Source organism: Streptomyces olivaceus, assembly GCF_000721235.1.
Classification (GTDB): domain Bacteria; phylum Actinomycetota; class Actinomycetes; order Streptomycetales; family Streptomycetaceae; genus Streptomyces; species Streptomyces olivaceus.
In genome coordinates this window covers 1-55,819 of the sequence record NZ_JOFH01000006.1, presented here as the reverse complement: position 1 = coordinate 55,819, position 55,819 = coordinate 1, and the positions used below count along the sequence as shown (strand labels likewise).

Genomic DNA, 55,819 nt, shown 5'->3' with positions numbered 1-55,819 from the left:
GAGTACGAGCGGGCCGACGACGCCGGTGCCTTCGACGACACCCGCGTACAGGTGGGGCGTCCCGGAGGCCATCAGGGATTCCACCGAGGCGGGGTCGGGGGTGTGCACCGCGACGTCGTCGCGCGGAGCGACGACCACGAGGGAGAGGCCCGGGCCGTTCCCGTCGGGCGGCGCCGCCGGGCTGCGGCGCGGCGGCCCGCCCGGGGCGGCCGCGCGGACGACCCGGCGGGCCGCCGCGTCCCGGCGGTCGCCGACGGACCGGGCGGGCAGGCCGCCCGGGGCGACGTCCCACGGCTCGACACACCCGCCGTCGCGCACGTCGACCTCGCCGACACCCGCGCCGGACAGCAGGCCGGCCAGCGCCGCGCCCACCCGTCCCGCTCCCCGCACCCCCACCCGCAGGGCGCGCCGGGCCGCCAGGTGTCTGATCGCGTCGCCCGGCGCGGAGGTGGTCAGCGACAGTGTGGCCAGGTCGGGACGGAGCCGGTCGAGGACGTCCTTCTTCTCCCGCAGGGCCTCGGCGGCCGGCCCGCCGCCCCGGGAGTCGTCGAGCAGGCCGGCCCCCGCGAGTCGCTCCACCACCCGGTCGACGTGTCCTTCCGGCAGGTCCATGCGGTGGCCCTCCTCACGCAGGAGCGCCGGGCCGCGGGTGCCGTTGAGCAGTTCGAGGAAGCCGCCCGTCGCCGTGTCCACCGGGGCGAGCGTGAGCGCGTGCGCCGGCGTCATACCGAACTGCACCGTGTTCAGATCGCGCCAGCCGCGCCTGAGCGCGGGCTTCACCATCGGATGCATGACAGGTCCCCCGTACGTGGTCGAAAGTCGCCGACCGCCGAGAGCGGCCGGACGTCCCCGTGCAGCCGGCGATGGTCGGCCGCACAGTCCAAGGACGGAGACCGTCGTGCGGTCCCGAGGTCGTGCGGTCCCGAAGTGCGTGCGGTCGTGCATGCGCCGGCGAGTGCCAGCATGCCCGGACGCGCGACAGAGCGTCGAAAGTTGTCCACAGGCGGTGGATGATCGTCATACGAATCAGTGGGGTATCACAACGGAGAGGTGGCGGTTCGGCACGGAAGCGTCCCGGAGCCGGGACTTCCCCGTGTGCAGCGGGTAACGTCGTGGCGTGTCCGCCGACCCACTGCACCGCGCCGGGGCGTCCCAGCGCACACCGACGAATCCGCCGCCGAACGGCTCGGGGACGAGCGCGATCGAGGTCCGCAGGAGCACCCGGCGCCGCCGGACCGTCTCCGCGTACCGCGAGGGCGATCGCACCGTCGTGCTGATCCCCGCCCGGATGTCCGAGGCGGAGGAGCGACGCTGGGTGAGCGTCATGCTGGACAAGCTGGCCGCCCAGGAGAGCAAACGCGTCCTGGGCGACGCCGAGCTGGCCGAGCGCGCCGGGCGGCTGTCGGGCCAGTACTTCGAGGGGCGCGCCCGGCCCACCTCGGTCCGCTGGGTCACCAACCAGAACACCCGTTGGGGCTCGTGCACCCCCTCCGAGGGAAGCATCCGGCTGTCGCACCGGCTCCAGGGCATGCCCGAGTACGTGGTCGACTACGTACTCCTCCATGAACTGGCGCACCTGCTCGTCCCCGGGCACGGGCCCCGCTTCTGGCGGCTGCTGGAGGCCTATCCGCGTACCGAGCGCGCCCGTGGCTATCTGGAGGGTGTGGTCGCCGCCGACCGGTTGCCGCATCTGCCCGGCGCGCGCGGCGAGTAGCGCGCCCCGTAGGTCGGACCCCGCAGGACGTTCCCGTAGGTCGGATCCCGCCGGACGGACCCGCCGGTCGGACCCCGCCGGAGTGGGCCGCGAGTGTCTGCCGCCCCGGTGCCGTACACCGCCGTTCCCTGCCCCGGTACAGCCGCGCACGGGTTTCGTACCGGCTCTGTACCGACATTCTCCGGGTGTCGGTGTTTGCCGTTAGCCTGTCGCGACGCACTCGCATTCGGATGGGGGACGGTCGTAACGCATGGCCAGGGAATTTCAACGCGGCCACAAGGCCAGGATCAGTGATCTGACGGCGGGCACGGATCTGTACGTAGGCGTGCAGATCTCCGGCCCCGGGCTGACCTTCGACATCAGCTGCTTCGGACTCGACGCGGAGGAGCGGCTGTCGGACGACCGGTACTTCGTGTTCTTCAACCAACCGAAGACCCCTGAGGAGTCCATCCAGCTGCTGGGTGCGCAGGCCGGTGACACGGAGTCCTTCCGGGTCACCCTCGACCGGATCCCGCAGCAGATCCAGAAGCTCTCCTTCACCGCGACGATCGACGGCGCCGGGCAGATGTCGCAAGTCGGGCCCGGTTACATCCGGATCGTCGCGGGCGGCGAGGAGGTGGCGCGGTACCCGTTCGGCGGCGCGGAGTTCTCGACCGAGCGAGCGGTGATGCTGGGCGACTTCTACCTGAAGGACGTCTGGCGTTTCGCGGCCGTCGGCCAGGGCTTCGACGGCGGCCTCGACGCGCTGCTCAAGAACTTCGGCGGCGAGGTCGCCGAGGACGAGGCGCCCGCGCCGGAGCAGGCTCAGCAGCCGCAGGGCCAAGCCGCTCCGGGGTTCGCACCGCCCGCCCAGGCCACCGCCCCGCCGGCCTTCGGCGCGCCCACGGCCCCCGCTCCGGCCCCGGCGCCCTCTCCCGCCCCGGCGCCCGGACCGGACGTACACGCCGCGCAGACCATCGTCGCGCCCATGAACACGCCGCCGGGCAGCGCCCCGGTGCCGCCCCCGGCCCCGGCCCCGGCACCGTACGGCCACCCGGGGCAGCCCGGTCAGCAACCGCCTCCGTACGGCCAGGTCCCCGGCCAGACGGCCCCGCCGCCTCCTGGCTACGGTCATCCCCAGGCTCCGCAGGCCCCGCCCCCGCCGCCGGGCTACGGCCTGCCGACCGCGCCTCCCGGCTACGGCCAGGTCCCCGGCCAGCCCCCGCCGCCCCCCGGCTACGGACAACACGCCCCCCAGGGTGTGCAGCAGGGCATGCCCCCGGGCGCGCCGAACGGTATGCCCACGGGCGCGCCCCAGGGCGCCGGTGTGACCGCGGCGCTGCAGCAGTTCCGGGAGACCGCGACCGGCCAGCGCTGGACCCAGCAGAACAAGAAGCTGGTCCGGGTCGACCTCGGCGCCGAGGGCCAGCCGGTGCTGGCCCGACAGGGCAGCATGGTGCTCTACCAGGGCAAGGTCGACTTCAGCTACAAGGGCGCCGGATTCGCCGGGCGGGTCGTGGGCAACGCGACCGGCCAGGAGATGCAGCTGATGCGCTGCACGGGCAAGGGACAGGTGTTCCTCGCGGACGACTCCGCGATGCTGCACCCCATCGAACTCCAGGGCGACGCCGTCTGCGTCTCCGCGGAGAACGTCCTCGCCTTCGACGAGACCCTCCAGTACGAGGTCCGCCGCATCGAGGGGCACGGCATCCCCGGTGGCGCGCTGTTCACGATGCAGTTCCAGGGCACCGGCACGATCGTCGTGAAGACACGAGGCGTGCCCGTGGTGCTGCCGGTCACGCCCACGACGTTCGCCGACTGCAACGCCGTGGTCGCCTGGTCCGCCGCCGCCCAGGTGGTCGTCTCCAGCCAGGTGCGGATGCGCCGCAACTCCTACGCGGGCGACACCGGCGAGAGCGTCAACCTGCAGTTCCGGGCCGCGCCCGGCAACTTCGTCGTCGTCCAGCCGTACGAGATCTGAGGGAGAGCCCGACATGAACCAGCCGCTCGCGGGCTACGCTCCCGCACCCGTCACCGCCCGCATGGAGAACCACGGCAACCACATGGCGAAGGTCGCCATGCAGACCGGGAACGACCTCCTCGCGCGCGTGGGCTCGATGGTGGCCTACGAAGGCTTCGTCCAGTACGAGCCCAACCCGCCGGCCGTCCGCCAGATCGCCAAGGACTGGATGACCGGCGAGGGCGCGCCCCTGATGAAGTGCTCCGGCGACGGCCTGCTCTACCTCGCCGACTACGGAGCCAACGTCGTCGTCATCAACCTCAACGGCGACGGGATCTCCGTCAACGCCACCAACCTGCTCGCCTTCGACGCCCACCTGACGTGGGGCGTCGAGCGGGTCAAGGGCCTGGCGAAGTTCGCCGGGCAGGGCCTGTGGAACACGAAGATCTCCGGGCAGGGCTGGGTGGCGCTGACCTCCCGCGGCAAGCCCATCGTGGTCGACTGCGGCGGCGGAGAGGACGAGACGTACGTCGACCCGGACGCGCTCGTCGCCTGGTCCCCGAACCTCAAGGTGAAGGGCAAGCGCAGCTTCAAGGCGCAGTCGCTGATCGGCCGCGGCAGCGGCGAGGCCTTCCAGATGGCCTTCTCCGGTCAGGGCATCGTCGTCGTCCAGCCCAGCGAGGACAGCACCGACCGCCTGCGGGCCCGGGGCTGAGGGGGAGCCAGAACACCATGCAGAGCCCGCTTTTCGCCTTCAACGACCAGCAGACCCAGGAGACCTGGAGCCTGCAGAACAAGCACATGCTCCGCGTCGCCCTGGAGGGCCACGACGACGTGCTCGCCCGCAAGGGCACGATGGTCGCCTACCAGGGACTCGTCGAGTTCGACGCCGAGTACCAGGGCGGCAGCCAGGCACACGCGCGTGCCCGCACCGGGGAGGGCCTGGACCTGATGCGCTGCCACGGGCAGGGCACGGTCTACTTCGCCAACCTCGCCCAGTGCATCCACCTGGTGGACGTCGACCAGGACGGTCTCACCGTCGACAGCAGCTACGTACTGGCGATGGACTCGTCCCTGCACCACGAGGTCATCGCGGTGGACAGCCTGTACGGCATCTCCGGCTCGGGGAAGTACCAGCTCAACATCACCGGCCGGGGCAAGGTCGCCCTGATGACCTCGGGCGCTCCGCTGTTCATGCAGGTCACCCCCGACAAGTACGTCAACTGCGACGCCGACGCGATCGTCGCCTGGTCCACCGGGCTGCGGGTGCAGATGCAGGCGCAGACGCACTCCTCCGGGGTGTGGCGGCGCCGCGGCACCACCGGCGAGGGCTGGGAGCTGAGCTTCATGGGCAGCGGCTTCGCGCTCGTCCAGCCCAGCGAGCTGCTGCCCCCGCAGAACGCCCAGCTCGGATCCGGTCTCGCCGCCCAGTACGGCATGGGGCAACAGGGTGCCCGCGGTCAGAACCAGGGCAACGTCTGGAGCTGAGCCCGCAGCCTGTCCGGTAAGGGGTGCCCGCCACGGCGGTCGCCCCTTACCGGCTCAGAGCCGGGCGAGGGTCGCCTCCAGCAGGCGCACCACCGAGTCGTCGGTCACGTCCGCGACCTCCGCGTACGGGAACCAGCGCAGGTCGAGGGACTCGTCGCTGATCGTCTCCACGGCCCCGGCCGGGGCGAGGGCCGCGTACTGGACGTCCAGGTGCCAGGCGCAGGGCGTGGAGTGCCGGTCCAGGCGCACCGGACCGCCCGGGAGCAGGTCCAGGCCCTCGATGCCGGACTCCTCGGTCGCCTCGCGCAGGGCCGCCCGCGCCAGGGTCTCGTCGACCGGCTCGCAGTGGCCGCCCATCTGCAGCCACATCCGCATCTTCTTGTGCAGCGTCAGCAGCACCCGGTCGCGGGACGGATCGACCACCAGCGCGCTCGCCGTGACGTGCCCGTCCGCGCAGGCCTTCCACATGCCGTCGGGGTGCGACGCCAGATGGTCCAGGTAGACCTGACGCAGCTCGTCCTGGCCCCGGTGGTCCTTCAGGACCAGGAGCGCGTCGTCGTGGAGGCTCACTCGGTGCCGTCGCCCTTCTTGCCGTCGCTCCCGTCCCGGCCGTCGGCCTCCGGGCCCTCGTCGTCCTTCTTCTCGAGGTCGGGCTTGCCCGCCGCCTCGCCGAGCATCTTGTCCAGCTCGGAGAAGTCGAGCTGCTCACGATGGACGAAGCCGTCCGGGTCGTCCAGGTCGGACGCGTTCGGCAGCATGTCCGGGTGGGCCCACAGACCGTCCCGGCCGTCGACACCGTGCGCGTCCGTGAGGGAGGCCCACAGACGGGAGGCGTCGCGCAGCCTGCGCGGCCGCAGCTCCAGGCCGATCAGCGTGGCGAACGTCTGCTCTGCCGGACCGCCTGAGGCACGCCGGCGGCGCAGCGTCTCGCGCAGCGCGTCGGCGGAGGACAGGCGCGGCTTGGCGGCGGTGTGCACCACCGCGTCCACCCAGCCCTCGACCAGCGCGAGAGCCGTCTCCAGCCGGGCCAGCGCCGCCTTCTGCTCCGGCGTGTCCTCCGGCTGGAACATGCCCTGCTGAAGAGCCTCCTGCAGCTGCTCGGGGTTCTGCGGGTCGAACTGCCCGACCACGTCCTCGAGCTTCGCGGTGTCGACCTTGATGCCCCGCGCGTACCCGTCGACCGCGCCGAACAGGTGCGAGCGCAGCCACGGCACGTGCGCGAAAAGGCGCTGGTGGGCGGCCTCGCGCAGGGCGAGATACAGCCGCACCTCCTCCTGCGGCACACCCAGGTCCTTGCCGAAGGCCTCGATGTTGGCCGGCAGCAGCGCGGCCTTGCCGGACGGGCCGAGCGGCAGGCCCACGTCGGTCGAGCCGACGACCTCGCCGGCGAGAACGCCGACGGCCTGCCCGATCTGCGTGCCGAACATGGCACCGCCCATGGACCGCATCATGCCGATCAGCGGGCCGGCCATGGCCTGCATCTCCTCGGGCAGCACGTCGCCCATGGCGTTGCCGACGCGCTCGGCGACCGGGTCGACCAGTTCCCGCCAGGCGGGCAGGGTCGCCTCGACCCACTCCGCGCGGCTCCACGCCACCGCGGTGCCGGCGCCCGAGGGCAGGGCGGTCGCGTCGTCCAGCCACAGGTCGGCCAGGCGCACGGCCTCCTGCACCGCGTTGCGCTCGGCGGGACCGACGCTGGCGTCCTTGCGGCCGTCCGGCGTGCCCTGGGAGACCGTCTGGCGGGCGATCTGCTTCGCCATGTCCCAGTTTACCGGGCCGCCCTCGTAGGAGAGCATCTGGCCGAGCTGCTGGAACGCGGCGCCCAGGTCGTTGGGGTTCATGGACCCGAACATGGCGGCGAACGGGTTGTCCGCGCCGGGGCCGCCGAAGCCTCCTGCTCCGGGCGTCCCGAATCCGAACGGGTTGGCCGGTCCCTGACCACCGCCGCTCTGCTGGTCCTTCTTCTTGCCCTCGTCGCCGTCGTCCGGCTCCTCCGGCGGAAGGCCGAATCCGAATGGGGTGTCACTCACGGGGTTCCTCGGCTGGTAGGGCCGCCGGTTCTTTCCGGCGGCACGGCTGCCCGACTTCACCACCCAGGGTAGACACCCGGGGCCGTTCGGGCCTCGGTGCTTCGCCGGGCGGCGGCCTGCGGCAGGATGGATGCCACCTGGTACGTACGCGTCGCTCGCGCCCGTACTGAAGACAACCTCTGGAGACGTCCGGTGAGTTCCCCAGATCCACAGGTTCGCGCAGCGCGAAACCAGTCAACCAGTTCCGCCCGCCCCGGCGCGCGCGGACCCGTCGTCGCGGTCACCGGTGCCGCGACCGGGGTCGGAGCCCTGCTGACCGCACGGCTCGCCGCATCGGACGAGGTCGGAGAAGTGGTGGCCATCGACGAGCGGCGCGGGGAGTGCGACACCGCGCGGTGGCACGTGCTGGACGTACGGGACCCCGCCATCGCCGAGAAGCTCCGGGGCGCGGACGTCGTGGTGCACCTCGCGCTCGACCTCGACCTGGAGACCGACGCGGCCGCGCGGACGGCTTACAACGTCCGGGGGACGCAGACCGTCCTGACCGCCGCCGCGGCCGCCGGTGTGCACCGGGTCGTGCTGTGCACCTCGGCGATGGTCTACGGCGCGCTGCCGGACAACGAGCTGCCGCTGTCCGAGGACGCCGAGCTGCGCGCCACGGCCGAGGCGACGGGCGTCGGGGACCTCCTGGAGATCGAACGGCTCGCCCGGCGCGCGCCGCGGGCACACCCCGGCCTCAATGTGACCGTGGTCCGTCCGGCGGTCCTGGTCGGTGGTGTGGACACAGCCCTGACCAGGTACTTCGAGTCGCCCCGGCTGCTGGTCGTGGCGGGATCGCGGCCCGCCTGGCAGTTCTGCCACGTCGACGACCTGTGCAGCGCCCTGGAGTACGCCGTCCTGGAGAAGGCGGACGGGGAACTGGCCGTCGGGTGCGACGGATGGCTGGAGCAGGAGGAGGTCGAGGAGCTGAGCGGGACCCGGCGCATGGAGCTGCCCTCGGCGGTGGCGCTCGGCGCGGCGGCCCGGCTGCACCGGATCGGGCTGACGCCCTCCCCGGCCGGGGACCTGGCGTACACGATGTACCCCTGGGTGGTGAGCGGCAGCCGGCTGCACGACGCGGGGTGGCGGCCGAAGTACACCAACGAGGAGGTGCTCGCGGAGCTGCTCGACGAGGTCTCCGGGCGGCACACGGTGGCCGGCCGCCGCCTCGGACGCAAGGACGCCACGGCGGCGGGTGCCGCGGGCGCGACGGTGGCGCTGCTGGGCGCCGCGGCGGTGGTGCGGCGGGCGCGGAAGGCCCGGCGCCGCATCTGACACCCGGTCCCGGCAGACGCCGCCCCGCGGGGGGTTTGGAGGAGGATCCAGGCGGTACGCGCGCGTGCCGGAGGATCACGTCGTTCCCGGCTGTCGGCGGTGTGCGGCACGATGGACCCATGGCAACCACGAACGATCACCCCGGCGAGCTGGCCGCCGCGGACCCCGTCAAGCTGATCGGCATCCGCGAGACGCCCCTTTCCGTGGACGAGGTCTTCCGGGCCGTCGGGGAGGACGCGGCCGGCGGCACCGCCCTGTTCGTGGGGACGGTGCGCAACCACGACGGCGGCACCGACGTCGACCGGCTCGGGTACTCCTGCCACCCCGGCGCCGAGGCGGAGATGCGGCGGATCGCCGAGAAGGTGGTCGCCGAGTACCCGGTACGGGCGCTCGCGGCGGTCCACCGCGTGGGGGATCTGCAGGTCGGGGACCTCGCCGTGGTCGTCGCCGTGTCCTGCCCGCACCGGGGCGAGGCCTTCGACGCCTGCCGGAAGCTGATAGACGACCTGAAGCGCGAGGTGCCCATCTGGAAGCACCAGACGTTCTCGGACGGCACCGACGAATGGGTGGGCGCGTAGCGCCTCTGCTGAGGCGGCCGGAGTCCCGGTTGCCTCGGGTTGCGTAACCTGCCCCCCGGCGTGAGCGTTGTCACTGCGGATGGTTAATCTTCTGATCAGTCAGTTGCGGACGCTCACGGGCCTGGGAGGTCGGACATGGCAGCTCTCGCCTGGTTGCTGATCCCGCTGTTGGCCGCCGTCGGCGCGGGACTGTGGGGAAGCTGGGTCAACCGCACCCGCAAGGCCCGCAGCGACGGTCCCGAGCTCGACGGATACGCCCGCTTCCGCGCGGCCATGGAGAAGCCCCGCACCGACGCCTGACCGAAAAGCACCCCGTCCGGAGAGCGTCCTGGCCGAGCGGCGCCCTGACGGTGCTCTGACAGCCGCGTCCCGTACTGTCGTGCCATGCCACGCCGCACCGCGACGATGCTCGCCTCCACCCTGATGCTGATCGCGCTCCTGTGCGCGGGTGTGTTCATCCCCGTGCCCTACTCGGAGATGTCACCGGGGCCGACGGTGAACACCCTCGGGGACCACGACGGCGAGCCGGTGCTGCAGATCACCGGTCACAAGACCTACGACGCGAGTGGTCACCTGAACATGACCACCGTCCGGGTGACCAGCGCCGAGTACAAGATGAACCTCGTGGAGGCCGTCTACGGCTGGCTGTCGCACGACACCAGCGTGGTGCAGCACGAGACGCTCTACCCGGACGGCAAGACCGAGGAAGAGGCCACCCAGGAGAACGCGGAGGAATTCAGCCAGTCCCAGGAGAGCGCGAAGGTCGCCGCCCTGAAGGCGCTCGACATCCCGGTGAAGTCCTGGGTGGTCGTCTCCACCGTCGTCAAGGGCTCGCCCTCGCAGGGCCGGCTGCACGCCGGTGACGTGATCAAGGCCGTCGACGGCACGACCGTCAAGGAGCCCACCGACGTCTCGGAACTGGTGACCAAGCACAAGCCCGGCGAGGACGTCGACTTCACCATCGTGCCCGCCAAGGAGCAGGCCGCCGCGGAGAAGGAGCGCCGGACGCCCACGAAGACGGAGAAGGTCACGGTCACCACCGAGACCTCGGACGACGACGGCGAGGCGCGCGCCATCGTGGGGATCTCCGCCGGGACCGATCACACGTTCCCGTTCGACATCGACATCAAGCTGGCCGACGTCGGCGGCCCGAGCGCCGGTCTGATGTTCGCCCTCGGCCTCTACGACAAGCTCACGCCGGGCGACCTCACCGGCGGCAAGTTCGTCGCCGGTACCGGGACGATCGACGACACCGGCAAGGTCGGCCCGATCGGCGGCATCGGCATGAAGACCATCGGAGCGCACGACAAGGGCGCCCAGTACTTCCTGACGCCCGCCGACAACTGCGCGACCGCCGCCGAGGACACCCCCGACGGGCTCAGCCTCGTGAAGGTGGACACCATCGACGACGCCCTCGGCGCGCTCAAGGACATCAGCTCCGGGAAGACCGACGACCTGCCGGAGTGCACGAAGGGGTAGCCACCCGGCAGCCGTCCGGCCCGGCTACTCCGCGAAGGTCGCCGTCAGGGCCTGCGCCAGACCCGGCACCAGGTCGGAGCCCGTGAGGACCTCCGTGGCGGAGTCCTTCTCCCGCAGCCGCAGGGCCGAGTCCCGGGCGCCGTCGCGCAGGACCGCGACCGTCATCCGGACCTCCTGCCGCTCCGGGTGCTCCGCCACCCAGCGCGCCAGCTTCGTCTCGTCCAGACCCTCCGGAACCTGGGCCTCGGCGGACGGCGGCAGCATCAGGCGCTCCACGGCGAGCGCGCAGCCGACCACCGGGTCGGGCCACGCGATGGTGCCCAGGAACTCGTCGAGCGGCTGGGCCGTTGGAATCTCGTCCTGCTCGATCGGGGTCAGGCCGGAGCTCTCCGGCTCGTCCTGCAGACCGAGCCGGTCCGCGAGCGAGGGCTGATCGGCCCTCAGACGTGCGGTGTCGACCAGTGCGAAGAGGCGTGCGGGCTGGTCCCAGCCGAGGCCTGAGACGTACTCGTCGATCTCGAGTACGGCCCGGGTGAGGGGGCTCGCCGCCATGGGGGTGTTGGACATAGTCACAATCCTGCCTCGTTCATGGCCCGAATCGGGAACCGAGTAAACGTTGAGTAAGTTGCATAAGTGTGGGCCCACGATCACGCGGGCGCACGGGGGGCCCGCGAACCCGAGGGCCTGACGTCTCAACAGCGAACTTTCGAGGTGCGCACCTTGGCTTTCCAGATGCCGGACCGCGGCGGAGGCCCCCCGACGGGGCCGCGGATCAGAGTGGGCCGCCCGTCCCGGCGCGTCCGAACCCTGCTGCTGACACTTGGTGTCCTGGCCGTGCTGGCCATGGCGTTCACCATGTTCGCGGGGTTCTGGACGGACTGGCTCTGGTACCGGTCGGTCCACTACTCGTCGGTGTTCACGACGACCCTGTGGACCAAGATCGGGCTCTTCTTCGTCTTCGGCCTGCTGATGGCGCTCGCCGTCGGGTTCAACATCTGGTTGGCCCACCGCCTGCGCCCGCCGCTGAGCGCCATGTCGATGGAGCAGCAGAACCTCGACCGGTACCGCATGGGCATCGCCCCGTACAAGAAGTGGCTGCTGCTCGGCATCACCGCCCTGGTCGGTCTGATCGCCGGCGCCTCGGCGTCCGGTCAGTGGCGCACGTGGCTGATGTGGGTCAACGGCGTGCCCTTCGGGCAGAAGGACCCCCAGTTCAAACTGGACGTCTCCTTCTACGCCTTCGACCTGCCCTGGTACCGGTTCCTGCTCGGATTCGGGTTCGCAGCCGTGATCATCTCCGTGATCGCCGCCGCGCTCACCCACTACCTGTACGGCGGGCTCCGCGTCACCAGCCCGGGCGCGCGCGCCACGGCCGCGGCCACCGGGCACCTGTCGGTGCTCATCGGCGTCTTCGTCGCCCTCAAGGCGGTCGCCTACTGGCTCGACCGGTACGGCCTGGCCGTGAAGTCCAGCGACTTCAAGGCCACCGACAACTGGACGGGCCTCAGGTACGTCGACGCCAACGCCTACCTGCCGGCCAAGACGATCCTGTTCTGCATCGCCGTCATCTGCGCGCTGCTCTTCTTCGCCACCCTGTGGCGGCGCACCTGGCAGCTGCCGGTGATCGGCTTCGGCCTGATGGTGCTCTCCGCGATCCTCATCGGCGGCCTGTACCCGGCGCTCGTCCAGAAGTTCCAGGTCCAGCCGAACGAGCAGGCCAAGGAAGCGCCGTACGTCGAGAAGAACCTCGCGGCCACACGCGACGCGTACGGCATCGAGGGCACCCAGGTCACCGAGTACGCGGGCAAGAGCGAGACCAAGGACCAGACCAAGCTCCGCGGCGACGTGGACGCCGCGGCGTCCATCCGGATCATGGACCCGAACGTGGTCTCGCCGACCTTCCAGCAGCTCCAGCAGATGCGCAACTACTACGCGTTCCCGACCAACCTGGACGTGGACCGCTACTCGAAGGACGGCAAGGACCAGGACACCGTCATCGGCCTGCGCGAGCTGAACCTGGCGGGCATTCCGAAGAAGAACTGGATCAACAACCACTTCCGCTACACCCACGGGTACGGAGTGGTCGCCGCCAAGGGCACGGCGGTCGACTCCGAGGGCCGTCCGGTCTTCACCGAGTCGGACCTGCCGTCCAAGGGAGACCTCGGAAAGTACGAGCAGCGGGTCTACTACGGCGAGAAGACCACCACCTACTCGATCGTCGGCGGCCCCCAGAAGGAGATCGACTACTCGGACGACACCGGGGAGAAGACCTTCAGCTACAAGGGCGACAGCGGCGTCGACCTGTCGAACGCGGTCAACCGCGCGGCGTACGCGGCGGCGTTCGGCGAGCCGCAGATCCTGTACTCCGGCGCGATCGGAGACGGCTCGCGGATCCTGTACAACCGCACGCCCAAGGAGCGCGTCGAGGCGGTCGCCCCGTGGCTGACCATCGACGGCGACGCCTACCCGGCGGTCGTGGACGGCCGGATCCAGTGGATCGTCGACGCCTACACGACGACGAACGGCTATCCGTACGCCTCCCGCACGACGCTGGGCGACACGACCGCCGACTCGCTGACGGCGAACAACAACTCGCGCGCGGTGGTGGCCCAGGAGAACCAGGTCAACTACATCCGCAACAGTGTCAAGGCGACCGTCGACGCCTACAGCGGTGACGTCAAGCTCTACCAGTGGGACACCAAGGACCCGGTCCTCAAGACCTGGATGAAGGCGTTCCCGGACACGGTGCAGGGCAAGGGCGAGATCTCCAAGGAGCTGATGGCGCACCTGCGCTATCCGCAGGACCTGTTCAAGGTCCAGCGCGAGCTGCTCACGCGCTACCACGTGAAGGACGCCAACACGTTCCTCAGCGGCAGCGAGGTGTGGCAGGTCCCGGACGACCCGACGAACAAGTCGAGCGACTCGGTACCGCCGTACTACCTGAGCATGAAGATGCCCGACCAGAAGCAGCAGGCCTTCTCGCTGACGACGACGTTCACACCCAACGGACGTGACAACCTCAGTGCGTTCATGGCCGTCGACGCCGAGGCGGGTACCAGCGACTACGGCAAGATCAGAATCCTGAAACTGCCGACCAGTACGACCGTCAACGGACCCAAACAGGTCCAGAGCCAGTTGAACTCCGAGCAGGACATCGCCGAGACCATCAGGCTGCTGAGAGGCGGCGACTCCGAGGTCGAGTACGGCAACCTGCTGACGGTGCCGGTCGACGGCGGACTGCTGTACGTCGAACCGGTCTACGTCCGCGGTGGCGACCTCAAGTACCCGCTGCTGCGCAAGGTGCTGGTGAGTTACGGAGGCAACACGGCCTTCGAGAACACGCTCGACGAGGCCCTCAGCAAGGTCTTCGGAGCACAGGCCGCCGAGAACGAGCAGCCACCGGACGAGGGCGACGACACGACCGAGCCGCCACCCACGTCCACCAACCCCACGGTCAAGGAAGCGCTGGGTGACGCGCAGAAGGCCTTCGACGCCGGGCAGAAGGCCCTGGAACAGAAGGACCTGGGCGCGTACGCCGAGGCGCAGAAGGACCTGGAGGAGGCCCTGCAGCGGGCCGAGGACGCCCAGGCCAAGGCCGACCAGGGAACCGGCAAGAACGGCGACGGGAACGCCGGCAAGAACGGTGACGAGAACGGTGGTGGTGACACCGGCGGCGGATCGGACACGGGCTGACCGTCCGGTCGCGCAGGGGCCGGCCTTCGGGCTGGTCAAGGCCCATCCCGCGCCGTGCTAGGGTTGTGAACACAACGGCGCGGGGTGGAGCAGCTCGGTAGCTCGCTGGGCTCATAACCCAGAGGTCGCAGGTTCAAATCCTGTCCCCGCTACTGAAGTCGTGGCTGTGTGCGACGACCACTGAGGCCCGGATTCCGAAAGGGATCCGGGCCTTTGTGATGCGCGAACGCATATACCGGGGAACCGACGGCCGCGCCGCCAGGGGGAGTTGGACTCATCTGTGTTTGACTTGTCTCCCTGTGGGCATGTCGACAAAACGCTGAAGTGACCTCACTGACTGCGGTATACCGGATGTACCGAGGTTGCAGGTGGTGCGACGATGGACGTTATGGGGGACATGGCAAATCTGTTCGGGACAGGGCGTTTTGCCCAGCCGTCCGGTCAGGAGGAGGCCACGGACGAGGCCCAGGAAGCGGCCGACGAGGCAGCCGAGGAAGTGCGGCTGCGGCTCGCCGTCGACGGCGGTGACGCCGAGGCCATGAGCGTCCTCGGCGCGATGCTGCTGCGCCGCGGCGACTTCGAGGGCGCCGAGTCCCATCTGCGTGCCGCCACCGCGGCCGGTGACCGGGCCGCCGCCAACAACCTGGGTGTCCTGCTGCACCAGCGCGGCTACGCGGACGAGGCGGCCGGCTGGTGGCGCATCGCCGCCGTCGCCGGGTCCGTACCGGCCGCCCACGCGCTGGGCCGGCACTTCCGCGAGCGCGGGGACGAGCCGGCCGCCGAGTACTGGCTGTGCCAGTCCGCCGAACAGGGCCACGTACTGGGCGCCTACGCCCTCGCCGACCTGCTGGAGCACCGCGGCGACGACACCGGGGCCGAGCGGTGGATGCGGGCCGCGGCCGAGCGCGGCCACCGGGAGGCCGCGTACCGGCTGGCGCGGACGCTGGACCGGCGGGCGGGGGAGGCCGGGCGGGCCGGGCAGTCCGGACGGCGGGCCGGGCAAGGGCGCGACGGCGGCCGCGACGGCGGGCGGGCGGGCGCTTCCGCGGGTGACTCCGGCGCCGACTCCGGGACCGGTGAGGTCGAGCAGTGGTACCGGCAGGCAGCCGCGCGCGGCCACCGTCGCGCCGCGCTGCAGCTCGGGGCGATCCTGGAGAAGCGGGGCGAACTCAAGGAGGCCGGCCGCTGGTACCTCACGTCCGCCAAGGACGGCGAGGCCCGTGCCGCCTGCGCGCTCGGCTTCCTGCTGCGGGACGCCGGGGACACCGAGAGCGCCGCCGTGTGGTGGCTGCGCGCCGCCCAGGACGGCGACGGCAACGCCGCCAACGCCCTGGGCGCACTGCACGCCGAGCGCGGCGAGACCCAGACCGCCGAGCGCTGGTACCGGGCCGCGATGGACGCCGGCGACGACAACGGGGCGTACAACCTCGGGCTGCTCTGCGCCGAGCAGGGCCGTACCGCGCAGGCCGAGCAGTGGTACCGGCGGGCCGCGTACGCCGGGCACCGGGAGGCCTCCAACGCGCTGGCCGTCCTGCTGCTGCGCGCCGGGGACCGGACCGGCGCCGAGCCGTGGTTCTCCAAGGCCGCCGAGGCCGGCAGTGTCGACGCTGCCTTCAACCTCGGGATCCTGCACGCCGGGCGGGGCGAGGAGAAGGTGGCGCTGCGCTGGTACGAGCGGGCCGCGGCGGCCGGGCACACGGAGGCGGCGCTGCAGGTCGGCATCGCGCGGCTGCGGGCCGGTGACGAGCGCGACGCGGAGCGGTTCCTGCGGTGTGCGGCGGGGGGCGGCAGCGCGGAGGCCGCCTACCGGCTCGCGACGCTCCTCGACGCGCGCCGACCGCCCGCGCCCGCACACGAACTGGGCGAGCCGGAGCAGGGGAAGTCCGAGTGCGAGGAGTGGTACGAGCGGGCGGCCTCCCAGGGGCACCGCCGGGCCCAGGTCCGGGTCGGGATGCTGGCCGCTGCGCGGGGCGACGTGGTGGAGGCGGCCCGGTGGTACCGGGAGGCGGCCGAGGCCGGGTCTCGCAACGGCGCGTTCAACCTGGGGCTGCTGCTGGCCCGCGAGGGGAGCGAGCCGGAGGCCGTGGTGTGGTGGCGCAGGGCGGCCGACGCGGGGCACGGGCGGGCGGCGCTGCGGCTCGCGCTGGTGTTCGCGCGGCGGGGAGAGCTGGCCGAGGGGCAGCGGTGGGCGGACCTCGCGGTGTCGCTGGGGCCGGTGGAGGTGGGCAAGCGGGCGGCGCGGTTGCGGGACGCGCTGCGGCAGGAGTTGTCGGCGTGACGCTGCGCTGGGCTTGGGTGCCTTTGTGAGGTGCCTGGTGCCTGGTGCTTGTGCGGTGCCCGGTGTGGGTGCTGGGCGGGGGTGGGGCGCGCGGCCCGGCGCTGAGGGGGGCCGCTGCGCCCACCCGTGCCGCCCTGGCGGCACGATTGCCCGCAGCTACGCGCGCGACTGTCCGTAGCTATACGACTGAGGCCGGAATCCTTAGGATTCCGGCCTCAGTCTTTCAGTAGCGGGGACAGGATTTGAACCTGCGACCTCTGGGTTATGAGCCCAGCGAGCTACCGAGCTGCTCCACCCCGCGTCGATGAACAGAACACTACGTCAGCCCGAAGGCGAGAAGCAAATCCGGGGCTCACGCCGTCGCGCAGTTCGGGCAGGTGCCGCGGTATGTGACCTCGACGTCCGAGACGGTGAAGCCGAAGCGCTCCGAGTCGGGGAGGTCGGCCAGCGGGTTGCCGGTCGGGTGGACGTCGCGGATCGCGCCGCACCGGGCGCAGACCAGGTGGTGGTGCGGCTGGTGCGCGTTCGGGTCGTACCGCTTGGCGCGCTTGTCCGTCGCGACTTCCAGCACCTCGCCGAGCGTGACCAGCTCGCCCAGGGTGTTGTAGACCGTCGCCCTGGAGATCTCGGGGAGCTTGTCCACGGCCCGGGAGTGCACCTCGTCGGCCGTCATGTGGACGTGTTCGCCGTCGAGGACCTCGGCCACCACGCGTCGCTGCGCGGTCATGCGCCATCCGCGTCCACGCAACCGTTCCAGTAGGTCACTCATACGAACCAGCCTAGCAGTAGGGGGGACCAGGTCCCGAACAGGTGTGACTTTGGAGCCTTACTTGACTTAGACATTGTCCATTGTAGGATCGGCTACGGCATTAGCCAAGGGACAGGTTTTACGCAGGATTGGCGCAGGAGGCGTACGTGACTCAGGGACCGCTCACTACGGAGGCCGGTGCTCCGGTAGCCGACAACCAGAACAGCGAGACCGCGGGCGTCGGCGGCCCCGTGCTCGTTCAGGACCAGCTGCTCCTCGAAAAGCTGGCCCACTTCAACCGTGAGCGCATCCCGGAGCGCGTCGTGCACGCGCGCGGCGCCGGTGCCTACGGCACCTTCACGGTCACCGCCGATGTCACCCGGTACACGCGCGCCGCGTTCCTCTCCGAGGTCGGCAAGGAGACGGAGACCTTCCTCCGCTTCTCCACCGTGGCCGGCAACCTGGGCGCGGCGGACGCCGTCCGCGACCCGCGCGGCTTCGCGCTGAAGTTCTACACCGAAGAGGGCAACTACGACCTCGTCGGCAACAACACCCCGGTGTTCTTCATCAAGGACGCCATCAAGTTCCCCGACTTCATCCACACCCAGAAGCGCGACCCCTACACCGGGTCCACGGAGATGGACAACGTCTGGGACTTCTGGGGCCTGTCGCCGGAGTCGACGCACCAGGTGACCTGGCTGTTCGGCGACCGCGGCATCCCGGCGTCGTACCGCCACATGGACGGCTTCGGCTCGCACACCTACCAGTGGAGCAACGCGGCCGGCGAGGCCTTCTGGGTCAAGTACCACTTCAAGACGGACCAGGGCATCAAGACCCTCACCCAGGCCGAGGCGGACAAGCTCGCCGGTGCGGACCCCGACTCCCACCAGCGCGACCTGCGGCAGGCCATCGAGCGCGGCGACTTCCCGTCGTGGACCGTCGGCGTGCAGGTCATGCCCGTCGCCGAGGCGGCGCAGTACCGCTTCAACCCGTTCGACCTGACCAAGGTGTGGCCGCACGCGGACTACCCGATCGTCTGGTTCGGCAAGCTGGAGCTCAACCGGAACCCGGAGAACGTCTTCGCGGAGGTCGAGCAGTCGATCTTCTCGCCGTCCCACTTCGTGCCCGGCATCGGGCCGTCCCCGGACAAGATGCTCCAGGGCCGCCTCTTCGCCTACGGCGACGCCCACCGCTACCGCGTCGGCATCAACGCCGACCACCTGCCGGTGAACCGCCCGCACGCCACCGAGGCCCGCACCAACTCCCGTGACGGCTACCTGTACGACGGCCGCCACAAGGGCGCGAAGAACTACGAGCCGAACAGCTTCGGCGGCCCGTTCCAGACGGACCGGGCCCTGTGGCAGCCGGTCGCGGTCTCCGGTGCCACCGGCGAGACGGAGGCCCCGTCGCACGCCGAGGACAACGACTTCGTCCAGGCGGGCAACCTCTACCGGCTGATGACGGACGGCGAGAAGGAGCGGCTGATCGAGAACCTGGCCGGCGCCCTCTCCGGCGTCTCGCGCGACGAGATCGTCGAGCGAGCGGTCGGCAACTTCCGTCAGGCCGACGGTGACTTCGGCAAGCGGCTGGAGGCCGCGGTCCAGGCCCTGCGCGGCTGACATCCAGCACTGGACCGCTTGCCGTAGCGGCGGGCCGGATTCCCGGGGGACGGGGATCCGGCCCGTTGGCCGTTCACGCGCCGGTCACGCCCCGGCGGTCCCGGCGGTCCCGGCCGGGGCAGGACGCGGTTCCTCGGTGGGCAGGGGGAGCCGGGTGACCGCCCGGCGGTACTCGGCGACGATGCGGTCCACCACCTCCCGCGCGGGCAGCACCGCGTCGACCAGGCCCGCGGACTGGCCCGCCTCCACCTTGCCGGTGTCCACCAGGCCGTCCAGCGCGGCGTCCTTCAGACTCGCGGAGGCGAACGCGCCCCGGCGCACGTCCAGCTCCGTCCCGTCCTCCTCCAGCCGGGTCATCCGGCGGGTGAAGTCGTTGTCCAGGGCGCGGATCGTGCCGAGGCCGCGGCCGACCGTACGGGTGGAGTCGACTCCGGCGGCGACGACGGCCGCCTTGTAGCCGGGGTGCACGGTGGCCTCCTCGGTGGCGAGGAACCGGGTGCCGAACTGGGCGCCGTCCGCGCCGAGGGCTACCATCGCGGCCAGGCCGGCGCCGTCCGCGACGCCTCCGGAGGCGACGACCGGCACGCCGGGCACGGCGGAGACCACCGCGCGCACCAGCACCTGCGTGGCGACCATCGCGGGCGGCGGGTGCCCGCCGGCCTCGGCGCCGACGACGACGAGCCCGTCCACTCCGGCGTCGGCGGCCTTGCGGGCGTGCTCGACCCCGGCGACGACGTGCAGGCAGACGGTGCCCACGTCGTGGAAGCGGTCCAGGTAGCGGCGCGGCCCGCCCTGGGAGGCGATCAGCACCGGCGGACGCCGGGCCAGCAGCAGTTCGACGACCTCGTCGGCGCCCGCGCGGTAGAGGGGCAGGTTGACCGCCCAGGGGCGGTCGGTGCCGGCGGCCGTCTCGTCCAGGGTGCGGGCGAGGTCGGGCAGGCGCATCGGGCCCGCGGCGACCACGCCGAGGCCGCCGGCCCGGCTGACCGCCAGGGGCAGCGCGGAGCTGGAGGACGCCCAGGACATGCCGGCCTGCACGACGGGCAGGTCGATGCCGAGCAGCTCGGTGAGGGGCGTGGCGATACGGGTCATGCCGCGGCCCCGGTGCCGTCGTGGCCCAGCAGGGTGCGGGCGTGGGCGGCGAGGCGGTTCTTCTGCACCTTGGAACTGGCGGTCATACCGATGCCCTCGAAGCCGTCCACGATGCGCAGATGCCTGGGCACCTTGAAGCCCGCCATGCGGCTCCTGGCCCAGTCGATCAGCTCCTGCTCGGAGGGGCCGGGGCCGGTGAGTACGACGAAGGCGAACGGCACCTCCATCAGCCGCTCGTCGGGCACGCCGACCACCACCGCCTGCCGTACCCCCGGGTGGCGGTGCAGGACGTCCTCGACGTCGGCCGGGGCGACGTTCTCGCCGCCGACCCGGATGATGTCCTTGGTACGGCCCGTGAAGTGCAGCCGGCCGGACGCGTCGAGGACGCCGATGTCACCGGTGGCGAGCCAGCCGTCCGGATCGACGGCGGCGGCGGTGGCCGCGGGGTCGTCGAGGTAGCCCTGCATCACGTTCCAGCCGCGGACCAGGATCGAGCCGGGTTCGCCGGGCCCGCAGTCGCGGCTGCCGTCCAGCGCCCGGATGCGCACCTCGACGCCCGGTTCCGCCAGCATCGCGCCGGAGGCCCGTACCTCGTCCGGCTCCCACCAGCAGGACTGGGCGACGTTCGGGGACGCCTCCGACAGGCCGTACCCGGCGACGCACTCGGTCGCGCCCAGCTCGTCGATGACCCGGCGGATCACGGTGGGGGAGGCGGCGACCCAGGCGCCGCGCAGCCGCAGCGTGCGGTGGGCGAGGTCGGGGTGGTTGAGCAGCAGCAGGGCGATGGTGTCGTTGCCGGAGAAGTGGGTGCAGCGTTCCTCCTCCAGCAGCCGCAGCGCCTCCGCGGGCTCGAAGCGCGGCATGGTCACCAGCGTCGTGGCGTGCTGGAGGCAGGCGAGCACGGACAGGGTGCTGCCGGCGACGTGGAAGAAGGGCCGGGCGCTGTGGAAGCGGTCCCCCGGACGCAGGCCGAGCCGGGCGCCCGAGAAGAAGCCGTCGGCGCACATGCTGCGGTGGGTGAGCAGGACGCCCTTGGGGCGTGCGGTGGTGCCGGAGGTGTACTGGACGAGCAGGACGTCGTCCGGGGTCCCGGTGGCGGGCACCTCGCCGGTGCCCCGGGCCAGGAACTCCGGCCACGGCGTGGCCCAGCCGGGCACCGCGTCGCCGCACACCACGACCCGCTCCAGGGAGGGCAGGGCCGGGCAGGTGGGCGTGGCGTCGGCGCCGATGCCGATCTCGCGCAGCACCGCGTGGAAGTCGACGTTCAGCACGCGGTCGGCGACGAAGAGCGTGCCGACCCGGGCGTGGGCCAGCGTGTGCCGGACCTCGTCGGCGCTGTACCGGGTGTTGACCGGCACGGTCACCGCGCCGACCGAGCCCAGCGCGACGAACAGGGCGACCCAGCGCGGCCCGTTGCCCAGGCAGAGGCCGACCCGGTCGCCGCGGCCGATGCCGGCGGCGGTCAGCGCCGCCCGGACGCGGACGACCTCGGCGGCGAGGTCGCGGTAGGTGATCCGCTCCGCGGCGGTGACCACGGCCTCCACGTCGGGGGCGAGCAGGGCGGCACGCTCCAGTGCCGCGTGCGCGGTCAGGGGGCATGCGGCGGCGAGATCGAGATCCGTCACTTCTCTTCCTCCTCTGTACTGCCGTGGCCGTCCGTACCACCGTGGCCGTCCGTACTTCCGGCACCGTCCGTACCGCCGGGACCGCTGGTGCCGCCGGTGCCGCCTCGACCGCCGTCGCGGCGGCGGGCGAAGCGGTCGACACCTTCGCGCCAGCCGCCGTCCGCGAGGCACTGCTCGATGGCCGCCATCTCGATCCGGATGCCCCGGTCGAGGTCGGTCTCGCCGCCGAGGTCGACGGCGCGCTTGGTCAGCGCCATGGCCAGCGGCGGTGCCCCGGCGATCGAGGCGGCGATCTCCTCGCCGGCCCGAGCCAGCCGGTCGCCCGGCACGACCCGGGTGACGACGCCCAGGTCCGCGGCCTCGGCGGCCGGCATGACCCGGTTGGTGAACAGCAGCTCCTTGGCGCGGCGCCGCCCGATGACGCGCTGCAGGCGCTGGGTGGCGCCGACCGTTCCCCAGTGTGCCTCGGGGAACCGGAAGGTGGTGTCCTCGGCGGCGACGGCGAAGTCCGCCGCCAGCGTGATCTCGCCGCCGCTGCCCACGACCGCGCCGTGCACCAGCGCGACCACGGGGCGGCGGCAGCGCTCCACGGCGTCGTAGGCGGCGAAGGACGCCTGGCGCCGGCGGCGCACCCAGGCGGCGTCCCGGCCGGCCCGCTCCTTGAGATCGGCCCCCGCGCAGAACGCCGGGCCCTCGGCGGACAGCAGGACGACCCGTACGTCGTCGTCGGCGTCGAGGTCCTCGAAGACGGCCCGCAGCCGCAGGCACATCTCCAGGTCGACGGCGTTGCGGGCGCGCGGCCGGGCGAGCCGCACGCGTGCGACGCCGTCGGCGACGTCGCACCGTACCCGCACCGTCTCCGCGTCCGGTGTCCCGGCGCCCGGTGTGGCCGCGTCCGGTGTCCCGGCGCCCGGCGTGGCTGCGTCCGATGTCCCGGCGCCCGGTGTGTCGGTGCCCGGTGCCTCAGCGTCCGCCATCCTGGATCACCCCCGCTTCCCGCAGCTCGTCGATCTCCTCGTCGCCGAGACCGGCCAGATCGGCCAGCACGGCGTCGGTGTCGGCGCCCAGCAGCGGCGGTGCGCCGGCCGCGGGCGGGGCGCCGTCGGTCTCGCGCAGCGGGGTGCGCAGGGCGCGGAAGGTGCCCTCGGTGGGATGCTCGAACTCGGTGACGACGCCGCGGGCCCGCGCGTGCGGATCGGCCAGCGCCTCGCGGACGCCGCGCACCGCACCGGCCGGGACGTCGGCGGCGAGCAGCTCCTTCAGCAGCGGGTCGCGCTCCCGCCGGGCGATCGCGGCGCGCAGGGCGGTCATCACGTCCTCGCGCCGGGCGACCCGCCCGGCGTTGTGCCGCAGCTCCGGGTCGGCGGCGAGGCCGTCGAGACCGAGGACCTCGCACAGCGGCACCCAGTGCTGGTCGCTGCCGCTGATGTGCAGCCAGCCGCCGTCGGCCGTCTCGAACGCCGCGGAGGGCACCCGGCCGGGGTGCTGCGTGCCGGTGCGCGCGGGGTCCTCGTCCAACGCGAAGAGCCGGGCCGCGTTGAGGGCGTGCAGGCTGAGCTGGACGTCCATCATCGAGACGTCGAAGTGGCGGCCCCGGCCGCTGACGCCGCGCCCGGCGAGGCCGGTGAGCACGGCGATGGCGACCCAGAGCCCGGAGGTCATGTCGGCGACCGGGATGCCCGTCTTGCTGGGCGGCCCGTCGGGTTCGCCGGTCATCGCCATCACGCCGGACAGCGCCTGGAAGACGGTGTCGTAGCCCTTGCGGGTACGGTCGGGGCCGCTCTGCCCGAAGCCGGTCGCGGAGACGTAGACCAGGCCGGGATTGCCGGCGGCGAGATCGTCGTAGCCGAGACCGAGCCGGTCCATCGCGCCGGGCAGGAAGTTCTCCACCACGACGTCCGCGCGGGCGGCGAGCCGGCGGGCGACGTCCCGGCCGCGGGGGTCCTTGAGGTCGAGGGCGACGGAGCGCTTGCCCCGGTTGAAGGCGAAGAAGTAGGCGCTCTCGCCGTGCGGCAGCCTGGGCTCGAAGCCGCGGGTCTCGTCGCCGCCGCCCGGCCGCTCCACCTTGACGACGGTGGCGCCGAGCTCGGCGAGGATCTGGGTGGCCATCGGGGCCGCCAGCACCCGGGAGAAGTCCAGGACGGTGACGCCCTCCAGCGGGCGGGGCGCGGTCGGCGCGGTCGGCGCGCTCACCGGCGGAACGCCCGCATCAGCGCGTTGACGTCCTGCCCCGCCCGCATGGCGGCCTCGGTGGGCAGGTCGGCGACGCGGTAGAAGAGGTCCTTGGCCGCGCGGATCGCCCGCGGTTCGACGGCGGCCCACCGTTCGGCGATCTCCAGCGCGGCGCCCTCCACCTCGTCCGGCTCGACCACCCGGTTGACCAGGCCGTGCTCCGCGGCCTCGGCGGCGCTCAGCAGCCGGCCGGTGCTGACCAGTTCGAAGGCGAGCTTGCGGCCCAGGTGGCGCTGGAGCCCGGTCATCACGAGGGCGGGCACGATGGAGTGCCGCAGCTCCGGATAGCCGAACTTCAGGTCGGTCCCGGCCACGGCCATGTCGGCGCCGATCGCCAGTCCGGCCCCGCCGCCCACCGCGGCGCCGCGCACCGCGGAGACGACCGGCGTGCCCATGTCCTGCATCTGTGTCTGGAGCCGCGCGGTGAGCGCCGCCCGCTCCAGTACGGCGTCCGGCTGGTCCGGGGTGAGCTCGGAGAACTCGGAGAGGTCGGCGCCCGCGCAGAAGGCCCGGCCCGCGCCGGTGAGGACGACGGCACGGACACCGGCGTCCCGCTCGGCCGCGGTGAGGGCGTCGCTCAGCGCCCGGGTCAGGGCGGTGTTCAGCGCGTTGAGCTTGTCGGGGCGGTGCAGGGTCAGGACGCGGACGGCGCCGCGGTCCTCGACGAGCAGCACGTCGGCGGCCGGGTCGCTCGGGGCGGCCGGCCGTCCGCTGGTCGTGACGGTCACGTGGGATCTCCTCGTTCCGGAGAAGTGGGGCGGCAGGGGAGGGGCGGGTGCGCGGGCGGTCAGGCCGCCGTGGTCGCCGCCGGTGCCGGGAAGCGGTCGAAGCCGGCCCGCGCCACCATGCTGTGCAGCGGCCGGCCCAGCGCCTCCTCGCAGGTCCGTGAGGCGGCGGCCAGGGCGTCCAGGTCGAGGCCGGTCTCGACGCCCATCGCGTCGAAGAGGCCGACGAGGTCCTCGGTGCAGACGTTGCCGGTCAGCCCGGCGCCGTAGCCGATCTGCGACGGATGGCCGCCGACGCCGCCCAGGGCGCTGTCGAAGTGCCGGCAGCCCGCCTCCAGGGCGGCGACCGCGTTGGCGATGCCCGTACCGCGCGTGTTGTGGAAGTGGGCGACGACCGGCAGTCCGGGGTGGGCCCGCTCCAGCCGGCGGAACAGCGCGGCGACGGAGCCGGGCGTGGCGACGCCGGTGGTGTCGCCCAGCGTCACGGCGTCCGCGCCCAGCTCGACGAAGCGGGCGACGTCCTCGGCCACCCGGCCCGGGTCGACGTGTCCCTCGAAGGGGCAGCCGAAGGCGACGGACACCACGCCGACCAGCCGGAACCGGCCGCCGGCCAGCTCCGTCATCTCCGCCACCCGCTGCCACTGCTCCTCGCGGGTGGAGCGCAGGTTGCGCTGCGTGTGGCTCTCGCTGGCGGACACCAGCAGGCTCAGTTCCTCGGCGCCGGTGCCCCGGTCGAGGTCCTCCAGGGCGCGTCGTACGGCCCTGGGGTTGGGGCAGGTCGCCTTGAACGCCACGCCGGGGCGGTGGGTGATGCCCGCCAGCACCTCACTGGCGTCGGCGAAGGCGGGCACCCACCGCGGATGGCTGTAGCTCGTCGCCTCGACGCGGCGGAAGCCGGCCGCGGCGAAGGACTCCAGCAGGCTGATCTTCGTATCGGTCGGCACGAACCCGGGTTCGTGCTGGAGACCGTCCCGGGCGAAGCACTCGCAGATCGTGACCGCGTCGGTCATCGGGCCACCTCCTCGTGGATGACCCGACCAGAATCACCCCCGGGTGTTGATAAAGTCAACACCGGTCCATCGCTGGTCCATCGCTGGTCGATCACTGGTCGATCACTGGGCGGCCGTCCCGTGCGCCCTCACGCGTCGTCGAGGCGGTCCCGCTCCTGGTGCTCCATGGTCAGTGCGAGGTCGGCCAGCTTCTCCAGGGCCCGCTCCAGCGCGCCCGACTCCTCGGGCGAGAGGGCGGCCGCGAACGCGGCGTCGCGCTCGTTGGCCGCCGCGATCAGTCCCCGGTACAGCACCACTCCGGCCTCGGTCAGGGCCAGTTGCCGGGTGCGCCCCGAGCCCTCGGTGCGGCGGACCAGGTCCCGCTCCACCAGGCCCCGCACCACCCGGCTCATCTGCGCCTTGTCCAGCCCGGCGCGACGGGCGAGCCGGTTGAGGGTCAGGGTCGGGTCGGCCGCGATGAGCGCGATGGTGCGCCACTCGCCGAGGCTGACGTCGAACTCGCGCCGGTAGCGCAGTGCCGCGCTGCGCGACAGCGCCGACGACGTGCGCGACAGCCGGTAGGACAACAGCTCCGAGATCGGGACGAGGTCTGAGCCACCCTCACGCTTCTGCATGGCGGACATCGTATCGCCGGCGACTTCCTCCGATCCCTCCAAGGTGTTGACTTTATCAACACCTCAGGTCGAGACTCGCACCGGTCGCGGCCCTCTGCGACCCTGTCACTTCACGCAAGGAGTCGTACATCGTGGTCGACCCCTCCACTTCCACCTCCGCGTCCACGGAGTCCCCGGGACCGCCGGCGGCCGGCGCCGCGTCCGTCGACCGTGACGCCACCTACCGCACCATCGCCTGGCGCGTGATGCCGCTGCTGGTCGTGTGCTACGTCGTCAGCTTCATCGACCGCACCAACATCGGCATCGCCGAGCAGGGTCTCGAACGCGACCTCGGCTTCGGCTCCGCCGTGTACGGCCTCGGCGTGACGCTGTTCTTCGTCGGCTTCATCGTCTTCGAGGTGCCGAGCGCGAGCCTGCTCGCCCGGTTCGGTGCCCGCCGGACGCTGGTCCGCATCATGGCGTCCTGGGGCGTCGTCACCGTCGCCACCGCCCTCGTGCAGGACGAGGTGACCTTCTACGTCGCCCGGTTTCTGCTCGGCGTCGCCGAGGCCGGCTTCTTCCCCGGGGCGCTGTACTTCCTGGCCTGCTGGTTCCCCTCCGCGCGGCGCACCCGGATGACCGCGGTGTTCTTCGCGGGCGTGCCCGTCTCCGGGGTCCTCGGCTCCCTGATGTCCGGCTGGATCATGCACACCTTCGGCGGCGTCGGCGGCCTCGCCGACTGGCAGTGGCTGTTCGTCATCGAGGGCATCCCGCCGATCCTGCTCGCCGTCGCCGTCCTCGTCTGGCTCGTCGACGCGCCCGAGCAGGCCCGCTGGCTCTCCCCGGCCCAGAAGACCGCCGTCCGCGCCGACCTGGTCGCCGACCAGCAGCGCAAGACCGGGGAGGAGAAGGGGCACGGAGGACTGCGGCTCGCGCTGCGCGACCCCAAGGTGTGGATCATCGGCCTGTGCGCCTGCGGCGCCTACACGCTCGCCAACGCCGTCTCCTTCTGGACCCCGCGCATCATCGCCGACGCGGGGGTGGGCGACGTCCTGAACCTGGGCTTCTTCTCCGCGCTGCCGCCGCTGCTCGGCATCGTCGTCATGCAGATCGTGGGCCGGCACTCCGACCGCACCCTGGAGCGCCGCTGGCACGCGGCGCTGAGCTGGACGGTCGCCGCCTGCGCCATGGTGGCGCTCTCGTTGTCCGAGGGGAGCGTCGTCGTGGTCGTCGTCCTGCTGGCCGTGCTGGCCGCCGCCCACTATTCGGGGCTCACCGTCTTCTACTCGATCCCCTCGATCTACCTCGGCGAGCGCGCCGCGGCCACCGGCATCGCCTTCGTCACCTCGATGGGTTCCTTCGCCGCCGCGGCCTCCCCGTCCCTGCTCGGCTTCATCCAGGCCAGGACCGGCAGCCTCGCTCTCGGCCTGCAGATCAGCGCCGCCATCGTGCTGCTCGCCGTCGTCCTGCTCCTCGTCGGCGTCAAGACCCGCGACCTGCGCGAACGCCGCCCGGGCTGACGGCCGGACGGCGTTCGCGACACCTTCTGCGGGACGCCCTCAGCGGGGCGCCTTCCGCGGGACGCCCCCCAGCGGGCGGGGCGCCTTCCGCGGGACGCCCCCAGCGGGACGCCTTCTACGGGGCGCCCTCCGCGCGGTGTCAGCCGCCGGGCGACAGCAGCGGCAGGTCCAGGCGCCCCGCGAGCTCGTCGACGCCGGTCCCGAAGGTCTCCCGCACCACCACGCCCTCCGGCGTGATGTCGAACACCGCGTGGTCGGTGTAGACGCGGTCGGCGCAGCCCTGCCCCGTCAGGGGGTAGGTGCACCGCGGGACCAGCTTGGGCGCGCCGGACCTGGTGAAGAGCGTCATCATGACGAACACCTGCTTCGCCCCGATCGCCAGGTCCATGGCCCCGCCGACGGCGGGGATGGCGTCGGGTGCGCCGGTGTGCCAGTTGGCGAGGTCGCCGGCCGCGGAGACCTGGAAGGCGCCCAGGACGCAGATGTCCAGGTGGCCGCCGCGCATCATGGCGAAGGAGTCCGCGTGGTGGAAGTACGCCGCCCCCGGCAGCTCGGTGACGGGCACCTTGCCCGCGTTGGTGAGGTCCGGGTCGACCGCGTCGCCGCGGGCCGCGGGCCCCATGTTCAGCATGCCGTTCTCGGTGTGCAGCACGACACCGGAGTCGGCCGCCAGATGGTCGGCGACCGAGGTCGGCCGGCCGATGCCGAGGTTGACGAAGGCGCCGTGGGGAATGTCGCGGGCGACGAGGGCGGCGACGGCGTCCTGGTCCAGCGGACCGGCTGCGTCCTGCGGACCGCGTACGTCCGGAACGGGTGTCTCCTGCGGGGCGGGTCGTCGGTCGGTGTTCATGCGGTCCCCTCCTGCACCACTCGGTCGACGTAGATGCTCGGCGTGACGACGGTCTCGGGGTCGAGCGCACCGGTCTCGACGATCTCGCGGACCTGCGCGACCACGGTCGTGGCGGCGGTGGCCATGACCGGCCCGAAGTTGCGGGCCGTCTTGCGGTAGACGAGGTTGCCCATGCGGTCGGCCCGGTGCGCGCCGATCAGCGCCACGTCGCCCCGGATCGGGTACTCCAGGACGTGCGGGCGGCCGTCGATGACGCGGGTCTCCTTGCCCTCGGCCAGCAGGGTGCCCGCTCCGGTGGGGCAGTAGAAGGCGCCGATGCCGGCCCCGGCCGCCCGCATCCGCTCGGCCAGGCTGCCCTGCGGCACGACCTCCAGCTCGATCCGGCCGGCCCGGTACAGCCCGTCGAAGACGTGGGAGTCGGTCTGGCGGGGAAAGGAGCAGATCACCTTGCGGACCCGGCCCTCGGCGAGCAGCGCGGCCAGCCCCGTGTCGCCGTTGCCGGCGTTGTTGGACACCACGGTCAGGTCCTTCGCGCCCTGGCGGATGAGGGCGTCGATCAGGGCGACCGGCATCCCGGCCATCCCGAAGCCGCCGACGAGCACGGTCGAACCGTCCTCCACACCGGCGACCGCTTCGTCGGCGTCGGCGCACAGCTGTGTGGTCATCGGCCCGCCTCCGTGACGTTCTCCAGGACCACGGCGAGTGCCTGGCCCACTCCGATACAGATCGCGGCGAGGCCCCATCGCCCGCCGGACTCCTTCAGCCGGTGGGCCAGCGTGCCGAGCAGCCGGCCGCCGGAGGCGCCCAGGGGGTGGCCGAGGGCGATGGCGCCGCCCTTGGCGTTGACCGTCGCGGGATCGATCCCCCAGGCGTCCACGCAGGCCAGCGCCTGTACGGCGAACGCCTCGTTGAGTTCGACCGCGGAGACGTCGGACCAGGAGATGCCCGCGCCGCGCAGTGCCCGGTTCGCCGCCTCCACCGGGGCGAAGCCGAACAGCTGCGGGTCCAGCGCGAAGACCCCGCGCCCCGCGACCCGCGCCAGCGGATCGGCACCGATGCGGGCGGCGGCCGACCGCGAGCCGAGCAGCACCGCCGAGGCCCCGTCGCTCAGCGGCGAGGCGTTGCCCGCGGTGATCACGCCGTCCGGGCGGAAGGCGGGCTTCAGCGCGGCGAGCCCGTCGGCCGTGGAACCGGGCCGGATGCCCTCGTCCCGGCCGAGGGTGCCGCCCTTGCCGTCCACCGGAACCGGCACCACCAGGTCGTCGTAGAAGCCGGCGTTCCAGGCCGCGTCGGCGAGCTGGTGCGACCGCGCGGCGAACTCGTCCTGCCGCTCGCGGGGAATGGGGAACCGCTCGCCGAGCTGCTCGTTGGCCTCGCCCAGGGAGACCGTCCACTCCTTCGGCATGCGCTCGTTGACCAGCCGCCAGCCCAGGGTGGTGGACACCGCGGTCATGTCCCCGGCGGGATAGGCGCGGTGCGGTTTGGGCAGCACCCACGGAGCCCGCGACATCGACTCCACCCCGCCCGTCAGCACGACGTCGGCGTCCCCGGTCTCGATGGCCCGGGAGGCGATGATCGCCGCGTCCAGGGAGGAGCCGCAGAGCCGGTTGACGGTGGTGGCGGGAACGCTGGTGGGCAGTCCGGCCAGCAAGACGGCCATCCTGCCGACGTTGCGGTTGTCCTCACCGGCGCCGTTGGCGTTCCCCCAGACGACGTCGTCGAGGTCGCCCGCCGCGAACTCCGGCACCTTGGCCAGGACCCCGTTGACGGCGAGCGCCGCCAGGTCGTCGGGCCGGACGCCGGCGAGGGCGCCCGAGAAGCGTCCGAAGGGTGTTCTTGCCGCTGCGTAGAGATAACTGTCGGTCACGCCGCCACGGTAGGAGCGCTCGCTTGTTCACGTCCAAGACCTAATGGCGAGCGATTGAGAAGAGCTGCTTATCAAGGCCGTACAGTGACCCCATGGAGCTCCGGCAGGTCCGCTACTTTCTCGCTCTCGCCGAGGAGTGCCACTTCGGCCGTGCGGCGGCCCGCCTGCACGTCGCCCAGCCCGCGCTCTCCCAGCAGATCAAGCAGTTGGAGCGCGAGCTGGGCACCGCCCTGTTCCACCGCTCCACCCGCCATGTCGACCTCACCGAGGCGGGCCGGGACCTGGTCGGGTACGCCCGTACCCTGCTCGCCGAGGAGCGGCGCGCGCGGGCCCACATGGCGGAGCTGGCCGGCGGCGGCGCGGGACGGGTCTCCGTCGGTTTCATCGGCACGGCCACCTACGACGTGCTGCCGCGCGTCTCCCGCACGGTGCGGGCCCGGTTGCCGGGCATCTCCCTGGAGCTGCACGGCGAGGTGCTCACCCCGCAGCTCCTCGACGGCCTGCTCACCGGCGCGTACGACCTCGCGGTGTGCCGGCCCGACACGGCCGGAACCGCGCAGGTCCGCACGGCGCCGCTGCTCACCGAGTCCCTGATGGCCGTGCTGCCCGCACGCCACCCGCTGGCCGCCCGCCCGGTCCTGCCGCTGCGGGACCTGGCCGACGAACCCTTCGTCATCCACTCCTCGCAGCCCCGGTCCTCCATGTACGACCGGGTCCTGTCCGCCTGCGACCGGGCCGGGTTCCGGCCCTCGTCCCTCGTCGAGGTCGGCGAGACGGCCACCCTGGTCGTCTTCGTCGCCGCGGGGCACGGCGTGGCGCTCGTCCCGCAGTCCGTCCGGAGCCTGCGGCTGGACGGCGTGACCTACGTGCCGCTCGCCGAGCCGGAACCGGTGGACCTCGTCCTGGCCCGCCGGACCCGCCCCGACTCACCGGCGGTCGAGCGGGTCGCCTCGGTGATCGAGCAGTGCGTACGGGGCTGACGGCGGGGACCGGAACTCCCTCAAGCGGTCACCGCCGGCGCGTTGTGCCGCGGGCGTGCCGGTGCCCAGCAGCGGATGATGTCGCGCACCGAGACGATGCCGGCGGGCTCGCCCCCGTCGAGGACGATGAGGTGCCGGAAGCCGCCGTGCGTCATCGCCCCGGCGGCCTCCTCCACCGTCCAGGTCGGCGCGGCGAACACGACGTCGGTGGTGGTGTGGGCGTGCGCGTGCTCGGTGTCCGGGTCCTGGCCCCGCCCGACGGAGACCAGGACGTCGCGTTCGGTGAGGATGCCGATGCCGCCGGCGTCCGGGTCGTGCACCACGGCCGCGCCCACGTGGCGGGCCGACATCAGGGCGGCGGCCTGGCGCAGCGTGTGGGCGGGGCCGATGGTCAGGACGACCGTGCTCATGACTTCGTGGACGAGCATGGGGTGAAGCCACCTCCTGCCGGTGATCCATGAGTGTGTTCATGGATTCACAAGTTCACAAGTGGGGGAACCCTCAGAGTGGCAGGCAGAGCGCGGGTCAACAAGGGGGCGCGGAGGTGAAGTCGGGGCGTGAAGGGCGTGCGCGGCGCTCCGCGGCGCCGGACCGGTCTGCCCGGCCGGTCAGTAGCGCTGGTTGAGGTAGCCGAGCAGCTCGTCGTGGAGCCTGCCGTTCGAGGCCGCCGCGTTGCCGCTGTGCGGGCCGGAACGGCCGTCGAGGCCGGTGAAGGTGCCGCCCGCCTCCGTGACGATGACCGAGGCGGCCGCCATGTCCCAGAGCGCCAGCTCGGGTTCGGCGCAGATGTCGACCGAGCCCTCGGCCACCATCATGTACGGCCAGAAGTCGCCGTACGCGCGGGTGCGCCACACCTCGCGGGTCAGGTCGAGGAAGCCGTCGAGCCGGCCCTGCTCCTCCCAGCCGCCGAGCGAGGAGTACGCGAACGAGGCGTCCTTGAGCGTGGAGACCTGGGAGACGTGGAGCCGGGAGGCCGAGGTCAGACTGCGGCCGGTGAACGCGCCGTGGTCCAGCACCCCCCACCAGCGGCGGCCGAGCGCGGGTGCGGAGACCAGGCCGACGACCGGCTGGTAGCCGCCCTCTCCCGCCTCCATGAGGGCGATGAGCGTGGCCCAGACGGGGACGCCGCGCACGTAGTTCTTGGTGCCGTCGATCGGGTCGATCACCCAGCGGCGGGGGCCGGCGCCCGCCACGCCGAACTCCTCGCCCTGGACCGAGTCGCGGGGGCGGGCGCGGGCGAGGTGGCCGCGGATGAGTTCCTCGGCGGCCTTGTCCGCCTCGCTCACCGGGGTCATGTCCGGCTTCGTCTCGACCTTGAGGTCGAGGGCCTTGAAGCGGTCCATCGTCGCGGCGTCGGCGGCGTCGGCGAGAACGTGGGCGAGGCGGAGGTCGTCGAGGTAGTCGGGCATGCGGGTCACGGTATCTGTCGGGGGTGGTACGGGGCCACCAGGGGTTTGGCGGGCGTGGCGGGCCGCGGGCCGCGTGCGCGGTGCGGTGCGGTGCGTTCAGTCCGTACCCGGGGCTGGTGCCGGGCGGGGTGGGTCGCGTTGCCCGGCGCTGCCGGGTGCCGCTGCGCCCACCCGTGCCGCCCCAGCGGCACGACTGCCCGCAGCTGGGGGCGGCACGACTGCCCGCAGCGGTGCGGTGGTGATGTGCGCGCGGGCTCTTGACAGTGTTGTCGGGCGCGTCAAATCTGGGCAGCGAGGTCGGTCGGCCGAGGGAGGCGAGGGTGCCTGCAGCCCGGGAGTCCCTGCTCGACGCCGCTTACACGGCGCTGGCGCGCCGGCCGTGGGCCGCCGTGCGGATGGTGGACGTGGCCGCGTCGGCCGGGGTTTCCCGGCAGACGCTCTACAACGAGTTCGGCAGCAAGGACGGTCTCGCGCGGGCGCTCGTCAGACGGGAGGCCGACGGCTACCTCGCCGGGGTGGAGCGCGCGCTCTCGGGCCCCAGCGACCCGCGTGAACGGCTCACCGCGACCGCCGAATGGATGATGTCCGCCGCCCACGACAACGTGCTGGTCCGCGCCCTGCTCACCGGCTGCTGGAACGAGCGGCTGCCCGCACCGGCCCTGTCGGCCGTGCCCTCCTCCTCCGGAGTCCCGGCCCAGCGCCGGGCCGACGGTCCGCTGCCCTCGCCCGGCGACTTCGTGACCCTCGTCCGCGACCGCGCCGTGGCCGTCCTGAACGGCGGGGGCCCGCTCGCGCCGCCGGCCGCCGTCGAGTTGGCCCGCTCCTGCGAACTCGCCGTGCGGCTCGCCCTGTCCTGCGTCGCCGCGCCGCCCGCCGAGGGCGGGGTCGCCGACCTCGTACGCACCGCCCTGCCCCGCCGGCTCACGGCGTAGCGGCCGGCAGTGGCTAGTGGGCGGAGCCCGACAGCTGGAGGCCGATCACACCGATGATGACCAGGCTGATCGAGACGAGCTTGAGAACCGAGACCAGGTCGCCGAGGAAGATCATGCCGTAGATGGCGGTGCCCGCCGCGCCGATGCCCGTCCACACGGCGTACGCCGGACCGACGTCGAGCTTCTTCAGAGACATCGTCAGCAGACCGAAGCTGCCCAGCGCGAAGGCGCAGAAGGCGATCGTGGGCCAGAGCCGGGTGAAGCCGTGCGACAGCTTCAGACAGACGGCGAAGCCGGTTTCGAGCACCCCGGCCACTATGACCAGCAGCCACGCCATTGCTTGTCCTCCCGTAGTTTCCGTACCGCGACCGCTGCGTCGTCGCCGATCCGGCGACTCGTCCGGCTTTGCTCGGGCTTGGTTCCGGCTTGGTGCGATTATGCACTTACCGGTGGCACGCCACGGCAAACAACGCGGAGGTCAGTCGCCCTCCCTGCGTTCCCGCGTCGACAGCAGCCGGCGCAGCGAGTACAGCCGTGCCGGGTCGGCGTGCCCCTCCTCGACCCAGGCGTCCAGCGCGCAGTCGGGCTCGTCGTGACTGCACGCGCGCGGGCAGCCCTCCGTGCCGGGCACCAGGTCCGGGAAGGCGTTGATCACCCTGGACGGGTCGATGTGCGCGAGGCCGAACGACCGTACGCCCGGGGTGTCGACGACCCAGCCGCCCCCCTCGGAGGAGAGCGGCAGCGCGAGGGCGGAGGTCGTGGTGTGCCGGCCGCGGCCCGTCACCGCGTTGACGTGTCCCGTCACCCGGCGGCGGTCCTCCGGTACCAGGGTGTTGACCAGGGTCGTCTTGCCGACACCGGAGTGGCCCACGAAAGCCGTGATCTTCCCGTCCAGGTGCTCGCGCACGAGTTCCGCCGCGGCGCCGTTCTCCAGCCCCTCGCGGCTGGTGACCACGTACGGGATGTCCAGCGCGCCGTAGAGCTCCAGGAGTTCGTCCGGCGGGGCCAGGTCCGACTTGGTCATCACCAGCAGCGGGGTGAGGCCCCCGTCGAAGGCCGCGACCAGGCAGCGGTCGATGAGGCGCGGGCGCGGCTCGGGGTCGGCGAGGGCGGTGACGACGGCGAGCTGGTCGGCGTTGGCGACGACCACCCGCTCGTAGGGGTCGTCGTCGTCCGCCGTGCGGCGCAGCACGGAGGTGCGCTCCTCGATGCGCACGATGCGGGCGAGGGTGTCCTTCTTGCCCGAGAGGTCGCCGACCAGGGCCACCCGGTCGCCCACGACCGCCGCCTTGCGGCCCAGTTCACGGGCCTTCATCGCCATGACGACCCGGTCCTCGACCAGGCAGGTCAGCCGGCCCCGGTCCACCGTGAGGACCAGGCCGCCGGCGGCGTCCTCGTGCTTGGGCCGGATATGGGTCCGCGGCCGGTTGCCCTTGCGGTGGGGCCGGGTGCGGATGTCGTCCTCGTCGGTGTGCTTGCCGTAGCGCCGCATGGCGAACCGTCCCTACGCCCCGAGCATCCCGGTCCACAGGTCGGGGAAGTCGGGCAGGGTCTTCGCGGTCGTCGCCACGTTCTCGATCCGTACGTCCTCGACGGCGAGGCCGAGGACCGCGCCGGCGGTGGCCATGCGGTGGTCGTCGTAGGTGTGGAAGACGCCTTCGTGCAGGGGGCGCGGGCGGATGTGCAGACCGTCGGCGGTCTCGGTGACGTCGCCGCCGAGTTCGTTGATCTCCTTGGTGAGCGCGGCCAGGCGGTCCGTCTCGTGCAGGCGCAGGTGCGCCACCCCGCGCAGGGTGGAGGGGGAGTCCGCGAGGGCGGCGACGGCCGCGATGCCCGGGGTCAGCTCGCCGACCTCGCCGAGGTCGACGTCGATGCCGTGGATCGCGCCCGATCCGGCGAAGACGAGTCCGTAGTCGGTCAGTTCACAGGAACCGCCCATGTCGGTGAAGATCTCGCGCAGCCTGTCACCGGGCTGGGTGGTGCGGGACGGCCAGTCGGGGATCATGATCTTGCCGCCGGTCACCAGGGCCGCCGCCAGGAACGGCTGGGCGTTGGACAGGTCCGGCTCCACCGTCAGGTCGCGGCCGAGCAGCGCGCCCGGCGTCACCCGCCAGACGTTCGGCTCGCCGCCCGACTCGGGGGTGTCGACCTGGGCGCCGACCGAGCGCAGCATGTCGACCGTCATGCGGATGTGCGGCATGGACGGCAGGGCCGAGCCGGTGTGGCGGACCTCGACACCCTGGTTGAAGCGCGGTCCGGACAGCAGGAGGGCGCTGACGAACTGGGAGGACGAGGACGCGTCGATCTCGACCCGGCCGCCCTCCAGGGCACCGCCGCCGTGCACGGTCAGCGGCAGCGCGCCGCGCCCGTCGTCGTCGATCCGGGCGCCCAGGGTGCGCAGCGCGTCGATCACGCCGTGCAGCGGGCGTTCGTACGACCGCCGGTCGCCGTCGAAGCGGACCGGGCCGTCGGCGAGCGTGGCGACCGGCGGCAGGAAACGCATGACCGTGCCGGCGTTGCCGACGTCGACCGTGGCGGGGCCGCGCAGGCCGGCCGGGATGACCCGCCAGAACTCGCCGGTGCCCTCGGGCCCGACGCCCTCCTCGATCTCGACGCCCATCGCGCGCAGCGCCCCCGCCATCAGCAGCGTGTCGCGGGAGCGCAGCGGGCGGCGCAGCCAGCCCGGCTCGGAGGCGAGGGCGGCCAGTACCAGCGCGCGGTTGGTGACCGACTTGGAACCGGGCACGTGGACGGTCGCGTCGACGGCTCCGCTCGCGTGCGGAGCGGGCCAGAGATCGGTGTGCGCGGGATTCACGGTCATGGACCCCACTTTAATGGCTGAAGGCGGTCCGGGATCTTGATCAAAAGTGTCGAAACCTGACCGAAAGTGCAACAGTGCACGTGCCGTGCATATATGCGACGGCTAGGAGTGCGGCGGAGGGGGACTGGGGGGTCGCCCTTCCCGTCACAGCTCCAGCAGCCAGCGCCCTCCGCCTATCAGCGAGCACAGCGACACCGCGTGGAACAGGAAGAACCACACCCCCGCCGGGGCGTGCGTCAGCCGCGCGAGCTGGTCGGCGTCCGAGTCCCCGGCGCCGCCCCGGGCCCGCTTGGTCTGCAGTTCGAAGGCCGGGCGCACGCCGCCGAGGAGCAGGAACCACACCACGGCGTACGCGAACGCCGCCTGCACCTGCGGTCCGGCCAGCCACGACACCAGGACGAACGTGCCGCCGGAGACGACCACCGTCAGCACTCCGTAGGCGTTGCGGACCATCACGAGCAGGGCGACGAGCAGCGCCGTCGCCAGCCACAGCAGCAGGGTGATGCGTCCCGCCGCCAGCAGCGCGGAGCCGCCCAGCCCGAGCAGCGGGGGAGCCGTGTAGCCGGCGACCGCGGTGAGGACCATCCCGAGGCCGCGCGGCTTGCCGCGGCTCACGGTCAGGCCGCTGGTGTCCGAATGCAGCGTTATCCCGGTCAGCGTGCGCCCGGTGAGCAGCGCCACGAGTCCGTGGCCGCCCTCGTGGGCGATGGTGATCGCGTTGCGTGCCATCCGCCACGGCCCGTGCGGCACGACGACGGCGAGCGCGACCACCAGGGTCGCGATCACCACCCACAGGTCGGGATCGGGCTGGGTGCCGGAGACCTCGTCCCACAGGGAGGTGAGCGAGGCCGATGCGAGGTGGTCCATGTCTGGGGAGGGGCTCCTCGTGCTAGCGCGGGGTCTGGCAGTGTGGCACGTATGTGCGGACGGTATGCGGCGAGTCGTCGACCCGAGGATCTCGCGGGAATCTTTGAGATCGAGAAGTGGGAGCCCGAGGAGGGCTTGGAGCCCGATTACAACGTGGCGCCCACCAAGGAGGTCTACGCCGTCCTGGACCGTCCTCTGAAAGACGCCGGGGACCCGAAGCCGGTTCGCCAGCTGCGGAAGCTGAAGTGGGGTCTCGTCCCGTCCTGGGCCAAGACGCCCGAGGGCGGCGCCCGGATGATCAACGCCCGCGCGGAGACCGTCCACGAGAAGCCCTCCTACCGCCGCGCCTTCAGCACCCGGCGCTGCATCCTGCCCGCCGACGGCTACTACGAGTGGGTCACCGGAAAGCAGGAGCGGGACCTGGAGGTCGAGGGGCGGAGGAAGCGGCCCCGCAAGCAGCCGTACTTCGTCACGCCGGCCGACGGGTCGGTGTTCGCCATGGCCGGGCTCTACGAGTTCTGGCGGGACCGGACGCTGCCGGACGACCACCCGCAGGCCTGGTGGGTGACCTGCTCCGTGATCACCACCGAGGCCGAGAGCACCCCGCTCGCGGTCGCCCCCGCCGACGGGCCGCACTCCCTCGCCGACATCCACCCCCGGATGCCGCTGATGCTGACGCCGGACCGCTGGGACGACTGGCTCGACCCGGCGCGCACCGACCCGGACGGGCTGACCTCGCTGCTGGCGCCCCCGCCCGCCGGGCTGATGCGGGCCTTCCCCGTCTCCACCGCCGTGAGCAACGTCCGCAACAACGGGCCGGAGCTGCTGGGGGAGCTCCAGGCACCGGAAGAGGGCACACTCTTCTGACGTGACGGATGCGACAACGGATGTGACAGAGGTCGTCGAGACGGAGGCGGGCCCCGCCCGCATCACCTGGCACCGGGCGAAGCAGCCCCGGTTCGTCCTTGCCGTGAGCCACGGCGCCGGCGGCGGCATCGAGGCGCGCGACCTGAAGGCACTGGCGGACGCGCTGCCCGCCCACGGGGTGAGCGTCGCGCTCGTGGAGCAGCCCTGGCGGGTGGCCGGGAGGAAGCTGGCGCCCGCGCCGAAGACCCTGGACACCGGCTGGCGCGGCGTCTGGCCCGCGCTCGCGGCACCCGGACTGCCGGTGATCGCGGGCGGCCGGAGCGCCGGTGCCCGCGTCGCCTGCCGTACCGCGGCCGAACTGGGGGCACACGCCGTCCTCGCCCTCAGCTTCCCGCTGCACCCGCCGGGCAGGCCGGAGAAGTCCCGCGCCGACGAGCTGCTCGGCACCGGCGTGCCCACCCTCGTCGTCCAGGGCGGCAACGACCCCTTCGGCAGACCGGCGGAGTTCCCCGAGGCACCCGCCGGGACCTACGACCTGGTCGAGGTGGAACACGCGGACCACGGTTTCGCCGTGCCCAAGCGGGCGCCGATCGGTCAGGAACACGCCCTCGGAGTGATCACCGACGGCGTCGTGAAGTGGACCGGCTCACTCGGCTGACACCCCGGGGAATGCGGCGCGGGCGGTCACTGTTGTGGCGGACGTACGTTGCTGAAACCTCAGCACCGACGCCGTAGGAGAGGAAGTCCGCCGCATGGGTTCGACCTTCTGCCCTCGTCGCAGTGGCCGCACCGACCTGGACTGGACGGTGCTGCACGCGGCGAAGACCGCCCCTCTTCGGGCGCTGGGCGGACCGGATCGCCAAGCGCCCCCGACCACAGGACAAGCGGCCCCGACCGCTGGTCGTCTATCCTCCGATTCGAGCGGGGCCGGTCTCGACCTCGCGACGTCGTTGGAGGAGGTGGGTCCGGTCGCTGGGACCGACGCAGGGACCGAACACGGCCAGGCGGAGCCGCCCGAGGGCCGGGGTGCGGGTGCGGAGTCGACCGCGGAGCGCAGCGCGCGCTTCGAGCGGGACGCGCTGGAGTTCCTCGACCAGATGTACTCGGCCGCGCTGCGCATGACGCGTAATCCGGCCGACGCCGAGGACCTGGTGCAGGAGACCTACGCCAAGGCGTACGCGTCCTTCCACCAGTTCCGCGAGGGCACCAACCTCAAGGCGTGGCTGTACCGCATCCTCACGAACACCTTCATCAACTCGTACCGCAAGAAGCAGCGCGAACCCCAGCGCAGTGCGGCCGAGGAGATCGAGGACTGGCAGCTGGCGCGCGCCGAGTCGCACATGTCGACGGGGCTGCGTTCCGCCGAGTCGCAGGCGCTGGACCACCTGCCGGACTCGGACGTGAAGCAGGCGCTCCAGGCGATCCCCGAGGAGTTCCGTATCGCCGTGTATCTGGCGGACGTCGAGGGGTTTGCCTACAAGGAGATCGCCGACATCATGGGGACACCCATCGGTACGGTGATGTCCCGGCTGCACCGTGGACGCCGTCAGCTGCGCGGCATGCTGGAGGACTACGCCCGTGACCGCGGACTGGTCCCGGCCGGCGCCGGAGAGTCAAACGAAGCGAAAGGCTCGGGGTCATGAGCTGCGGAGAGCCGCACGACACGGAATGCAGCGAAATCCTCGATCATCTCTACGAGTTTCTCGACAAAGAGATGCCGGACTCGGACTGCGTGAAGTTCGAGCACCACTTCGAGGAGTGCTCGCCCTGCCTGGAGAAGTACGGGCTGGAGCAGGTCGTGAAGAAGCTGGTCAAGCGGTGCTGCGGTCAGGACGACGTGCCGGGTGACCTGCGGGCCAAGGTCATGGGCCGGCTGGACCTGATCCGGTCCGGGCAGTCCGTGCCCGACCACGAGGTCTCCGCCGCGCCGTCGGCTCCGCAGGAGTCCTGAGTCACTCGTACGTGCTAATCCGCGGGTTATCTGCCCGCGGCCTCCCTGTCGCCGCCCTAGGCTCCGAGCCTGACGGCCTGGCCGGGGAGGGTTCATGGACGGTGTACCGGCACGCGCGCGTGTGTACGTCGTCTGTGTGGCCGTCGCAGCGCTGCTCTGCGTGTGGCCGGTGTCCCAGGTGTACGCGCCCTGGTGGGCGGTGCTCCTGCTCGCCGGAGTCTACGCGGGCTCCGAACTCGTCGCGCGGTCCCGTTCCGTCGGCACCTGCTACCCCGTACTGCTCGCCGGGGCCTTCCTGCTTCCGCCGCCCGCCGCCGCGCTCGTGGCGCTGCCGGGAGCCCTGCTGTCGACCGTGACGCGACGGCCGCGCGGCCTGCGGAGGATCTGGCGGGCCGCGCAGCTGGCGCTCGCCGTGTGGGCCGCCGCGCGGACGCACTGGCAGCTCGGCGGGCGGGACGCGGTCGTCGAGCCCGACTTCCCGTACGCGCTCGTGCCCGCCGGTGCGGCGGTCCTCGCGTTCTGCCTGGTCCTCACCCTGCTGGACCACGGCATCCGGACGCTCGCCGTGGCGGCGCCGAGGGTGCCCGTCGGCCGGCGGTGGAGGCTGCCGACGGGCCGGGTGTGGCGCGGGCTCTTCCTGCGCTCGCTCGCGCCGGTCGCCGTGCACGGGCTCGCCGGGCTGATGATGGCCGTCCTGTGGCGCAGTCCGTACGGACCGGTGGCCGCGCTGCTCGTGCTGCTGCCGATGTGCGTGGCCTGGTGGGCGTTCGCCCAGTACCACCGGGAGCGGGCCGCCCACCAGGCGACCATCCGCGCCCTGGTGCAGGCCGTCGACATCAAGGACGGCTACACGCGCGGGCACAGCGAGCGCGTCGGCCGGGCCTCCGTGATGATCGCCCGCGAGCTGGGCATGGACGACGAGCGCGTCGAGACACTGCGCTTCGCCGGCATCCTGCACGACGTGGGCAAGCTCGGGGTGCCCACCCGGCTGCTGCGCAAGGACGGGCCGCTGACGCCCGAGGAGCGGCGCGTGATCGAACTGCACCCCGAGTACGGGCACGAGATGGTGCGCGGCATCCGCTTCCTCGGGGAGGCGCGGGCCGCCGTCCTCCACCACCACGAACGACTGGACGGCAGCGGCTACCCCTACGGTCTGGCCGGGGACCGCATCCCCGAGTCGGCCCGGGTGGTGGCCGTCGCCGACGCCTTCGACGCGATGACCTCCACGCGCTCCTACAGCAGGGCTCGGCCCGTCGCGGTGGCGGTGCGCGAACTCCAGCGGTGCGCCGGGGGGCAGTTCGACCCGCGGATGGTGAGGGCGCTGGTCCGCGCCCTGGGCCGGCACGGCTGGCACCCCTCGGTGACCGCCGACGGCACCCCTGTTCCGCGCACCGGCCCGGTCCCGGTCCCGGGCCAGGGGGAGGACACGCGCGACAGTGTCGGGCGGCGGGTGCCGTGACGGGGTACCGGGTGCGTTGCCGTTCGGCGGCGGTGCCGGCGCACCGGAGCGGTGGGGTGCGGGGACGTCCCGGGACGGAGCCGGCGTTCGGCGGCCGGGTCGGTTGCGGCGGCCCCGCGCCCGGGCGGCGGGGCGGCGGGCTGTGGGGCAGGGGGCTGTGGGCCGGGGGGTCTCGTGAGGAGGCGGGGGCCGGTCGCCGGCCGGGTTCCGAGGACCGGCGCCCGAGGACACCGGGGCGGTGCGCTGTGCACGGGCGCGCGGGGGGCACCCCGTGACGGGGGCCGGGACCGGTGGCCGGCCGGTGTCGACGGCCGTGGACCTGATCGGGTCCGCGGCGGCCGCGTGTCCGAGGCGTGGGCGGGACGGTGAGCGCCCGTGCCGGAGCGGCCCGTGAGCGCGGGACCGGGGCGGCCGCGGGCGGCGGCGTCCCCGGTGACGCGGCTCGTGCCCGTCTGCGCCGGGCTCCTGGCGCTCTGCGCGCTCGCCTCCGTGCTGTGGTCCGGGCTCGCGCAGCGCCCCGTCGCGCTGGCCTTCGGGGCACTGGTCGCCGTCGGTGAGCTGGCCCGGAGGTCCGGCACCGGGGCGAGGGACCCCGCGCCGCTCGGCGCCGCCGGCGCGCTGGCGTACACGCTGCTCGCGGACGTGGCCGGGCGCCCCGCGCACCACGGGGTCGCCCAGACCGTGACCGTCGTGGCCGCCGCCGCGCTGCTCGGCAGCGTGCCCCACGTCGCGCGCGGCGACGGGGCCGTCCCGGAGCACCTGGCGCGGCGCGTGCTCACCGCCGCCTTCGCCGCCGTGTGCTTCCGGCCGCTGTCCAACCAGGGCGTCTTCGACGACTGGAGCGGCCCCGCCTACGCGCTGCTGCTGCTCGCGGTGCTCGCCCTGACCACGCTGTGCGACGCCGTGCTCGCCGCGGCCCCCGCCCACGCGCGCACCGGGTGGCCCTTCGGCCCGCTGCTGCGCGAGGAACTGCGCGGCATGGTCGGCATCACGTCCGCGGTGTGCGCGACCGGCGCCGTCATGGCGCTCGCGGTCGCCGTCGCGGGACTCTGGGCGCTCCCCGTCTTCTGTGTGCCGCTGCTGCTCACCCAGCTGTCCTACCGCCGGTACGCCGCCGTCCGCGCCACCTACCGGCAGACCATCGCCTCCCTCGCCCGCGCCACCGAGATCGCCGGGTACACCCCGGCCGGGCACGCCCGCCGCGTCGCCCGGCTCGGCGTGGCGGTCGGCCGCGACCTCGGGCTCTCCGGCGCCGAGCTGACCGTCCTGGAGTACGCGGCGCTCATGCACGACATCGGCCAGCTGAGCCTGGTCGACCCGGTCCCGGCGGGAGCCACCGCCGCGCTGCCCCTCTCCGAGCAACGCCGGATCGCGCTCCTCGGCGGCGCCGTCGTCCGCCAGACCGGCGTCGACGCGGCGGTCGCCGTGGTGGTCGAGCGGCAGGCCGACCCGTGCCGGGAGCAGCCGGTCGCCGCGCGGATCGTGCGGGTCGTGAACGCCTACGAGGAGAAGGCGCGGGACGCGGGTCCCGGCGGCGGTCTGGCGGCGCTGGAGGAGCTGCGCCTGGCCGCCGCGGGCGACTACGCTCCCGAGGTGGTGGAAGCGCTGGCCCGCGTCCTTGCCCGGGGCAGCCTTACCGGGCCCCCGGCTGGGTAACCCATGGGTAATGAGCGCCTGCGCAGCCGCACGTGGTTTGATGCGCAGGAGAGGGTGTCCGGGGGCGCGAAAGGCACAGCCAGCCCACTGAACGGAACTGGCAGGCGGGAATCGTGAGGATCTTCGGCAAGGCACGGCACCGGCCCTCCGCCTCCTGGCGGCAGGCCACCGACCGCGCGTTCACGCTGATCGGCGACGGTCGCTACGACGACGCGGGCGCGCTGCTGACGCGGGCGGCCGACCTGGAGCCCTGGCTGTCGGAGTCCTGGTTCAACCTGGCGCTGCTGCACAAGTTCCGGCACGACTGGGAGCAGGCCAGGGCGGCCGGCCTCCGGGCTGTGGCCCTCCTCGACCGGGACACCGGGGCTCCCGACTGGTGGAACGTCGGCATCGCGGCGACCGCCCTGCAGGACTGGCCGCTGGCCCGCCGGGCCTGGCAGGCCTACGGACTGCGCACCCCCGGGGACGCCACGGACGCCGGTGAGCCGCTCGGCATGGACCTCGGCAGCGCGGCCGTACGGCTGTCGCCGGAGGGCGAGGCCGAGGTCGTGTGGGGGCGGCGGCTCGACCCCGCCCGGGTCGAGGTGCTGTCCATCCCGCTGCCGTCCTCGGGGCGGCGCTGGGGCGAGGTCGTCCTGCACGACGGGGTGCCGCACGGGGAGCGGACGACCGGCGCGGGGCACTCCTACCCCGTCTTCGACGAGATCGAGCTGTGGGCGCCCTCGCCCGTGCCCACCTGGGTGGTCCTCCTGGAGGCCGCCACCGAGTCCGACCGGGACGCGCTGGAGCAACTGGCCGCCGACGCCGGGTTCGCCGCCGAGGACTGGTCGTCCTCCGTCCGGCTGCTGTGCCGGATGTGCTCGGAGTCCCGGATGCCCTCCGACGAGGGCGAGGGCGAGCACCTCGACCCGCACGACCACAGCGAGCCCGGACATCCGGGGCCCCTGGGCCACCGCACCGACGGGCAGCTGTGGGTGCCGGAGCGGGAGTGCGGGGTGGCCGCGCCGGCCGGGCTGGTGAAGGGGCTGCTGGACGGGTGGGTGGCGGACAGTCCGGACTCGCGTGACTGGCGGGACCTGGAAGAGGTCTGCTGAGCGGCCCCGTAGTCTTTGCCGGGGCGGTCCTTGCCGTGGAGCCGGGACGCGCCAGCTAGCAGTCACCGTCAGCATCACCCCTGGTTGTACGAGGAAGGCATACGTCGGTCATGGCCCAGCAGGACACCGATCAGCAGCACACGGGCGTGCTCCCCGTGGACGACGAGGGCTTCGTCGTCGACACCGAGGAGTGCGAGCAGCGCGAGGCCGACTGGCGCGGGCGCGGCACCTCCCGCCCCATCACGGTGGTGGGCAACCCGGTACTGCACAAGGAGTGCGAGGACGTCACCGACTTCGGCGAGGAATTCCAGCAGCTGGTCGCGGACATGTTCGCCAGCCAGCGCACCGCCGAGGGCGTGGGCCTGGCCGCCAACCAGATCGGCGTCTCGAAGAAGGTCTTCGTCTACGACTGCCCCGACGACGACGGCGTCCGCCACGTCGGCGTGGTCTGCAACCCCCGGCTCGTCGAACTGCCCGCCGACCGGCGCCGGCTGGACGACAGCAACGAGGGCTGCCTCTCCGTGCCGACCGCCTACGCGGCGCTCGCCCGCCCCGACTTCGCCGAGGTGACCGGGCAGGACGAGAAGGGCAACGCCGTCCGGGTGCGCGGTACCGGCTACTTCGCACGGTGTTTGCAGCACGAGACGGACCACCTGTACGGGTACCTCTACATCGACCGGCTCTCCAAGCGCGAACGCAAGGACGCGCTGCGGCAGATGGCCGAGAACGAGCCGCGGTACCCCGTCGTCGCCAACGACTGACACCGCGCCACCCGTCCCGCCCTCCCCTCATCTCCCACACGCACGGCGCCCGTTCGGGTCTCATCCCGAGCGGGCGCCGTTCGTCTGCCCGGAAGCCGCCACACAACAGGAGAAGTCCGGCATCGAGTCGTATCGAGGGGTAGTGAAGGGAGCAAATCCGTTCCCAGAACGGTCAGTTGTAGTGCTGAATGGGAAGTGCGGGGATACGCAACGGCGCACGCCCCGCTGAGCGAGAGGAGTGCGCCACCGGCGGCTGAGAGGGGTTTGTTCGTGCATGCTTTCCCACACGGCACCACAGCGGCACCGACCGCGATCGCAGTACCGTCGTCGCTTCGTCTCCCGGTGATCGAGGCGGCATTTCCGCGGCAACTGCACCCGTATTGGCCGAGGCTCCAGGAGACCACCCGGAGCTGGCTGCTCGAAAAGCGGCTCATGCCCGCGGACAAGGTCGCGGAATATGCCGACGGCCTGTGCTACACGGACCTCATGGCGGGGTACTACCTGGGCGCCCCCGACGAGGTCATGCAGGCGATAGCGGACTACAGCGCCTGGTTCTTCGTCTGGGACGACCGGCACGACCGGGACATCGTCCACGGCCGTCCCGCCGCCTGGCGGCGACTGCGCGGCCGACTGCACACGGCTCTCGACGCTCCCGGGGACCATCTGCACCACGAGGACGCGCTGGTGGCCGCGTTCGCCGACAGCGTGCGGCGGCTGTACGGCTTCCTGCCGGCCACCTGGAACGCCCGCTTCGCCCGGCACTTCCACGCGGTGATCGAGGCGTACGACCGGGAATTCGGCAACCGCACCCGCCGGATCGTGCCGGGCGTCGAGGAGTACCTCGAACTGCGCCGGCTCACTTTCGCGCACTGGATCTGGACCGACCTGCTGGAGCCGAGCGCGGGCTGTGAATTGCCGGATGCGGTCCGAAAACACCCGTCGTATCGCCGGGCGGCGCTGCTGAGTCAGGAATTCGCGGCCTGGTACAACGACCTCTGCTCGCTGCCCAAGGAAATAGCGGGAGACGAGGTCCACAATCTCGGAATCAGTCTCATCGCCCATCGGTCACTCACTCTGGAAGAAGCGATCGAAGAAGTCAGGCGGCGCGTCGAGGAATGCATTGCAGAGTTCCTCGCCGTGGAACAGGACGTCCTGCGGTTCGCCGACACACTCGCCGACGGAACCGTACGTGGAAAGGAACTGAGCGGCGCCGTACGGGCCAACGTCGGCAATATGCGGAACTGGTTCAGTTCCGTCTACTGGTTCCACCACGAGTCCGGCCGGTACATGGTCGACAGCTGGGACGACCGGTCCACGCCCCCGTACGTCAACAACGAAACGGCAGGTGAGAAATGACCGTCGAGTCCGTCCGTCCCGGGACCGGCCCGCGGCCGGAGCCCGAGTTGCGCGAGCCGCCGGTCGCGGGCGGCGGCGTGCCGCTGCTCGGCCACGGCTGGCGGCTGGCCCGCGACCCCCTGGCGTACATGGCCGCCCTGCGCGACCACGGCGACGTCGTACGCATCAGGCTCGGCCCGAAGACCGTCTACGCGGTCACCGACCCGGAGCTGACCGGCGCCCTCGCCCTGAGCCCCGACTACCACATCGCCGGACCGCTGTGGGAGTCGCTGGAGGGCCTGCTCGGCAAGGAGGGCGTCGCCACCGCCAACGGCCCGCTCCACCGCCGCCAGCGGCGCACCATCCAGCCGGCGTTCAGGCTCGACGCCATCCCCGCCTACGGGCCGATCATGGAGGAGGAGGCCCACGCGCTCACCGAGCGCTGGCAGCCGGGGCAGACCGTCGACGCGACCTCCGAGTCCTTCCGGGTCGCCGTGCGCGTCGCGGCCCGCTGCCTGCTGCGCGGGCAGTACATGGACGAGCGGGCCGAGCGCCTGTGCGTCGCGCTCGCCACCGTCTTCCGGGGCATGTACCGGCGGATGGTGGTCCCCCTCGGGCCGCTCTACCGGCTGCCCCTGCCGGCCAACCGCGCCTTCAACAACGCGTTGGCCGATCTGCATCGGCTGGTCGACGAGATCGTCGCCGAGCGCCGTGCGTCCGGTCGGAAGCCGGACGATTTGCTCACGGCATTGCTGGAGGCCAAGGACGACAATGGCGACCCGATCGGGGAACAGGAGATCCACGACCAGGTCGTCGCGATACTCACCCCCGGCAGTGAAACCATCGCCTCCACGATCATGTGGTTGCTCCAGGCACTTGCCGACCACCCGGAACACGCCGACCGCATACGCGACGAAGTCGAAGCGGTCACCGGCGGGCGCCCGGTGGCATTCGAGGACGTGCGCAGGCTCACGCACACCGGCAATGTCATCGTCGAGGCCATGCGTTTGCGCCCGGCGGTATGGGTATTGACCCGGCGCGCGGTGGCCGAGACCGAACTCGGTGGCTATCGCATTCCGGCCGGGGCGGACATCATCTACAGTCCGTACGCAATCCAACGCGATCCGAAGTCGTACGACGGCAACCTGGAGTTCGACCCCGACCGATGGCTTCCGGAACGCGCGAAGAATGTGCCGAAATACGCCATGAAGCCGTTCAGTGTGGGCAATCGCAAGTGCCCGAGCGATCACTTCTCGATGGCGCAGCTGACCCTGATCACGGCCGCACTCGCCGCCAGGTACCGCTTCGAGCAGGTGGCGGGTTCGAACGACGCGGTCCGGGTCGGCATCACCCTGCGCCCGCACGACCTGCTGGTCAGGCCGGTGGCGCGGTGACGGCGCCGACGGCTCGGGCGGCGGCGACGGTTCCGGGGGTTCCGACGGCTCAGGCGGCGGCCTCCGGGCCCCGGAACGTGCGCCGGTAGGCGTACGGGGTGGTGCCCAGGGCCCGGACGAACTGGTGCCGCAGGGCCGCCGCCGTGCCGAAACCGGTGCGCCCGGCGATGGTGTCCATCGTCTCGTCCGTCGCCTCCAGGAGCCGCTGGGCCAGCAGCACGCGCTGGCGCAGGAGCCAGCGGTAGGGGGTCGTCCCCGTCTCCTGCTGGAAGCGGCGGGCGAAGGTCCGCGGGGACATGTGCGCCCGGGCCGCGAGCTGTTCGACGGTCACCTCCTCGTCGAGGTGCTGGTCCATCCAGGCCAGCACCTCGCCGACGGTGTCGCAGGAGGAGCGCGGCAGCGGCCGTTCGATGTACTGGGCCTGGCCGCCGTCCCGGTGCGGCGGCACCACCATGCGCCGGGCGATCCTGTTGGCGACCTCCGGCCCCTGCTCCTTGCGCACGATGTGCAGGCAGGCGTCGATGCCGGCGGCGGTTCCGGCGGAGGTGATGACCGGGTCCTCGTCGACGTAGAGCACGTCCGGCGCGACCCGGGCCCGCGGATAGAGCCGGCTCAGCTCGGCCGCGTGGTGCCAGTGCACCGCGCACCGCCGCCCGTCCAGCAGGCCCGCGGCGCCGAGCACGAAGACCCCCGAGCACACGCTCAGCACCCGGGTGCCCCGCTCGGTCGCCTCACGCAGGGCGGCCAGCAGGTCGGGCGGGTACGGGCGGCGGAGGAAGTCGCTGCCCGCCGGCACCGCGATCAGGTCGGCCTCCTCCAGCCGGTCGAGTCCGTACGGCGTGGAGACGGTCAGCCCGCCGACATGCGTGCCGAGCGCGGGGCCCTCCGCGGAGACGACCGCGAAGTCGTACCCGGGAAGGCCCTCGTCGCTCCGGTCGATGCCGAAGACCTCGCAGATCACGCCCAGTTCGAAGGGATGCACCCCGTCAAGCACGACGGCGGCCACGTTCTGCAGCATGCCGCCAGTGTGCCTCGGATGTGGCAGGAAATCGAGGTCCTACGGCAGTCCTGCCACTGACGGTAAGGAGTCTCCGGTACGACAGTGGTGTCATGACCGGAAACCAGATTGAAGGCCTTGTCGGAATGCTCGCGACCTTCGGACTCCTCGTCCTCATGGTCCTCCCCTCGGTGATCGGCATCGTGCGCGACCGGCGCATCGACCGTCAGCTCAGGGAGGCCGAGAAGGGGCACAGGGCGGAGAAGCGGGCTCAGAAGTCCTCGGACAGGTCGACGGTGCCCTCCACCGCCACCTGGTACGCCGAGGGGCGCCGCTCGAAGAAGTTGGTCAGCTCCTGAACCCCCTGCAACTCCATGAAGGAGAAGGGGTTCTCGGAGCCGTACACCGGGGCGAAGCCGAGCCGCGTCAGACGCTGGTCGGCCACGCACTCCAGGTACTGCCGCATCGAGTCGGTGTTCATGCCCGGGAGGCCGTCGCCGCACAGGTCGCGAGCGAACTGCAGCTCGGCCTCGACGGCCTCCCGCAGCATGTCGGTGACCTGCTGCTCCAGCGCCCCGTCGAACAGCTCCGGCTCCTCCTTGCGCACGGTGTCGACGACGTCGAACGCGAAGGACATGTGCATGGTCTCGTCGCGGAACACCCAGTTGGTGCCGGTGGCCAGGCCGTGCAGGAGCCCCCGGCTGCGGAACCAGTAGACGTAGGCGAAGGCGCCGTAGAAGAACAGGCCCTCGATGCACGCGGCGAAGCAGATCAGGTTGAGCAGGAAGCGGCGCCGGTCGGACCGGCTCTCCAGCCGGTCGATCGACTCGACCGAGTCCATCCACCTGAAGCAGAACTCGGCCTTCTCCCTGATGGACGGGATGTTCTCCACGGCCGCGAAGGCGGCGGCGCGGTCGTCCGGGTCGGGCAGATAGGTGTCCAGGAGCGTCAGGTAGAACTGGACGTGGACGGCCTCCTCGAAGAGCTGGCGGGAGAGGTACAGCCGCGCCTCGGGGGAGTTGATGTGCTTGTAGAGGGTCAGCACCAGGTTGTTCGCGACGATCGAGTCGCCGGTGGCGAAGAAGGCCACCAGCCGGCCGATCAGGTGCTGCTCCTCGGGGCTGAGCTTCGCGAGGTCGGCGACGTCCGAGTGGAGGTCGACCTCCTCCACGTGCCAGGTGTTCTTGATGGCGTCCCGGTAGCGCTCGTAGAAGTCCGGGTAGCGCATGGGGCGCAGCGTCAGCTCGAAGCCCGGGTCGAGCAGGTTCTTGACGGCGCGGTTCGCGGGGTTCGCGGGGATCTCGGTGGTCATTACTGGCATGCCTCGCAGGACTCGGGGTTCTCCAGGGAGCAGGCGACCGCTTCGGGGTCCGGGGCGGCCTGCACGGGGACGGTGGCGCTCCGGGCCGCGGCGCGGGCGATCCGGGTCGCCGGGCGCGAGCGCAGGTAGTACGTCGTCTTCAGGCCCTGCTTCCAGGCGTACGCGTACATCGAGGAGAGCTTCCCGATGGTCGGCGTCTCCAGGAACAGGTTCAGCGACTGGGCCTGGTCGAGGTACGGGGTGCGGGCGGCGGCCATGTCGATCAGGCCGCGCTGCGGGATCTCCCAGGCGGTGCGGTACAGCGCGCGCACGTCCTCGGGGATCCACGAGAAGCCCTGCACCGAGCCGTTCGCCTCGCGCAGCGCCTCACGGGTGCGGGCGTCCCACACGCCGAGGTGCTTGAGGTCGTCGACCAGGTAGGAGTTGACCTGGAGGAACTCGCCGGACAGCGTCTCGCGCTTGAACAGGTTGGACACCTGCGGCTCGATGCACTCGTAGGCGCCCGCGATGGAGGCGATGGTCGCGGTCGGCGCGATGGCGAGGAGCAGGGAGTTGCGCAGGCCGGTCGTCGCCATCCGCTCGCGCAGCGCGGCCCACCGCTCCGGCCAGGTGTGCGCCACTTCGTAGTGGTCCGGGTGCAGCACGCCCCGGGCCGTACGCGTCTCCTCCCAGGCCGGCGCGGGCCCCTCGCGTTCGGCGAGGTCGGCGGAGGTCTCGTACGCGGCGAGCATGATCCGCTCGGCGATGCGGGTGGACAGGACCCTGGCCTCGGGCGAGTCGAAGGGCAGGCGCAGCCGGAAGAAGACGTCCTGCAGGCCCATCGCGCCCAGCCCGACCGGGCGCCAGCGGGCGTTGGAGCGGCCCGCCTGCTCGGTCGGGTAGAAGTTGATGTCGACGACCCGGTCCAGGAAGGTCACGGCGGTGCGGACGGTGGCGTCCAGCCGCTCCCAGTCCATGCCGCCGCCCGCCTCGTCGACGAACGCGCCGAGGTTGACCGACCCGAGGTTGCAGACCGCCGTCTCGCCGTCGTCGGTGACCTCGAGGATCTCCGTGCAGAGGTTGGAGGAGTGCACGACGTGGCCGGGGAGGGCCGTCTGGTTCGCCGTGCGGTTGGCGGTGTCCTTGAAGGTCATCCAGCCGTTGCCGGTCTGCGCGAGGGTGCGCATCATGCGGCCGTACAGCTCCCGCGCGGGCAGCGTCCTGCGGGCCAGCCCCTTCGCCTCCGCCCCGCGGTACGCCTCGTCGAACTCCTCGCCCCACAGGTCGGTCAGCTCGGGCACGTCGGCGGGCGAGAAGAGCGACCAGGTCCCGTCGGCGTCCACCCGGCGCATGAACTCGTCCGGGATCCAGTGCGCCAGGTTGAGGTTGTGCGTGCGGCGGGCGTCCTCGCCGGTGTTGTCCCGCAGCTCCAGGAACTCCTCGACGTCCGCGTGCCAGGTCTCCAGGTAGACCGCCGCCGCGCCCTTGCGCCGGCCGCCCTGGTTCACCGCCGCCACCGAGGCGTCCAGCGTCTTCAGGAACGGCACGATGCCGTTGGAGTGCCCGTTGGTGCCGCGGATCAGCGAACCCCGGGCGCGGACGCGGGAGTAGGCGATGCCGATGCCGCCGGCGTGCTTGGACAGCCGGGCGACCTGGTGGAGGCGGTCGTAGAGGGAGTCCAGCTCGTCCTTGGGGGAGTCCAGGAGATAGCAGGACGACATCTGGGCGTGCCGGGTGCCGGAGTTGAAGAGGGTGGGGGAGGAGGGGAGGTAGTCGAGGCGGCTCATCAGGCCGTACAGCGCGGCGACCTCGTCGACGGCGCGGGCGCCGTCGTCCTCGGCGAGTCCCGAGGCCACGCGGAGCAGGAAGTGCTGGGGCGTCTCGACGACCTTGCGGGTGATCGGATGCCGCAGGAGGTAGCGGCTGTACACGGTGCGCAGCCCGAAGTACCCGAAGCGGTCGTCGGCGGCCGGGTCGACCAGGGCGTCCAGCCGCCCGGTGTGCAGCCGTACGAACGCGGCGGTGCGGTCGGCGATCAGGCCCTCGCGGTGACCGGTGGCGACCGAGCCGCTGAACGAGGTGACGCCCTGGGAGGCGGCCTCGGCGCGGATGCCGAGGGTCAGCAGCCGGGCGGCCAGCCGGGAGTAGACCGGGTCCTCGGAGATCAGCCCGGCGGCCGCCTCCGTGGCCAGCTCGCGCAGCTCGGCCTCGTCGGCGCGGGCGGAGCGGCCGCGCAGCGCGGCGGCGGCCACCCGGCCGGGGTCCGCGTCGGGCAGGTCGGCGGTCAGCGCCGTCAGGGTCCGCAGCAGGGCCGCACCGGGGCCGTCGGAACCCCCGGTCGCGGGGTCGGCTGTCACCGGGGCGGCTTCGGCCGTCACCGGGGTCGCTGAAGCCGGGTCGGCTGGCGCGATGGTCACGTGGGGGCACTCCCTCGCTCGGCACGGGGCCAGGCGGAAGGCAGGAGGCAGCTCACGAACGCACGCGGCGTCGCGCCCACCGGCCCATTCCACGAGGCCCGGACGTCAAGGCACCCGGACCGGGACGGCCGGGCGCACCGTCGGCAGGTGTTCGGACTGGACATGCGTGCGAAGACGTACGCGGACGTACGGAGACACGCATGTACACCGTTGCGGGACAGTTCCGGATTCGCACCGGATTCCCCTGCGGCGACAGCGAGCACGAGCATACATCTTGTGCCGGGCCGCGCCAGCACCCCCAGATGTTGTGTCCCGATGTGCCGTCAGGCGGTCTCTCCGGCGGGGTCCGGAGCCTCGGGCCCCGGGTCTCGGAGCCCCAGTTCGTAGGTGAGGAGCGTGATGCCGTCCAGCTCCGGCAGCGGGTTCCAGTCGCGGCCGGGGGCGCGGGTGAAGCCCAGGCGGGCGTAGATGCGGTGGGCGGCGCGCATGGTGCGCTGGGTCGACAGCACGACGCCCGTGCAGTCCGGCACCGACCGGGCACGGTCGACGCAGGCCCGCACGAGCGCCTCGCCGGCGCCCCGGCCGCGTGCTTCGCGGGCGACGGCCAGCATGCGTATCTCCGCCTCGCCGGGCCGGGCGATCTCCGCCATCGGGCCGCCGGACGGCACGAAGGTCACGCCGCCGAGCACCAGGTCGTCCGCGGCGGCGACCAGCACCTCGGCCGCCGCGGCCCGTTCGCCCACGTCGCGCAGCTTGTCGAGGTAGGCGTCGCTCTCCCCGAAGTCGAGGAGGCCGTCGCGCAGGTAGGCCTGCGCGGTGATCTCGCCGAGGGCGGCGTACTCCTCGGTGTTCGCCCGCCGAATCACGAAGTCCATGACGCCGAGTGTGCCCCACGGGTACGACAACGGGCCGCCGGATCTCTCCGACGGCCCGTCCGGGCACGGCAAGTGAACCGGGGGTCAGTGCGAGCTGCCCGCCGTCGCCGGCGGCAGTTCCTCCTGGACGCCCGGGTCGCCGACGTCCGCCGTGTAGTCGGCCGGCCTCGTCTCGTCGACGCCGTCGGGCGCCTTGACCGCCCGCAGGACGAAGGTCAGGACGACGGTGACCAGCGCGTTCAGCACGATGGCGGTGAGACCGATGTAGCCGATCTCGCCGATGCCGGGGATCTCGTCGGAGGAGCCGCCGAAGTGCGCCTGCGTCGGCGAGGCGACACCGTAGGCGGCGACCGTGCCGTAGACCATGCCGACCGCCCAGCCGCCGAGCAGGGCCCAGCGGTGGAACCAGCGGGTGAACAGGCCGCCGACCAGGGCGGGGAAGGTCTGCAGGATCCAGATGCCGCCCAGCAGCTGGAAGTTGATCGCGACCGTCTTGTCCATGCCGAGGACGAAGATCAGCGCGCCCACCTTCACCAGGAGGGACACCAGCTTGGAGACCTTCGTCTCCTGCGCCGGCGTGGCGTCCGGCTTGATGAAGTCCTTGTAGATGTTGCGGGTGAACAGGTTCGCGGCCGCGATCGACATGATCGCCGCCGGGACCAGGGCGCCGATGCCGATCGCCGCGAAGGCCACGCCCGCGAACCAGTCCGGGAACATGTTCTCGAACAGCTGCGGGATCGCGAGCTGGCCGTTGTCCACCTTGACCCCGGCCGCGATCGCCATGAAGCCGAGCAGCGCCAGCAGGCCCAGCATCAGCGAGTACAGCGGCAGGATCGTGGTGTTGCGGCGGATCACCTCGCGGCTGCGCGAGGACAGCGTCGCGGTGATCGAGTGCGGGTACATGAACAGCGCCAGCGCGGAACCGAGCGCCAGCGTCGCGTACGTCCACTGGCCCCCGTGGTCCGGAGTCAGCGCGCCGCTGCCCGCCGAGGTGAACTTGTCGTTCGCCGCGGCGAAGATGTCGTCGAAGCCGCCGAGCTTGATCGGGATGTAGATGATCGCCACGGCGATCACGATGTAGATCAGCGTGTCCTTGACGAACGCGATCAGCGCGGGCGCGCGCAGCCCCGACGAGTAGGTGTACGCCGCGAGCACGCCGAAGGCGATCAGCAGCGGCAGGTCCTTGATGAACCAGTTGGTGTCCTCGCCGCCGCCGACGCCCATCACGTCCAGGACGGCCTGGATGCCGACGAGTTGCAGCGCGATGTACGGCATGGTCGCCAGGATGCCGGTGACGGCAACGGCCAGCGACAGGCCCTTGGAGCCGAACCGGCCGCGCACGAAGTCCGAGGTCGTCACGTACCCGTGCTTGTGCGAGACCGACCACAGGCGGGGCAGGAAGGTGAAGATCAGCGGGTAGACCAGGATCGTGTACGGCACCGCGAAGAAGCCGGACGCGCCGGCCGCGTAGATCGCCGCCGGGACGGCCACGAAGGTGTACGCCGTGTACAGGTCGCCGCCCAGCAGGAACCAGGTGACCCAGGTGCCGAACGAGCGCCCGCCCAGGCCCCACTCGTCGAGGCTGTGCTCGTTCTCGGCCCGGCGCCAGCGGGCGGCGAGGAAGCCCATGGCGGTGACGAGGACGAAGAAGAAGATGAAGACGCCGAGCGCGACGCCGTTCACGCCGTCGTTCATCGCGGCTCACCGCCCTTCGCGGTCACGTGGGCGGCGGCGCGTCCGCGCTGGTCCCGCTGCCACAGCTTGTACGCGGTCACGGTGAGCGCGCTGGAGATCGGCACCCAGGCCATCTGGTACCAGTAGAAGAACGGGATGCCGATGAAGGTCGGGTCGGTCTTCGCGAACGAACCCACCCACAGCATGGCGACGAACGGCGCGACGAGGCAGAGCCCGATGACGACGCGCACCGGCGTCACCACCGGCTCTCTGCTCGCTTCCGGCTCTTCCGGTTCTTTCGGCATGCGGCGGCTCCGTCCCCTCGCTGATCACCTCGTGCAGTGCGCACGAAATGTAGGTGACGGTGTCAAGACGGCGGAAGACCTCGTCCGCATATCGGTCCCCAACCGCAACGTCGACGTGGCCCGGGGCCGGTCTGCTCCAGGGGGTGTCGTTTGGATCTGGTCGGTATCAGGCAACGGCACCTTGTTGCCAGACCCCGCGACCCCCGGCAAGATCCAAACGACGCCCCCTAGTTGTTCTGTCCGGGGAGGTTGTGGGCAGGTGAGCCAGGTCTCGGCTGGGGGAGCTTGAACAGGTGAGGGCCTTCCGGTTCGGTGTGGATTGCGACGTCTA

The 55,819-nt window shown here is 72.1% G+C and carries 52 protein-coding genes, 2 tRNA genes and 1 riboswitch (1 of these 55 cut by a window edge); of the genes, 26 read left to right on the top strand and 28 right to left on the bottom strand.

Annotation, left to right across the window (positions count from 1 at the left end):
- Positions 1-792: the 5' portion of a TOMM precursor leader peptide-binding protein gene (locus IG94_RS0109035; RefSeq protein ID WP_031033233.1), read on the bottom strand. It extends 423 nt beyond the left edge of the window; only the first 792 of its 1,215 coding nucleotides appear in the window; the start codon lies at positions 790-792; its stop codon lies off the left edge, out of view.
- 325 nt (positions 793-1,117) lie between these two features.
- Between IG94_RS0109035 and IG94_RS0109030 the strand changes: the two genes are divergently transcribed.
- From IG94_RS0109030 to IG94_RS0109015, 4 genes are all read left to right on the top strand, one after another.
- Positions 1,118-1,714 (top strand): M48 metallopeptidase family protein, encoded by a 597-nt coding sequence (locus tag IG94_RS0109030; protein ID WP_031033232.1) that lies wholly within the window; start codon positions 1,118-1,120, stop codon positions 1,712-1,714.
- 250 nt (positions 1,715-1,964) lie between these two features.
- A complete protein-coding gene (locus IG94_RS0109025; RefSeq protein ID WP_031033231.1) occupies positions 1,965-3,674 on the top strand; it encodes a TerD family protein in 1,710 nt (569 codons plus the stop codon).
- 13 nt (positions 3,675-3,687) lie between these two features.
- A complete protein-coding gene (locus IG94_RS0109020; RefSeq protein ID WP_031033229.1) occupies positions 3,688-4,368 on the top strand; it encodes an AIM24 family protein in 681 nt (226 codons plus the stop codon).
- Between the two features lie 17 nt (positions 4,369-4,385).
- Positions 4,386-5,141, top strand: coding sequence for an AIM24 family protein (locus IG94_RS0109015; RefSeq protein ID WP_031033228.1), 756 nt, complete (start codon positions 4,386-4,388; stop codon positions 5,139-5,141).
- Positions 5,142-5,195: 54 nt separating this feature from the next.
- Here the strand turns inward: IG94_RS0109015 and IG94_RS0109010 are convergent, their stop codons facing one another.
- Both IG94_RS0109010 and IG94_RS0109005 read right to left on the bottom strand, forming a co-directional pair.
- Positions 5,196-5,711 (bottom strand): NUDIX hydrolase, encoded by a 516-nt coding sequence (locus IG94_RS0109010; RefSeq protein WP_031033226.1) that lies wholly within the window; start codon positions 5,709-5,711, stop codon positions 5,196-5,198.
- On the bottom strand, positions 5,708-7,171 hold the full coding sequence (locus tag IG94_RS0109005) for a zinc-dependent metalloprotease (protein WP_031033225.1): 1,464 nt from the start codon (positions 7,169-7,171) through the stop codon (positions 5,708-5,710). The genes IG94_RS0109010 and IG94_RS0109005 overlap by 4 nt, the downstream gene beginning before the upstream one ends.
- A 192-nt stretch (positions 7,172-7,363) precedes the next feature.
- On the opposite strand from IG94_RS0109005, the gene IG94_RS0109000 reads away from it, so the two are divergent.
- The 4 genes from IG94_RS0109000 (at position 7,364) to IG94_RS0108985 (ending at position 10,542) form a co-directional block, all read left to right on the top strand.
- A complete protein-coding gene (locus tag IG94_RS0109000) occupies positions 7,364-8,485 on the top strand; it encodes an SDR family oxidoreductase (RefSeq protein ID WP_031033223.1) in 1,122 nt (373 codons plus the stop codon).
- Positions 8,486-8,604: 119 nt separating this feature from the next.
- Positions 8,605-9,063, top strand: a complete 459-nt coding sequence (locus IG94_RS0108995) for a molybdenum cofactor biosynthesis protein MoaE (protein ID WP_031033222.1) — start codon at positions 8,605-8,607, stop codon at positions 9,061-9,063.
- 135 nt (positions 9,064-9,198) lie between these two features.
- On the top strand, positions 9,199-9,363 hold the full coding sequence (locus IG94_RS42835; RefSeq protein WP_164711414.1) for a hypothetical protein: 165 nt from the start codon (positions 9,199-9,201) through the stop codon (positions 9,361-9,363).
- 84 nt (positions 9,364-9,447) lie between these two features.
- Positions 9,448-10,542 carry a YlbL family protein gene (locus IG94_RS0108985; RefSeq protein ID WP_031033221.1) on the top strand — a complete coding sequence of 365 codons (1,095 nt, stop codon included), beginning with the start codon at positions 9,448-9,450 and terminating at the stop codon, positions 10,540-10,542.
- A gap of 24 nt (positions 10,543-10,566) precedes the next feature.
- Here IG94_RS0108985 and IG94_RS0108980 read toward each other — a convergent pair whose 3' ends face one another.
- Entirely contained in the window at positions 10,567-11,109 is a 543-nt protein-coding gene (locus IG94_RS0108980; protein ID WP_031033219.1) for a PPA1309 family protein, read from the bottom strand.
- Between the two features lie 165 nt (positions 11,110-11,274).
- On the opposite strand from IG94_RS0108980, the gene IG94_RS0108975 reads away from it, so the two are divergent.
- The 3 genes from IG94_RS0108975 to IG94_RS0108965 all read left to right on the top strand — a co-directional run bounded on the left by IG94_RS0108975 (position 11,275) and on the right by IG94_RS0108965 (position 16,513).
- The gene (locus IG94_RS0108975) at positions 11,275-14,235 is read left to right on the top strand and encodes a UPF0182 family membrane protein (protein WP_031033218.1); all 2,961 of its coding nucleotides are present in this window, start codon (positions 11,275-11,277) and stop codon (positions 14,233-14,235) included.
- A 78-nt stretch (positions 14,236-14,313) separates the two neighbouring features.
- Positions 14,314-14,387 (top strand) — tRNA-Met (locus IG94_RS0108970).
- 236 nt (positions 14,388-14,623) lie between these two features.
- Positions 14,624-16,513 (top strand): tetratricopeptide repeat protein, encoded by a 1,890-nt coding sequence (locus IG94_RS0108965; RefSeq protein ID WP_037760244.1) that lies wholly within the window; start codon positions 14,624-14,626, stop codon positions 16,511-16,513.
- Positions 16,514-16,740: 227 nt separating this feature from the next.
- Here the strand turns inward: IG94_RS0108965 and IG94_RS0108960 are convergent.
- Positions 16,741-16,814 (bottom strand) — tRNA-Met (locus tag IG94_RS0108960).
- Between the two features lie 51 nt (positions 16,815-16,865).
- Positions 16,866-17,282 (bottom strand): Fur family transcriptional regulator, encoded by a 417-nt coding sequence (locus IG94_RS0108955; RefSeq protein WP_031033214.1) that lies wholly within the window; start codon positions 17,280-17,282, stop codon positions 16,866-16,868.
- Between the two features lie 146 nt (positions 17,283-17,428).
- Here IG94_RS0108955 and IG94_RS0108950 point away from each other — a divergent pair, with 146 nt between their 5' ends.
- A complete protein-coding gene (locus IG94_RS0108950; protein ID WP_031033213.1) occupies positions 17,429-18,880 on the top strand; it encodes a catalase in 1,452 nt (483 codons plus the stop codon).
- An 84-nt stretch (positions 18,881-18,964) separates the two neighbouring features.
- Here the strand turns inward: IG94_RS0108950 and IG94_RS0108945 are convergent, their stop codons facing one another.
- The 7 genes from IG94_RS0108945 to IG94_RS0108915 form a co-directional block, all read right to left on the bottom strand.
- Positions 18,965-19,972 (bottom strand): NAD(P)H-dependent flavin oxidoreductase, encoded by a 1,008-nt coding sequence (locus IG94_RS0108945; protein WP_052410605.1) that lies wholly within the window; start codon positions 19,970-19,972, stop codon positions 18,965-18,967.
- Entirely contained in the window at positions 19,969-21,597 is a 1,629-nt protein-coding gene (locus IG94_RS0108940) for an AMP-binding protein (RefSeq protein ID WP_031033210.1), read from the bottom strand. The genes IG94_RS0108945 and IG94_RS0108940 overlap by 4 nt, the downstream gene beginning before the upstream one ends.
- Positions 21,594-22,574: an enoyl-CoA hydratase/isomerase family protein gene (locus tag IG94_RS0108935; protein ID WP_078892232.1), complete on the bottom strand. Its 981-nt coding sequence runs from the start codon at positions 22,572-22,574 to the stop codon at positions 21,594-21,596. Before IG94_RS0108935 ends, IG94_RS0108940 begins: the two co-directional genes overlap by 4 nt.
- Positions 22,561-23,790, bottom strand: coding sequence for a CaiB/BaiF CoA transferase family protein (locus IG94_RS0108930; protein WP_031033208.1), 1,230 nt, complete (start codon positions 23,788-23,790; stop codon positions 22,561-22,563). Before IG94_RS0108930 ends, IG94_RS0108935 begins: the two co-directional genes overlap by 14 nt.
- Positions 23,787-24,557: an enoyl-CoA hydratase/isomerase family protein gene (locus IG94_RS0108925; RefSeq protein WP_206269825.1), complete on the bottom strand. Its 771-nt coding sequence runs from the start codon at positions 24,555-24,557 to the stop codon at positions 23,787-23,789. Before IG94_RS0108925 ends, IG94_RS0108930 begins: the two co-directional genes overlap by 4 nt.
- Before the next feature lie 59 nt (positions 24,558-24,616).
- Entirely contained in the window at positions 24,617-25,564 is a 948-nt protein-coding gene (locus IG94_RS0108920) for a hydroxymethylglutaryl-CoA lyase (protein ID WP_031033205.1), read from the bottom strand.
- A 128-nt stretch (positions 25,565-25,692) separates the two neighbouring features.
- Positions 25,693-26,178, bottom strand: a complete 486-nt coding sequence (locus IG94_RS0108915) for a MarR family winged helix-turn-helix transcriptional regulator (RefSeq protein ID WP_031033204.1) — start codon at positions 26,176-26,178, stop codon at positions 25,693-25,695.
- A gap of 131 nt (positions 26,179-26,309) precedes the next feature.
- On the opposite strand from IG94_RS0108915, the gene IG94_RS0108910 reads away from it, so the two are divergent.
- A complete protein-coding gene (locus IG94_RS0108910) occupies positions 26,310-27,677 on the top strand; it encodes an MFS transporter (RefSeq protein WP_031033203.1) in 1,368 nt (455 codons plus the stop codon).
- Positions 27,678-27,816: 139 nt separating this feature from the next.
- On the opposite strand, the gene IG94_RS0108905 is transcribed toward IG94_RS0108910, so the two are convergent.
- Genes IG94_RS0108905 through IG94_RS0108895 form a run of 3 tightly spaced genes read right to left on the bottom strand, consistent with a single transcriptional unit; the run spans position 27,817 to position 30,394 of the window.
- Positions 27,817-28,527, bottom strand: a complete 711-nt coding sequence (locus tag IG94_RS0108905; RefSeq protein WP_078892231.1) for a 3-oxoacid CoA-transferase subunit B — start codon at positions 28,525-28,527, stop codon at positions 27,817-27,819.
- A complete protein-coding gene (locus tag IG94_RS0108900) occupies positions 28,524-29,192 on the bottom strand; it encodes a 3-oxoacid CoA-transferase subunit A (RefSeq protein ID WP_031033200.1) in 669 nt (222 codons plus the stop codon). The genes IG94_RS0108905 and IG94_RS0108900 overlap by 4 nt, the downstream gene beginning before the upstream one ends.
- A complete protein-coding gene (locus IG94_RS0108895; protein ID WP_031033199.1) occupies positions 29,189-30,394 on the bottom strand; it encodes a thiolase family protein in 1,206 nt (401 codons plus the stop codon). Before IG94_RS0108895 ends, IG94_RS0108900 begins: the two co-directional genes overlap by 4 nt.
- Positions 30,395-30,486: 92 nt before the next feature.
- Here IG94_RS0108895 and IG94_RS0108890 point away from each other — a divergent pair, with 92 nt between their 5' ends.
- Positions 30,487-31,374, top strand: a complete 888-nt coding sequence (locus IG94_RS0108890; RefSeq protein WP_031033198.1) for a LysR substrate-binding domain-containing protein — start codon at positions 30,487-30,489, stop codon at positions 31,372-31,374.
- Positions 31,375-31,394: 20 nt separating this feature from the next.
- On the opposite strand, the gene IG94_RS0108885 is transcribed toward IG94_RS0108890, so the two are convergent.
- Together IG94_RS0108885 and hisN are read right to left on the bottom strand one after the other, a co-directional pair.
- Complete coding sequence (locus IG94_RS0108885; protein ID WP_031033197.1) at positions 31,395-31,802, bottom strand: CBS domain-containing protein; 408 nt, start codon at positions 31,800-31,802, stop codon at positions 31,395-31,397.
- Positions 31,803-31,982: 180 nt separating this feature from the next.
- The gene (hisN, locus tag IG94_RS0108880) at positions 31,983-32,783 is read right to left on the bottom strand and encodes a histidinol-phosphatase (protein ID WP_031033196.1); all 801 of its coding nucleotides are present in this window, start codon (positions 32,781-32,783) and stop codon (positions 31,983-31,985) included.
- Positions 32,784-33,103: 320 nt separating this feature from the next.
- Between hisN and IG94_RS0108875 the strand changes: the two genes are divergently transcribed.
- Positions 33,104-33,715, top strand: a complete 612-nt coding sequence (locus IG94_RS0108875; RefSeq protein WP_031033195.1) for a TetR/AcrR family transcriptional regulator — start codon at positions 33,104-33,106, stop codon at positions 33,713-33,715.
- A gap of 13 nt (positions 33,716-33,728) precedes the next feature.
- Here IG94_RS0108875 and IG94_RS0108870 read toward each other — a convergent pair whose 3' ends face one another.
- From IG94_RS0108870 to IG94_RS0108855, 4 genes are all read right to left on the bottom strand, one after another.
- Positions 33,729-34,052 (bottom strand): DMT family transporter, encoded by a 324-nt coding sequence (locus tag IG94_RS0108870; RefSeq protein ID WP_031033194.1) that lies wholly within the window; start codon positions 34,050-34,052, stop codon positions 33,729-33,731.
- Positions 34,053-34,193: 141 nt separating this feature from the next.
- A complete protein-coding gene (gene rsgA / locus IG94_RS0108865; protein WP_031033192.1) occupies positions 34,194-35,207 on the bottom strand; it encodes a ribosome small subunit-dependent GTPase A in 1,014 nt (337 codons plus the stop codon).
- Between the two features lie 12 nt (positions 35,208-35,219).
- Positions 35,220-36,536 carry a 3-phosphoshikimate 1-carboxyvinyltransferase gene (gene aroA, locus IG94_RS0108860; protein WP_031033191.1) on the bottom strand — a complete coding sequence of 439 codons (1,317 nt, stop codon included), beginning with the start codon at positions 36,534-36,536 and terminating at the stop codon, positions 35,220-35,222.
- A 144-nt stretch (positions 36,537-36,680) separates the two neighbouring features.
- Positions 36,681-37,403 carry a M50 family metallopeptidase gene (locus IG94_RS0108855; RefSeq protein ID WP_031033190.1) on the bottom strand — a complete coding sequence of 241 codons (723 nt, stop codon included), beginning with the start codon at positions 37,401-37,403 and terminating at the stop codon, positions 36,681-36,683.
- Positions 37,404-37,454: 51 nt separating this feature from the next.
- On the opposite strand from IG94_RS0108855, the gene IG94_RS0108850 reads away from it, so the two are divergent.
- The 10 genes from IG94_RS0108850 (at position 37,455) to IG94_RS0108805 (ending at position 47,920) form a co-directional block, all read left to right on the top strand.
- Positions 37,455-38,270, top strand: coding sequence for an SOS response-associated peptidase (locus tag IG94_RS0108850; RefSeq protein WP_031033188.1), 816 nt, complete (start codon positions 37,455-37,457; stop codon positions 38,268-38,270).
- Positions 38,271-38,292: 22 nt separating this feature from the next.
- Complete coding sequence (locus tag IG94_RS0108845; RefSeq protein WP_031033187.1) at positions 38,293-38,928, top strand: alpha/beta hydrolase family protein; 636 nt, start codon at positions 38,293-38,295, stop codon at positions 38,926-38,928.
- Positions 38,929-39,229: 301 nt separating this feature from the next.
- A complete protein-coding gene (sigR, locus tag IG94_RS0108840; RefSeq protein WP_031033186.1) occupies positions 39,230-39,913 on the top strand; it encodes an RNA polymerase sigma factor SigR in 684 nt (227 codons plus the stop codon).
- Positions 39,910-40,221 (top strand): mycothiol system anti-sigma-R factor, encoded by a 312-nt coding sequence (gene rsrA / locus IG94_RS0108835; protein ID WP_031033184.1) that lies wholly within the window; start codon positions 39,910-39,912, stop codon positions 40,219-40,221. The genes sigR and rsrA overlap by 4 nt, the downstream gene beginning before the upstream one ends.
- Positions 40,222-40,315: 94 nt before the next feature.
- Entirely contained in the window at positions 40,316-41,680 is a 1,365-nt protein-coding gene (locus IG94_RS0108830; RefSeq protein WP_031033183.1) for an HD-GYP domain-containing protein, read from the top strand.
- A gap of 390 nt (positions 41,681-42,070) precedes the next feature.
- Positions 42,071-43,336, top strand: coding sequence for an HD-GYP domain-containing protein (locus tag IG94_RS0108825; protein WP_031033182.1), 1,266 nt, complete (start codon positions 42,071-42,073; stop codon positions 43,334-43,336).
- A gap of 113 nt (positions 43,337-43,449) precedes the next feature.
- Entirely contained in the window at positions 43,450-44,430 is a 981-nt protein-coding gene (locus IG94_RS0108820; protein WP_031033180.1) for a tetratricopeptide repeat protein, read from the top strand.
- 110 nt (positions 44,431-44,540) lie between these two features.
- Positions 44,541-45,191, top strand: coding sequence for a peptide deformylase (gene def / locus IG94_RS0108815; protein ID WP_031033179.1), 651 nt, complete (start codon positions 44,541-44,543; stop codon positions 45,189-45,191).
- A gap of 270 nt (positions 45,192-45,461) precedes the next feature.
- Positions 45,462-46,547 (top strand): epi-isozizaene synthase, encoded by a 1,086-nt coding sequence (gene cyc1 / locus IG94_RS0108810; RefSeq protein ID WP_052410610.1) that lies wholly within the window; start codon positions 45,462-45,464, stop codon positions 46,545-46,547.
- Complete coding sequence (locus IG94_RS0108805) at positions 46,544-47,920, top strand: bifunctional albaflavenone monooxygenase/terpene synthase (RefSeq protein ID WP_031033176.1); 1,377 nt, start codon at positions 46,544-46,546, stop codon at positions 47,918-47,920. The genes cyc1 and IG94_RS0108805 overlap by 4 nt, the downstream gene beginning before the upstream one ends.
- Before the next feature lie 49 nt (positions 47,921-47,969).
- On the opposite strand, the gene IG94_RS0108800 is transcribed toward IG94_RS0108805, so the two are convergent.
- Entirely contained in the window at positions 47,970-48,938 is a 969-nt protein-coding gene (locus tag IG94_RS0108800; RefSeq protein WP_031033175.1) for a helix-turn-helix domain-containing protein, read from the bottom strand.
- A gap of 92 nt (positions 48,939-49,030) precedes the next feature.
- Here IG94_RS0108800 and IG94_RS43370 point away from each other — a divergent pair, with 92 nt between their 5' ends.
- Positions 49,031-49,276: a hypothetical protein gene (locus tag IG94_RS43370; RefSeq protein WP_078535634.1), complete on the top strand. Its 246-nt coding sequence runs from the start codon at positions 49,031-49,033 to the stop codon at positions 49,274-49,276.
- Here IG94_RS43370 and IG94_RS0108795 read toward each other — a convergent pair.
- From IG94_RS0108795 to IG94_RS0108775, 5 genes are all read right to left on the bottom strand, one after another.
- The gene (locus tag IG94_RS0108795) at positions 49,189-50,229 is read right to left on the bottom strand and encodes a ribonucleotide-diphosphate reductase subunit beta (RefSeq protein WP_031033173.1); all 1,041 of its coding nucleotides are present in this window, start codon (positions 50,227-50,229) and stop codon (positions 49,189-49,191) included. The two genes, IG94_RS43370 and IG94_RS0108795, sit on opposite strands and share 88 nt — an antisense overlap.
- A complete protein-coding gene (locus IG94_RS0108790) occupies positions 50,229-52,634 on the bottom strand; it encodes a ribonucleoside-diphosphate reductase subunit alpha (RefSeq protein WP_031033172.1) in 2,406 nt (801 codons plus the stop codon). The genes IG94_RS0108795 and IG94_RS0108790 overlap by 1 nt, the downstream gene beginning before the upstream one ends.
- 125 nt (positions 52,635-52,759) lie before the next feature.
- Positions 52,760-52,903: riboswitch (cobalamin riboswitch) on the bottom strand.
- Positions 52,904-52,957: 54 nt separating this feature from the next.
- Positions 52,958-53,509 carry a GNAT family N-acetyltransferase gene (locus IG94_RS0108785; protein WP_051159427.1) on the bottom strand — a complete coding sequence of 184 codons (552 nt, stop codon included), beginning with the start codon at positions 53,507-53,509 and terminating at the stop codon, positions 52,958-52,960.
- An 84-nt stretch (positions 53,510-53,593) separates the two neighbouring features.
- Positions 53,594-55,204: a monocarboxylate uptake permease MctP gene (mctP, locus tag IG94_RS0108780; protein WP_031033169.1), complete on the bottom strand. Its 1,611-nt coding sequence runs from the start codon at positions 55,202-55,204 to the stop codon at positions 53,594-53,596.
- The gene (locus IG94_RS0108775; protein ID WP_078535633.1) at positions 55,201-55,488 is read right to left on the bottom strand and encodes a DUF3311 domain-containing protein; all 288 of its coding nucleotides are present in this window, start codon (positions 55,486-55,488) and stop codon (positions 55,201-55,203) included. Before IG94_RS0108775 ends, mctP begins: the two co-directional genes overlap by 4 nt.
- Positions 55,489-55,819 lie beyond the last annotated feature (331 nt).

Excerpts from the sequence above, each read along its gene's own strand:
- def (WP_031033179.1), top strand. The coding sequence starts at position 44,541 with ATGGCCCAGCAGGACACCGATCAGCAGCACACGGGCGTGCTCCCCGTG.
- aroA (WP_031033191.1), bottom strand. The coding sequence starts at position 36,536 with ATGACCGTGAATCCCGCGCACACCGATCTCTGGCCCGCTCCGCACGCG.
- IG94_RS0108945 (WP_052410605.1), bottom strand. The coding sequence starts at position 19,972 with ATGACCCGTATCGCCACGCCCCTCACCGAGCTGCTCGGCATCGACCTG.
- IG94_RS0108855 (WP_031033190.1), bottom strand. The coding sequence starts at position 37,403 with ATGGACCACCTCGCATCGGCCTCGCTCACCTCCCTGTGGGACGAGGTC.
- IG94_RS0108995 (WP_031033222.1), top strand. The coding sequence starts at position 8,605 with ATGGCAACCACGAACGATCACCCCGGCGAGCTGGCCGCCGCGGACCCC.
- IG94_RS0108985 (WP_031033221.1), top strand. The coding sequence starts at position 9,448 with ATGCCACGCCGCACCGCGACGATGCTCGCCTCCACCCTGATGCTGATC.
- IG94_RS0109015 (WP_031033228.1), top strand. The coding sequence starts at position 4,386 with ATGCAGAGCCCGCTTTTCGCCTTCAACGACCAGCAGACCCAGGAGACC.
- IG94_RS0109025 (WP_031033231.1), top strand. The coding sequence starts at position 1,965 with ATGGCCAGGGAATTTCAACGCGGCCACAAGGCCAGGATCAGTGATCTG.
- IG94_RS0108800 (WP_031033175.1), bottom strand. The coding sequence starts at position 48,938 with ATGCTGCAGAACGTGGCCGCCGTCGTGCTTGACGGGGTGCATCCCTTC.
- IG94_RS0108785 (WP_051159427.1), bottom strand. The coding sequence starts at position 53,509 with ATGGACTTCGTGATTCGGCGGGCGAACACCGAGGAGTACGCCGCCCTC.
- IG94_RS0108905 (WP_078892231.1), bottom strand. The coding sequence starts at position 28,527 with ATGAACACCGACCGACGACCCGCCCCGCAGGAGACACCCGTTCCGGAC.
- IG94_RS0108830 (WP_031033183.1), top strand. The coding sequence starts at position 40,316 with ATGGACGGTGTACCGGCACGCGCGCGTGTGTACGTCGTCTGTGTGGCC.
- hisN (WP_031033196.1), bottom strand. The coding sequence starts at position 32,783 with ATGCCCGACTACCTCGACGACCTCCGCCTCGCCCACGTTCTCGCCGAC.
- IG94_RS0108915 (WP_031033204.1), bottom strand. The coding sequence starts at position 26,178 with ATGCAGAAGCGTGAGGGTGGCTCAGACCTCGTCCCGATCTCGGAGCTG.
- IG94_RS0108900 (WP_031033200.1), bottom strand. The coding sequence starts at position 29,192 with ATGACCACACAGCTGTGCGCCGACGCCGACGAAGCGGTCGCCGGTGTG.
- IG94_RS0108890 (WP_031033198.1), top strand. The coding sequence starts at position 30,487 with ATGGAGCTCCGGCAGGTCCGCTACTTTCTCGCTCTCGCCGAGGAGTGC.
- IG94_RS0108870 (WP_031033194.1), bottom strand. The coding sequence starts at position 34,052 with ATGGCGTGGCTGCTGGTCATAGTGGCCGGGGTGCTCGAAACCGGCTTC.
- IG94_RS0108955 (WP_031033214.1), bottom strand. The coding sequence starts at position 17,282 with ATGAGTGACCTACTGGAACGGTTGCGTGGACGCGGATGGCGCATGACC.
- rsgA (WP_031033192.1), bottom strand. The coding sequence starts at position 35,207 with ATGCGGCGCTACGGCAAGCACACCGACGAGGACGACATCCGCACCCGG.
- IG94_RS0108920 (WP_031033205.1), bottom strand. The coding sequence starts at position 25,564 with ATGACCGACGCGGTCACGATCTGCGAGTGCTTCGCCCGGGACGGTCTC.
- IG94_RS0108935 (WP_078892232.1), bottom strand. The coding sequence starts at position 22,574 with ATGGCGGACGCTGAGGCACCGGGCACCGACACACCGGGCGCCGGGACA.
- IG94_RS0109020 (WP_031033229.1), top strand. The coding sequence starts at position 3,688 with ATGAACCAGCCGCTCGCGGGCTACGCTCCCGCACCCGTCACCGCCCGC.
- IG94_RS0108975 (WP_031033218.1), top strand. The coding sequence starts at position 11,275 with ATGCCGGACCGCGGCGGAGGCCCCCCGACGGGGCCGCGGATCAGAGTG.
- mctP (WP_031033169.1), bottom strand. The coding sequence starts at position 55,204 with ATGAACGACGGCGTGAACGGCGTCGCGCTCGGCGTCTTCATCTTCTTC.
- IG94_RS0108795 (WP_031033173.1), bottom strand. The coding sequence starts at position 50,229 with ATGACCACCGAGATCCCCGCGAACCCCGCGAACCGCGCCGTCAAGAAC.
- IG94_RS0108980 (WP_031033219.1), bottom strand. The coding sequence starts at position 11,109 with ATGTCCAACACCCCCATGGCGGCGAGCCCCCTCACCCGGGCCGTACTC.
- IG94_RS0108965 (WP_037760244.1), top strand. The coding sequence starts at position 14,624 with ATGGGGGACATGGCAAATCTGTTCGGGACAGGGCGTTTTGCCCAGCCG.
- IG94_RS42835 (WP_164711414.1), top strand. The coding sequence starts at position 9,199 with ATGGCAGCTCTCGCCTGGTTGCTGATCCCGCTGTTGGCCGCCGTCGGC.
- IG94_RS43370 (WP_078535634.1), top strand. The coding sequence starts at position 49,031 with ATGACCGGAAACCAGATTGAAGGCCTTGTCGGAATGCTCGCGACCTTC.
- IG94_RS0108885 (WP_031033197.1), bottom strand. The coding sequence starts at position 31,802 with ATGCTCGTCCACGAAGTCATGAGCACGGTCGTCCTGACCATCGGCCCC.
- IG94_RS0108775 (WP_078535633.1), bottom strand. The coding sequence starts at position 55,488 with ATGCCGAAAGAACCGGAAGAGCCGGAAGCGAGCAGAGAGCCGGTGGTG.
- IG94_RS0108805 (WP_031033176.1), top strand. The coding sequence starts at position 46,544 with ATGACCGTCGAGTCCGTCCGTCCCGGGACCGGCCCGCGGCCGGAGCCC.
- rsrA (WP_031033184.1), top strand. The coding sequence starts at position 39,910 with ATGAGCTGCGGAGAGCCGCACGACACGGAATGCAGCGAAATCCTCGAT.
- IG94_RS0108850 (WP_031033188.1), top strand. The coding sequence starts at position 37,455 with ATGTGCGGACGGTATGCGGCGAGTCGTCGACCCGAGGATCTCGCGGGA.